General features: G+C 69.3%; 51 protein-coding genes and 1 tRNA gene (2 of these 52 cut by a window edge). 24 read left to right on the top strand and 28 right to left on the bottom strand.

The genetic code is table 11. From position 1 onward, the window contains the following. The 4 genes from ACS5PM_RS16380 to ACS5PM_RS16365 form a co-directional block, all read right to left on the bottom strand. On the bottom strand, window positions 1-945 hold the 5' portion of the coding sequence (locus ACS5PM_RS16380; RefSeq protein WP_439388724.1) for an NAD(P)H-dependent glycerol-3-phosphate dehydrogenase. The gene continues 36 nt to the left of window position 1, outside the view; the window shows 945 of its 981 coding nt (coding positions 1-945); the start codon lies at window positions 943-945; its stop codon lies off the left edge, out of view. A gap of 30 nt (window positions 946-975) precedes the next feature. Next, window positions 976-1,440 carry a protein-export chaperone SecB gene (gene secB, locus ACS5PM_RS16375; RefSeq protein ID WP_439388723.1) on the bottom strand — a complete coding sequence of 155 codons (465 nt, stop codon included), beginning with the start codon at window positions 1,438-1,440 and terminating at the stop codon, window positions 976-978. Between the two features lie 83 nt (window positions 1,441-1,523). Beyond that, window positions 1,524-1,784, bottom strand: coding sequence for a glutaredoxin 3 (gene grxC, locus ACS5PM_RS16370; RefSeq protein WP_439388722.1), 261 nt, complete (start codon window positions 1,782-1,784; stop codon window positions 1,524-1,526). Between the two features lie 154 nt (window positions 1,785-1,938). Continuing rightward, window positions 1,939-2,358, bottom strand: coding sequence for a rhodanese-like domain-containing protein (locus tag ACS5PM_RS16365; protein ID WP_439389015.1), 420 nt, complete (start codon window positions 2,356-2,358; stop codon window positions 1,939-1,941). An 89-nt stretch (window positions 2,359-2,447) separates the two neighbouring features. Between ACS5PM_RS16365 and gpmA the strand changes: the two genes are divergently transcribed. Next, window positions 2,448-3,194, top strand: coding sequence for a 2,3-diphosphoglycerate-dependent phosphoglycerate mutase (gene gpmA, locus ACS5PM_RS16360; RefSeq protein ID WP_439388721.1), 747 nt, complete (start codon window positions 2,448-2,450; stop codon window positions 3,192-3,194). Here the strand turns inward: gpmA and ACS5PM_RS16355 are convergent. From ACS5PM_RS16355 to ACS5PM_RS16330, 6 genes are all read right to left on the bottom strand, one after another. Beyond that, window positions 3,191-3,934 (bottom strand): lysophospholipid acyltransferase family protein, encoded by a 744-nt coding sequence (locus ACS5PM_RS16355; RefSeq protein ID WP_439388720.1) that lies wholly within the window; start codon window positions 3,932-3,934, stop codon window positions 3,191-3,193. The genes gpmA and ACS5PM_RS16355 overlap by 4 nt on opposite strands. An 8-nt stretch (window positions 3,935-3,942) precedes the next feature. Beyond that, on the bottom strand, window positions 3,943-5,259 hold the full coding sequence (locus ACS5PM_RS16350; RefSeq protein ID WP_439388719.1) for a dihydroorotase: 1,317 nt from the start codon (window positions 5,257-5,259) through the stop codon (window positions 3,943-3,945). 205 nt (window positions 5,260-5,464) lie between these two features. Further along, a complete protein-coding gene (locus ACS5PM_RS16345; RefSeq protein ID WP_439388718.1) occupies window positions 5,465-6,427 on the bottom strand; it encodes an aspartate carbamoyltransferase catalytic subunit in 963 nt (320 codons plus the stop codon). Then, window positions 6,427-6,930: a bifunctional pyr operon transcriptional regulator/uracil phosphoribosyltransferase PyrR gene (gene pyrR / locus ACS5PM_RS16340; protein WP_439388717.1), complete on the bottom strand. Its 504-nt coding sequence runs from the start codon at window positions 6,928-6,930 to the stop codon at window positions 6,427-6,429. The genes ACS5PM_RS16345 and pyrR overlap by 1 nt, the downstream gene beginning before the upstream one ends. Beyond that, on the bottom strand, window positions 6,927-7,331 hold the full coding sequence (gene ruvX / locus ACS5PM_RS16335; protein ID WP_439388716.1) for a Holliday junction resolvase RuvX: 405 nt from the start codon (window positions 7,329-7,331) through the stop codon (window positions 6,927-6,929). Before ruvX ends, pyrR begins: the two co-directional genes overlap by 4 nt. After that, the gene (locus ACS5PM_RS16330) at window positions 7,328-7,906 is read right to left on the bottom strand and encodes a YqgE/AlgH family protein (protein WP_439388715.1); all 579 of its coding nucleotides are present in this window, start codon (window positions 7,904-7,906) and stop codon (window positions 7,328-7,330) included. The genes ruvX and ACS5PM_RS16330 overlap by 4 nt, the downstream gene beginning before the upstream one ends. Window positions 7,907-7,984: 78 nt before the next feature. Between ACS5PM_RS16330 and ACS5PM_RS16325 the strand changes: the two genes are divergently transcribed. Further along, a complete protein-coding gene (locus ACS5PM_RS16325) occupies window positions 7,985-9,517 on the top strand; it encodes a cryptochrome/photolyase family protein (protein WP_439388714.1) in 1,533 nt (510 codons plus the stop codon). On the opposite strand, the gene ACS5PM_RS16320 is transcribed toward ACS5PM_RS16325, so the two are convergent. The 8 genes from ACS5PM_RS16320 to ACS5PM_RS16285 form a co-directional block, all read right to left on the bottom strand. Beyond that, a complete protein-coding gene (locus ACS5PM_RS16320) occupies window positions 9,483-10,490 on the bottom strand; it encodes an alpha/beta hydrolase (protein ID WP_439388713.1) in 1,008 nt (335 codons plus the stop codon). The genes ACS5PM_RS16325 and ACS5PM_RS16320 overlap by 35 nt on opposite strands. A 77-nt stretch (window positions 10,491-10,567) precedes the next feature. After that, entirely contained in the window at window positions 10,568-11,593 is a 1,026-nt protein-coding gene (locus ACS5PM_RS16315; RefSeq protein ID WP_439388712.1) for a GGDEF domain-containing protein, read from the bottom strand. A 42-nt stretch (window positions 11,594-11,635) separates the two neighbouring features. Then, on the bottom strand, window positions 11,636-18,007 hold the full coding sequence (locus ACS5PM_RS16310; protein WP_439388711.1) for an Hpt domain-containing protein: 6,372 nt from the start codon (window positions 18,005-18,007) through the stop codon (window positions 11,636-11,638). A gap of 38 nt (window positions 18,008-18,045) precedes the next feature. Beyond that, complete coding sequence (locus tag ACS5PM_RS16305; protein WP_439389014.1) at window positions 18,046-20,274, bottom strand: methyl-accepting chemotaxis protein; 2,229 nt, start codon at window positions 20,272-20,274, stop codon at window positions 18,046-18,048. 262 nt (window positions 20,275-20,536) lie between these two features. Continuing rightward, window positions 20,537-21,064 (bottom strand): chemotaxis protein CheW, encoded by a 528-nt coding sequence (locus ACS5PM_RS16300; protein WP_439388710.1) that lies wholly within the window; start codon window positions 21,062-21,064, stop codon window positions 20,537-20,539. A 43-nt stretch (window positions 21,065-21,107) separates the two neighbouring features. Next, window positions 21,108-21,473: a response regulator gene (locus ACS5PM_RS16295; RefSeq protein WP_439388709.1), complete on the bottom strand. Its 366-nt coding sequence runs from the start codon at window positions 21,471-21,473 to the stop codon at window positions 21,108-21,110. A gap of 61 nt (window positions 21,474-21,534) precedes the next feature. Continuing rightward, window positions 21,535-21,927: a response regulator gene (locus ACS5PM_RS16290; protein WP_439388708.1), complete on the bottom strand. Its 393-nt coding sequence runs from the start codon at window positions 21,925-21,927 to the stop codon at window positions 21,535-21,537. Between the two features lie 103 nt (window positions 21,928-22,030). Beyond that, entirely contained in the window at window positions 22,031-22,183 is a 153-nt protein-coding gene (locus ACS5PM_RS16285) for a rubredoxin (protein WP_324151755.1), read from the bottom strand. A 189-nt stretch (window positions 22,184-22,372) separates the two neighbouring features. Here ACS5PM_RS16285 and thiD point away from each other — a divergent pair, with 189 nt between their 5' ends. The 17 genes from thiD to ACS5PM_RS16200 all read left to right on the top strand — a co-directional run bounded on the left by thiD (window position 22,373) and on the right by ACS5PM_RS16200 (window position 40,318). Next, window positions 22,373-23,350 carry a bifunctional hydroxymethylpyrimidine kinase/phosphomethylpyrimidine kinase gene (gene thiD, locus ACS5PM_RS16280; protein ID WP_439388707.1) on the top strand — a complete coding sequence of 326 codons (978 nt, stop codon included), beginning with the start codon at window positions 22,373-22,375 and terminating at the stop codon, window positions 23,348-23,350. Next, window positions 23,340-24,650: a glutamate-1-semialdehyde 2,1-aminomutase gene (gene hemL / locus ACS5PM_RS16275; protein ID WP_439388706.1), complete on the top strand. Its 1,311-nt coding sequence runs from the start codon at window positions 23,340-23,342 to the stop codon at window positions 24,648-24,650. Before thiD ends, hemL begins: the two co-directional genes overlap by 11 nt. Window positions 24,651-24,715: 65 nt before the next feature. Next, window positions 24,716-26,077 carry a UDP-N-acetylmuramate:L-alanyl-gamma-D-glutamyl-meso-diaminopimelate ligase gene (gene mpl / locus ACS5PM_RS16270; protein ID WP_439388705.1) on the top strand — a complete coding sequence of 454 codons (1,362 nt, stop codon included), beginning with the start codon at window positions 24,716-24,718 and terminating at the stop codon, window positions 26,075-26,077. After that, window positions 26,077-26,760: a YqiA/YcfP family alpha/beta fold hydrolase gene (locus ACS5PM_RS16265; protein ID WP_439388704.1), complete on the top strand. Its 684-nt coding sequence runs from the start codon at window positions 26,077-26,079 to the stop codon at window positions 26,758-26,760. Before mpl ends, ACS5PM_RS16265 begins: the two co-directional genes overlap by 1 nt. Continuing rightward, a complete protein-coding gene (gene fabG, locus ACS5PM_RS16260) occupies window positions 26,757-27,497 on the top strand; it encodes a 3-oxoacyl-ACP reductase FabG (RefSeq protein ID WP_439388703.1) in 741 nt (246 codons plus the stop codon). Before ACS5PM_RS16265 ends, fabG begins: the two co-directional genes overlap by 4 nt. Before the next feature lie 89 nt (window positions 27,498-27,586). Next, window positions 27,587-29,017 (top strand): hypothetical protein, encoded by a 1,431-nt coding sequence (locus ACS5PM_RS16255; protein ID WP_439388702.1) that lies wholly within the window; start codon window positions 27,587-27,589, stop codon window positions 29,015-29,017. Window positions 29,018-29,149: 132 nt separating this feature from the next. After that, a complete protein-coding gene (locus ACS5PM_RS16250) occupies window positions 29,150-31,192 on the top strand; it encodes a ribonuclease catalytic domain-containing protein (RefSeq protein WP_439388701.1) in 2,043 nt (680 codons plus the stop codon). 7 nt (window positions 31,193-31,199) lie between these two features. After that, window positions 31,200-32,081 carry an energy transducer TonB gene (locus ACS5PM_RS16245; RefSeq protein ID WP_439388700.1) on the top strand — a complete coding sequence of 294 codons (882 nt, stop codon included), beginning with the start codon at window positions 31,200-31,202 and terminating at the stop codon, window positions 32,079-32,081. A 2-nt stretch (window positions 32,082-32,083) separates the two neighbouring features. Next, window positions 32,084-32,956 carry a shikimate dehydrogenase gene (gene aroE, locus ACS5PM_RS16240; protein WP_439389013.1) on the top strand — a complete coding sequence of 291 codons (873 nt, stop codon included), beginning with the start codon at window positions 32,084-32,086 and terminating at the stop codon, window positions 32,954-32,956. Next, window positions 32,953-33,744, top strand: a complete 792-nt coding sequence (locus ACS5PM_RS16235; RefSeq protein WP_439388699.1) for a transglycosylase domain-containing protein — start codon at window positions 32,953-32,955, stop codon at window positions 33,742-33,744. Before aroE ends, ACS5PM_RS16235 begins: the two co-directional genes overlap by 4 nt. 20 nt (window positions 33,745-33,764) lie before the next feature. Beyond that, complete coding sequence (locus tag ACS5PM_RS16230; protein WP_439388698.1) at window positions 33,765-34,373, top strand: hypothetical protein; 609 nt, start codon at window positions 33,765-33,767, stop codon at window positions 34,371-34,373. Further along, complete coding sequence (locus tag ACS5PM_RS16225; protein ID WP_439388697.1) at window positions 34,370-34,909, top strand: TlpA disulfide reductase family protein; 540 nt, start codon at window positions 34,370-34,372, stop codon at window positions 34,907-34,909. The genes ACS5PM_RS16230 and ACS5PM_RS16225 overlap by 4 nt, the downstream gene beginning before the upstream one ends. 365 nt (window positions 34,910-35,274) lie before the next feature. Continuing rightward, on the top strand, window positions 35,275-35,742 hold the full coding sequence (gene accB, locus ACS5PM_RS16220; RefSeq protein WP_439388696.1) for an acetyl-CoA carboxylase biotin carboxyl carrier protein: 468 nt from the start codon (window positions 35,275-35,277) through the stop codon (window positions 35,740-35,742). A gap of 97 nt (window positions 35,743-35,839) precedes the next feature. Then, a complete protein-coding gene (gene accC, locus ACS5PM_RS16215; RefSeq protein WP_439388695.1) occupies window positions 35,840-37,189 on the top strand; it encodes an acetyl-CoA carboxylase biotin carboxylase subunit in 1,350 nt (449 codons plus the stop codon). Between the two features lie 13 nt (window positions 37,190-37,202). Then, window positions 37,203-38,090, top strand: a complete 888-nt coding sequence (gene prmA / locus ACS5PM_RS16210) for a 50S ribosomal protein L11 methyltransferase (protein ID WP_439389012.1) — start codon at window positions 37,203-37,205, stop codon at window positions 38,088-38,090. A 46-nt stretch (window positions 38,091-38,136) separates the two neighbouring features. Continuing rightward, window positions 38,137-39,354 carry a zinc-ribbon and DUF3426 domain-containing protein gene (locus tag ACS5PM_RS16205; protein ID WP_439388694.1) on the top strand — a complete coding sequence of 406 codons (1,218 nt, stop codon included), beginning with the start codon at window positions 38,137-38,139 and terminating at the stop codon, window positions 39,352-39,354. Window positions 39,355-39,406: 52 nt separating this feature from the next. Continuing rightward, a complete protein-coding gene (locus tag ACS5PM_RS16200; protein ID WP_439388693.1) occupies window positions 39,407-40,318 on the top strand; it encodes a carbohydrate kinase family protein in 912 nt (303 codons plus the stop codon). Window positions 40,319-40,327: 9 nt separating this feature from the next. Here ACS5PM_RS16200 and ACS5PM_RS16195 read toward each other — a convergent pair whose 3' ends face one another. The 9 genes from ACS5PM_RS16195 to ACS5PM_RS16155 all read right to left on the bottom strand — a co-directional run bounded on the left by ACS5PM_RS16195 (window position 40,328) and on the right by ACS5PM_RS16155 (window position 51,236). Continuing rightward, a complete protein-coding gene (locus ACS5PM_RS16195; protein WP_439388692.1) occupies window positions 40,328-40,663 on the bottom strand; it encodes a DUF167 domain-containing protein in 336 nt (111 codons plus the stop codon). Window positions 40,664-40,765: 102 nt separating this feature from the next. After that, complete coding sequence (locus tag ACS5PM_RS16190; RefSeq protein WP_439388691.1) at window positions 40,766-41,233, bottom strand: hypothetical protein; 468 nt, start codon at window positions 41,231-41,233, stop codon at window positions 40,766-40,768. Between the two features lie 233 nt (window positions 41,234-41,466). Further along, window positions 41,467-42,660: a ribonucleotide-diphosphate reductase subunit beta gene (locus ACS5PM_RS16185; protein ID WP_439388690.1), complete on the bottom strand. Its 1,194-nt coding sequence runs from the start codon at window positions 42,658-42,660 to the stop codon at window positions 41,467-41,469. 178 nt (window positions 42,661-42,838) lie between these two features. Continuing rightward, window positions 42,839-45,781, bottom strand: coding sequence for a ribonucleoside-diphosphate reductase subunit alpha (locus ACS5PM_RS16180; protein WP_439388689.1), 2,943 nt, complete (start codon window positions 45,779-45,781; stop codon window positions 42,839-42,841). Between the two features lie 434 nt (window positions 45,782-46,215). Beyond that, a complete protein-coding gene (ampD, locus tag ACS5PM_RS16175) occupies window positions 46,216-46,776 on the bottom strand; it encodes a 1,6-anhydro-N-acetylmuramyl-L-alanine amidase AmpD (RefSeq protein WP_439388688.1) in 561 nt (186 codons plus the stop codon). After that, entirely contained in the window at window positions 46,777-48,252 is a 1,476-nt protein-coding gene (locus ACS5PM_RS16170; RefSeq protein WP_439388687.1) for a sigma-54-dependent transcriptional regulator, read from the bottom strand. Between the two features lie 29 nt (window positions 48,253-48,281). After that, window positions 48,282-50,171 (bottom strand): sensor histidine kinase, encoded by a 1,890-nt coding sequence (locus ACS5PM_RS16165; RefSeq protein ID WP_439388686.1) that lies wholly within the window; start codon window positions 50,169-50,171, stop codon window positions 48,282-48,284. 7 nt (window positions 50,172-50,178) lie between these two features. Beyond that, complete coding sequence (locus tag ACS5PM_RS16160) at window positions 50,179-50,430, bottom strand: PP0621 family protein (RefSeq protein ID WP_439388685.1); 252 nt, start codon at window positions 50,428-50,430, stop codon at window positions 50,179-50,181. Then, window positions 50,427-51,236 (bottom strand): cytochrome C assembly family protein, encoded by an 810-nt coding sequence (locus ACS5PM_RS16155; RefSeq protein WP_439388684.1) that lies wholly within the window; start codon window positions 51,234-51,236, stop codon window positions 50,427-50,429. Before ACS5PM_RS16155 ends, ACS5PM_RS16160 begins: the two co-directional genes overlap by 4 nt. Before the next feature lie 71 nt (window positions 51,237-51,307). Here ACS5PM_RS16155 and ffh point away from each other — a divergent pair, with 71 nt between their 5' ends. Next, on the top strand, window positions 51,308-52,699 hold the full coding sequence (gene ffh, locus ACS5PM_RS16150; protein WP_439388683.1) for a signal recognition particle protein: 1,392 nt from the start codon (window positions 51,308-51,310) through the stop codon (window positions 52,697-52,699). A gap of 40 nt (window positions 52,700-52,739) precedes the next feature. Continuing rightward, the gene (locus ACS5PM_RS16145) at window positions 52,740-53,441 is read left to right on the top strand and encodes a DUF2726 domain-containing protein (RefSeq protein WP_439388682.1); all 702 of its coding nucleotides are present in this window, start codon (window positions 52,740-52,742) and stop codon (window positions 53,439-53,441) included. Window positions 53,442-53,562: 121 nt separating this feature from the next. On the opposite strand, the gene ftsY is transcribed toward ACS5PM_RS16145, so the two are convergent. Then, entirely contained in the window at window positions 53,563-54,753 is a 1,191-nt protein-coding gene (gene ftsY / locus ACS5PM_RS16140) for a signal recognition particle-docking protein FtsY (RefSeq protein ID WP_439388681.1), read from the bottom strand. A gap of 48 nt (window positions 54,754-54,801) precedes the next feature. On the opposite strand from ftsY, the gene ACS5PM_RS16135 reads away from it, so the two are divergent. From ACS5PM_RS16135 to soxC, 3 genes are all read left to right on the top strand, one after another. After that, a tRNA-Met gene (locus ACS5PM_RS16135) sits at window positions 54,802-54,878 on the top strand. 188 nt (window positions 54,879-55,066) lie between these two features. Beyond that, window positions 55,067-55,483, top strand: a complete 417-nt coding sequence (locus ACS5PM_RS16130) for a DsrE family protein (RefSeq protein WP_439388680.1) — start codon at window positions 55,067-55,069, stop codon at window positions 55,481-55,483. A 95-nt stretch (window positions 55,484-55,578) separates the two neighbouring features. Beyond that, on the top strand, window positions 55,579-55,948 hold the 5' end (the start) of the coding sequence (gene soxC / locus ACS5PM_RS16125) for a sulfite dehydrogenase (protein ID WP_439388679.1). The gene runs 1,037 nt beyond the window's last position; 370 of the gene's 1,407 nt are visible here — the first part of the coding sequence; its start codon is at window positions 55,579-55,581; its stop codon lies off the right edge, out of view.

The raw sequence follows: 55,948 nt of genomic DNA, 5'->3' as shown, positions 1-55,948 counted from the left end.
CTCGACGGCCGCGCGTGGAGTGGCGGCCCCGCTGACCACCGCATGCACGGCCTCGGCCACCGGCATGTCGACCTTCAACGCGCGGGAGCGCTCGATCACCGTGGCGAGGCTGTAGGCGCCCTCGGCCACGTGGCCCAGTTGCGACAGGCCGCCTTCGGTCGTCTCGCCTTGCGCGAGCAGCAGCCCGAGGCGGCGATTGCGCGAGAGATCGCCGGTGGCAGTGAGCACCAGGTCGCCCAGGCCCGCCAGGCCCATGAACGTCTCGACCTGCGCGCCGAGCCGGACGCCGAAGCGTGTCATCTCGGCCAGCCCGCGCGTGACGAGTGCAGCGCGGGCATTCATGCCCAGCCCCAGGCCATCGGAAATGCCCGTGGCGATGGCGAGCACGTTCTTCACTGCGCCGCCGACCTCGACGCCGACCGGATCGGTGGAGGTGTAGATGCGCAACGTGCCGTGGTGAAAGGCCTCCACAAGCTGCATGGACAGGGCCGGCTCATTGCTCGCCGCCACCAGCGCCGTGGGCAAGCCGGCCGCCACCTCCTGGGCGAAACTGGGCCCGGACAGCACGCCGGCGGCCGCGCCGGGCAGGACCGCCGCGGCCACTTCATGGCCCAGCAATCCCGTGCCGGCCTCGAAGCCCTTGCACAGCCACACCACGCGCGCCTGACGGGGCAATCTCGCGAGGGTTTCGCGCAGCGCCGCCATGGGCGTGGCGACGACGATCAGCCCGCCGAGGCCGTGGGCCATGGCCAGGTCGAAGTCCGCCGTGACGGCCAGGCCATCCGGCCAGCGCTGCTCGGGCAGATAACGGCGGTTGCATCGCTCGGCCGCCATGGTGGCGGCCTGCTGCGCATCACGCGCCCAGAGCAGCACCTCGTGCCGGCGCGCGGCGGCCATCGCCAGCGCCGTGCCCCAGGCGCCGGCGCCGAGGAAAGCCAGCTTCATCTGCGCGCGAGCATGGTCAGGGGTGACGAATCAGTTGATCGACACTTCGCCCGCGCCGTTGCCGGCCTGGGCCTGCTGCTGCGCTTCGTACATGGCCTGGAAGTTGACCTCGGCCAGCAGGATCGGCGGGAAGCCTGCACGCGTGCAGACATCCGACACGATGGCGCGCAGATACGGGTAGATCATCTGCGGGCAGACGACACCCAGCACGCCTTGCAGCTGATCGGCAGGCAGGTTGCGGATCTCGAAGATGCCGGCCTGCTTGGCCTCGACCAGGAACAGCGTCTTGTCAGCGACCTTGGTGGTCACGGTGGCCATCACCGACACCTCGAACAGCCCTTCGGTGACGCCCTCGGCCGACATCTGCAGCTGGATGTCGACCTGCGGCTGCTGCTGCTCCAGCAGGATCTGCGGCGAGTTGGGCTGCTCCAGCGACAGGTCCTTCAGGTACATGCGCTGCAGCTGGAACACGGGGGTCTGGTCTTGCTCGGCCATGGTGGAGCTTTCGGAAGATGGGGAGTCGGAAACGACAAAGCCCGCAACCGAGGATGGTGCGGGCTGCAGCCAGCGATTATGCGTCAGGCGGGATGGAGCAAGGGCACGAGCCCCCCACGCTGGTCGAGGGCGAAGAGGTCATCGCAACCGCCCACGTGGGTCTCGCCGATGAAGATCTGCGGCACGGTGCGGCGGCCGGTGAGCTCGACCATCCGGCTGCGGGCCGAAGGATCCATGTCGACGCGGATCTCGTCGATGCTGCCCACGCCGCGCTGCTTCAGAAGGGCCTTGGCCCGCACGCAGTACGGACAGACCTGCGTCGTGTACATCACCACCTTGCTCATCGCGACAACCACGGCTCGAAGAAGACGGGCCGGATTGTCGCAATCCGCCTGCACCGGCGCCGCCAGCGTCCCGATGCCCCCGGGGTCAGCGGGTCATAAGTCACAGGCGCCAGCCGTCGGCGAGCCGAATTTGCTAGGGCCGAGGCCTTGGGCCTCAGGCGCCCTTGCCGCCTGACTCGACCGGCAGGTTGGCTTCGCGCCAGGCCTTGAGACCACCCGCGAGGGCCTGGGCATTGGCATAGCCCGCCTTGCGCAGCACCCCCACGGCGCGCGTTGCGCGCGCGCCCGAAGCGCAAACCACGATCAGCGGCAAGGCCTTGTTGCTCGGCAGGCCCTTCGCCTCCTGCAGGGTGGCCAGCGGAACACTGCGAGCGCCCGACACATGCCCCGCGGCGTATTCCCCCGGCTCGCAGACGTCGATCACGACGGCCTTCTCGCGGTTGATGAGGCGTACCGCCTCGGTGGGCGAAATCGCCGCGCCCTGCGCGCCCCGCTGCAGCGCGGGCCACAACAGCATCGCGCCGGACACGAGGGCCATCAAGGCGGGAACCCAGTTCTCGATCAGGAAGCTCAGCACGACACCTGCACGCAAGGTTTGGACAAAGGGGGCGGATTATAGAATTTGCGGCTTTGCACCACTTCGCGCAGTCCTCGCCCACACCCATGTACAAGCTCGTGCTCATCCGCCACGGCGAATCGACCTGGAACCTCGAAAACCGATTCACCGGCTGGACGGACGTCGAACTGACCGACACCGGCGTGTCGCAGGCCCGCTCCGCGGGCGCCCTGCTCAAGGCCGAAGGCTACGAGTTCGACGTGGCCTACACCTCGGTTCTCAAGCGCGCCATCTGGACACTCTGGCACTGCCTGGACACGCTGGACCGCACCTGGCTGCCGGTGGTCAAGGACTGGCGCCTGAACGAACGCCACTACGGCGGCCTGCAGGGCCTGAACAAGGGCGACATGGCCAGGCAGTACGGTGACGAGCAGGTGCTGATCTGGCGTCGCAGCTACGACACCCCGCCGCCGCCGCTGGGCGCCGACGACCCGCGTGGCCAGCGCCAGGACGTCCGCTATGCGGCGCTCGCGCCGGAGCAGATTCCGCTGACCGAGTGCCTGAAGGACACGGTGGCCCGCGTCATGCCGTGCTGGAACGAGGTGCTCGCCCCCGCCATCCGCAGCGGCCAGCGTCTGCTCATCGCAGCGCACGGCAACTCCATCCGGGCGCTGGTGAAGTACCTCGACGGCATCAGCGATGCCGACATCGTCGGCCTGAACATCCCCAACGGCATCCCGCTGGTCTACGAACTGGATGCGGACCTGAAGCCGATCAAGAGCTACTACCTCGGCGACGCCGAAGCCGCTGCCAAGGCGGCCGCCGCAGTGGCCAGCCAGGGCAAGGGCGCCTAGGGCCCTTCGCCGAGCGCCTGCTGGATCTCTTCCCGCAGGTGCGCGGCCAGCAGGCGCCGGTCGGCGTGGGTGCTCCCCTCAGAAAGAATGAAGCGGACCTTGACGCCCAGCCTCCGCGCCGTCACCACGCGCCAGATGCTGGACACCAGCGTCATCTGGTTGATGTAGGGCGCGGAGCTCGAAAAGCGCCGGCCCGGCTCGTGGTAGCGCAGGGCCACCGCTTGCACCGGCACGTGGCCTGCGATCGCCGCCTGAAGCAGGTTTGCATGAAAGGGCAGCACGGTCGCGCCGGCGCCCGTCGTGCCCTCGGGAAAGACGGCGACAGTCTCGCCGCGGCCCAGCGCCGCGCCCACCTCGTGCACCACGCGCAACGCGTCGCGCTTGCGCTCACGCTCGATGAACAGCGTACCCACCGATCGGATCAGCCAGCCCAGCAAAGGCCAGCGCAGCACGTCGGCCTTCGAGACGAAGCGCGCATGCGGACAGGCCGCATGGATCACCACGATGTCGAGCCATGACACATGGTTGGACACGAGCAAGGCGGCGCCGAGCCGAGGCTTGCCTTCGACCTCGAACCTGATGCCGAACAGGCGCAGGGCCTTCTCGCTCCACCACTGCACATGGCGCGCCCGCTCGGCGGCATCGAGCGATGGAAAACTGAGCGCGACGATGGCCATGCCGTGCAGCAGGTGCAAGACGCCACGCGACAGGCGCCAAAGGCCGACGCCTGTGCGTCCCACCGTCCGGATCACCGCTCGCCGTTGAGCTGGTAGGCCACCGTGCCGGCCACCAGCGTGGCCTTGACCCGGCCCGGAAGCGCCGTGCCGGTCGCGGCGAAATCGAAGGGCGTGTGCTTGCCCTGGCTCTTCAGCTCGGCCGGCTTGACGCTCCAGGTCGCCCGCGGGTCGAACACGCAGACATCGGCCACCCCGCCTTCGACCAGGCGACCCGCACTGCCCGCCAGCGAACCGAGCGCATCGCCCAGCACCGCCACCGGCGCACTGGTCACCCGGGCCAGCGACGCGGACACATCCAGGCCAGCTTCACTGCCCCACTTGAGCGCCAGGCTGAGCAACAGCTCCAGCCCGGTCGCGCCCGGCTCGGCCTCGCCAAAGGGCAAGGTCTTGTCGTCGGCATCGACCGGCGTGTGATCGGACACCAGCGCGTCGATCGTGCCGTCGGCCAGGCCCGCACGCAGCGCGTCCCGGTCCTTGCCCTGGCGCAGCGGCGGCGACAGTCGCATGGCCGAGTTGAAGAAGCCGATGTCGACGTCCGTCAGGTGCAGCGAATTGATGCTCACGTCAGCCGTCACCCTCAGGCCCTCGGCCTTGGCCTGGCGCACGAGCTCGACGCCGGCGGCGCTGGACAAGCGGCACAGGTGCACCCGCGCGCCGGTGGTGCGCATCAACTCGAAGATGGTGTGCAAGGCGATGGTCTCTGCGGCGACGGGCACGCCGGACAGGCCCAGCCGCGTGGCCACGGCCCCGCTGGCGGCGACGCCCTTGCCCAGGCAGCCGTCCTGCGGCCGCAGCCAGACGGTGTAGCCGTAGGTCGACGCGTACTGCATCGCCCGCCACAGCACCATCGTGTCCCGGATCGGCACCTCCGCCTGCGAGAAGCCGACGCAGCCGCTCTCGGTCAGCTCGGCCATCTCGGTCAGGACCTCGCCGGCCAGGCCGCGGGTGAGCGCCCCGAGCGGGAACAGCCGGCACAGGCTCAGCTTGCGGGCGCGGAACTTGAGCATGTCCACCAGGCCCGGTTCGTCCAGCGCAGGATCGGTGTCCGGCGGGCAAACGAGACTGGTCACGCCACCGGCGGCCGCCGCGTTCAGCTCCGACTCGAGCATCCCCTCGTGCTCATGCCCCGGCTCGCGCAGGCGCGCGGCCAGATCCACCAGCCCTGGCGCCACGATGCAGCCACTGGCATCTATGGTGCGCACCGAATCGAACGTGGCCGGCACCTTGCCGATGGCCACGATGCGCCCCGCAGCCACCGCGACGTCGGCCTGCTCGTCGCGTCCCGAGGCCGGGTCGATCACCCGACCGTTCGAAATGAGAATCTTCATTTCACCCACTCAACCAAATCAGGCGCGCGCAGCGCCGCCTTCCCCAAACCGCCTGCGCGGGCCTCTGTCCGCCACACTCCGCCCCCCCGACGAGCGCGCGCAGCGCCGCTCTCTCCAAGTGGCGTGCGCGGATCCGGCTTCGCCGGTCCGCTGCGCGAGCCCCCTCGGGGGCAGCCCCCGGAAGGGGGCGTGGGGGCACCATTCCTCATGCCTCGTTGCCGGCAATGATCGACATGACCGCCATGCGCACCGCTATGCCGAAGGTGACCTGCGGCAGGATCACGCTGTGGGTGCCGTCGGCCACCGAAGAGTCGATCTCGACGCCGCGGTTGATCGGGCCCGGGTGCATCACGATGGCATCGGGCTTGGCGAGCGCCAGCTTTTCGTCGGTGAGGCCGTAGTTCTTGAAGAACTCGCCGGCCGAAGGCAGCATCGCGCCGCTCATGCGCTCGTTCTGCAGGCGCAGCATGATGATCACGTCCGCCCCGCGGATGCCCTCGGCCATGTCGTGGCAGACGCGCACGCCCATCGCCGACAGGTCGCCCGGCACCAGCGTCTTCGGCCCGACCGCGCGGATCTCTGGCACCCCCAGCGTGGTGAGCGCGTGGATGTCGGAGCGGGCCACCCGCGAGTGCACGATGTCGCCGACGATCGCGACCGTGAGCTGGCTGAAGTCCTTCTTGAAGTGCCGGATGGTGTACATGTCCAGCAGGCCTTGCGTCGGGTGCGCGTGGCGCCCGTCGCCGGCATTGACCACGTGCACGTGCGGCGCGCAGTGCTGGGCGATCAGGTAGGGCGCGCCGGACTCGCTGTGCCGCACGACGAACATGTCGGCGTGCATCGCCGAAAGATTGGCGATGGTGTCGAGCAGGCTTTCGCCCTTGGCCGTGGACGAGCGGGCGATGTCCAGGTTGATGACGTCGGCCGACAGGCGCTTGGCCGCAATCTCGAAGGTGGTGCGGGTGCGCGTGGAGTTCTCGAAGAACAGGTTGAACACGCTCTTGCCGCGCAGCAACGGCACCTTCTTGACCTCGCGCTCGTTGACGGAGAGAAAGGTCTCGGCGGTGTCGAGGATGTGGGTCAGCACGGCCTGGGGCAGGCCCTCGATCGACAGCAGGTGGATCAGCTCGCCATGGCGGTTGAGCTGCGGATTGCGGCGCGAAAGCATCAGCGATCGTCCTTGACTGAGAAGGTGAAGCGGCCGCTGGCCTCGCGGGCGAGCGACAGGCGTTGCGTGGCGGGCAGCGCGACACGAGCGGCGGCGTAGGCTGCGGCGATCGGCAGCTGGCGTCCGCCCCGGTCGACCAGCACCGCCAGCTGCACGCTCGCCGGCCGACCGAAGTCGAACAGCTCGTTGATCACCGCGCGGATCGTTCGGCCCGTGTAGAGCACGTCGTCGATGAGCAGGAGGTGGCGCCCGTCGATGGCGAACGGCAGGTGCGTGGCATCGGTGCCGGTGGCGAGGCCGCGCTCGCCGAAATCGTCGCGGTGCAGGGTGCTGGAGATCACTCCGTGCGCGCCGGGCAGGCTCAGGTCGGCTTGCAGGCGCTCGGCGAGCCACGCACCGCCGGACCAGACGCCGACGAGCGAGGTATCGGCCTTCAGCAAGGGCCGGACGCCTTCGCGCAGCTCGGAGTACAGCGCCTCGGCGTCGAGCAGCAAGGTGGTCATGGGTTCTCCCGGAAGTACTGGTCGAGGATGAGCGCGGCGGCGGCCGCATCCGCATCGGCGGCCCCCGCAGCCAGCGCCTCGGTGGTGGTGTAGCGTTCGTCGACCTCGTGCACCGGCAGGTTGAAGCGGCCCTGCAGCTGGCGTGCGAAGCGCCGCGCGCGGTGCGTATTGTCGTGTTCGGCCCCATCCGGATGGAAGGGCACGCCCACCACCAGCGCATCAGGCCGCCATTCTTCGATCAGCGCGCGGATGGCGGCGAAACGGGCATCGCCCTGCGCCGCAATGGTCTTCAGTGGCTGGGCCAGACGCAGCACGATGGAACCCGTGGCCACGCCCACCCGCTTGATGCCGAAATCGAAAGCCAGGAAGGATTGGGCTGGAGCGGCGCCCGCCGCGCTCACGCGTGACCCGCCTCTTGCGAGAGCATGCGCGGGTCGATCCCCAGCAGGCCCAGCGCGCGCTCGTAGCGCTGGTCGACTGGCGTGTCGAAGATGACGTCCGGTTGCGCGGCCACCGTGAGCCAGCCGTTGCGGCCGATCTCGTCTTCCAGCTGGCCGGCGGACCAGCCGCTGTAGCCCAGCGTGACCAGCACCCGCCGCGGCCCCTGGCCGTGCGACATCGCCTCGAGGACATCCTTGCTGGTGGTCATCTCCAGGCCCCCCGGCACCTGCAGGGTCGAGCTGAAGGACTGGCCGTCGCCGCCCTGCGGCTCGTGCAGCACGAAGCCGCGCTCGGTCTGCACCGGGCCGCCGAAGTAGACCGGTTGCTCGGCCAGGTCGCTGCCCTCGAGGCTGAGATCGACCTTCTCGAACAGGTTGGCCAGGGTGATGTCGATCGGCTTGTTGATGACCAGGCCGAGGGCACCCTTCTCGCTGTGCTCGCACAGGTAGACCACCGTTCCCGAGAAGGTGTCGTCGGCCATGCCGGGCATGGCGATCAGGAACTGGTTGGTGAGGTTGATGCCGTCCGACGCCATGGCGTGATTCTATTTCAGGGGCTGTTTGGCAGACGCCGTGCCCGGCCCCTGCGGGGAAAAGAAGCGACACTGGACGCCATGACGGCCGCTTCGATCGACCGGGCGCTGGTCTGGTTCCGCAGGGACCTGCGGGCCGACGACCATGCCGCCCTGTACGCCGCCTGCCGTGCGGCCCGCCGGGTCTACGCGGCCTTCGTGTTCGACACCGCGATCCTCGATGCACTGCCGCGGGCCGATCGCCGGGTGGAGTTCATACGAGACAGCCTGGTGGATCTCGACCTGCAGTTGCGGGCCCTGGGCCAGTCGCACGGCGTGCAAGGCGTGGGGCTGATCGTCAGGCATGGCCTGGCGATCGATGAGCTGCCCCGGCTTGCCGCCGCGCTCGGCGTGCAGCTCGTCTGCGCGGCGCATGACGACGATCCGGACGCGCTCGCACGTGACGCCGTCGTGCGGGGCCGCCTGGCCGACCAGGGCTGCCTGCTGCAGACGATGAAAGACCACGTCGTCTTCGAGCGCGACGAGGTGATGACGGCTAACGGCACGCCCTACACCGTCTTCACGCCCTACAAGAACGCCTGGCTGAAGAAGATCGAGCCGTTCTACCTTCGCAGCTGGAACGTCGCCCGGCATGCCGCCAGCCTCGCGCCCTGGCCGGAAGCGGCGGGGGCGCCGGGCATCCCGCCTCTGGCCGAGCTCGGCTTCGAAGTCACCTCGCTCCACCAGCTGCGCCTGCCGACGGGCAGCTCGGGGGCGCACGAGCTGCTGGACGACTTCCTGGCCCGCATCGACGACTACCACCGAACGCGCGACCACCCCGCCGTCAAGGGCCCCAGCTACCTCGGGGTGCACCTGCGCTTCGGCACCCTCTCGATCCGCCGGATGGCGCGCGAGGCATGGCAGCGCGCGCAGGGCGGCTCGCGCGGCGCCGAGGTCTGGCTGGGCGAGCTGATCTGGCGCGACTTCTTCCACCAGCTCCTGCATCACTACCCGCACGTCGTGGGCCACGCGTTCCGGCCGGAGTACGACACGATCAAGTGGGAGCACGGCAAGCACGCGGAGGCGCTGTTCGCCGCCTGGAGCGAGGGCCGCACCGGCTATCCCCTGGTCGACTCCGCGATGCGCCAGCTCACCACCACCGGCTACATGCATAACCGGCTGCGCATGGTCAGTGCCAGCTTCCTGGTCAAGGATCTCGGGCTGGACTGGCGGCGCGGCGAAGCCTGGTTCGCCCGCTGGCTCAACGACTTCGACCTGGCGAGCAACAACGGCGGCTGGCAGTGGGCCGCGTCGACCGGCTGCGACGCACAGCCGTGGTTCCGCATCTTCAATCCCGTGACGCAGAGCGAGCGCTTCGACCCCGAGGGACGCTTCATCAAGCGCTATGTCCCCGAGCTGGCCGCCCTGGAGCCGCCGGCCATCCACTCGCCGTGGAAGGCCACGCCGCTCGAGCTGGCAGCGGCCGGCGTCGTGCTGGGGGGCGACTACCCCATGCCGGTGGTCGACCACGCCATCGCGCGCGAGCGCACCCTGGAGCGATTTGCCGCGGCCGCCGAGGCTCGCTCCAGCCGCCGGGGCGTCAGTGCCCGGCGTCGATCCAGCCGAGCTTCCTGAGGCCGGCGACGATGCCCTGGATCGTGGCGTCGAAGTCCTCGCCATCGCCCCGCTTGGCGTTGAAGAAGCCATGGCCGCGGCCCGAGAAGGCCTGCACCGTGACCTCGCCCGCATGCAACTCGCGGGCACGGTCGCGGAACTCGGTCACCTGCGAGAACGGGACGACCTTGTCCGCCGTGCCGTGGAAGATCCAGGTCGGCGGCAGGCTGGCGTCGATCTGCAGCGTGGGCGAGAGCTGGCGCCGCTGGTCCACCGGGACGGGCCGGTCGTAGCGCTCGAGGTTGAGCGGCGGATTCATCAGGAAAAGCGCCTGCGGCCTGGGGCTGATCGCCAGGTCGTCGGTGGTGTCGTCGATCGAGCCCGCCGGCCCGGGCTTGGCGGCCACCGCCGCCATCAACGCCAGGTGGGCGCCACTGGAGCCCCCGCCCGCCCCGATGCGCTGGACGTCGCAGCCCAGCCGCGAGGCCTTGGCACGCACGAAGCGCAGCGCGGAGCGGGCATCCTGGACCGCCTTGATGGGCAGGCTGTCGTCCTCGCCCATCAGCCGGTACTGGGCGCTGATGCCAATCACCCCCACCTCGGCCAGCCGCTTCGCATAGGGCATGAACTGCTTGGGATCGCCGGTGCGCCAGGCACCGCCGTGGAAGAACACGATGCAAGGCCGCGGACCCGGGAAGCGCTCCGGCGAGGGCCTGGCGAAATGCAGCTTCAGCCGCTGGGTGCCCGCGGTCTTGTAGACCAGCATGTCGACGCGGCTGAGCGGCGAGTCGGTCGCGTCACCCGCCGTGGCACTGCTGGCAGACCGCGGAGCAACCGAGGGCTGGGCGGGAGCGCTGGCGGGCGGCACGGCCGGGCCGGAGGGAGCCGTTTCCGGCGCCGCGGCGTGGGCGGCACCGGCGCCGCCCACGATGGCGGCCAGCCAGCCCTTCCAGCCACTGCGGCGCCGCGGCGAATCGGCGGGAGGTGCGTTCATGTCGGTATTTTCCCCAGCGTCCGTGCCGCGCTGGTGGCGGCGGCGACGTAAAGAAACGTCAACGAGGACTGGCCTGCCTAGAACAGGTCGATGTCGCCGGCCTTCTTGTCGTCCTCGAGCAGGCCATCGCGTACCAGCGCGGCATGGCAGCGCACCTGGTCGCGACCGTGGTTCTTGGCGAAGTACACCGCGCGGTCGGCGCGCTCGACCGCGGCATTGGGCGAATCGCCATGGCGCACGTCGGTGAAGCCCACGCTGACGGTGATCCGCTCGACCTGCGGGAAGACATAGCCGCCGACGGCCTCGCGGAAGCGCTCCAACGCGGCCATCGCGTCGTCCTCGCCCGAGCAACGAAGCAGCACGACGAACTCCTCGCCGCCGAAACGGTAGAGCTGGTCGTAGAAGCGGAAGCAGCTGCGCATCACGCGCGACAGCAGAAGCAGCACTTCGTCGCCTATCAGGTGGCCGAAGCGGTCATTCACCAGCTTGAAGTGATCGATGTCGACGACGCCCAGCCAGTAAGTCGCCGGGGCGCCCTGGCGCCTGTCATTGCGTTGCTCGGTCTTCAGCGGAGCCGGCACGGCAGAGACCTTGTAGAAGGTCTCGTCGAAGCTCTTGCGGTTGAGCAAGCCGGTCAGGGTGTCGCGCTCGCTGTAGTCGAGCAGGCCCTGCACGTTGCGGTAGATGCGAAGCACGCCGGTGAGCAGGCGCTTGACGTCCTCGGACAGCGGCCGGGCGGTGACGATTTCCACCACACCAGCCACGCCGGTGTCCGACACCAGCGGCAGCAGGAGCGTGGTTTCTTCGCCATCGAGCTGGACCTCGCCGGCCACCTGCAGGCAATGCAGGCGTTGAGGGCGCTCGGCCAGCAACGGCAGCGACCGCGGATCGGCCCAGGACGAATCCGCCCGGGCCGCGACATCGTCGATGCCGAGGTGCGCGCGGGTCAGCCAGCGCTCGTCGCCGCTGTCGCCGACCACCCGGTGCACGGCCACGCTGCGTGGATGAAGCAGGTCGCGGATGGAGGAGACCAGGCTGACATCCAGCGTGTCCCGGTCGCGCAAGCCAGTGAGTTCGGCGAGTTGGTCAACGATCTGCGACATGCATCCTGCTGCTCGGGCGTCCCTTCCGGGCGCGCGCCGGCCTCATGCCGGCACCACCGCCTGTACATAGGAGCGTACCAGGGCCAGCAGGGCTTCTTCGTCGTACGGCTTGCCCAGGTAGTGGTCTACCCCCAGCTCCTGGGCGTGTTCACGGTGCTTCTGCGCGATGCGCGAGGTGATCATGATGACCGGCAGGTCATGCAGCCGGGTGTCGCTGCGCACGTTGCGAACCAGGTCGAAGCCGTCCATGCGCGGCATCTCGATGTCGCTGAGCATGACCACCGGCCGTTCGTCGGCCAGCTTTTCCAGCGCGTCCAGACCATCCCGGGCCAACGTGACCCTGTAGCCTTCGCGCTGCAGCAAGCGCTGCGTGACGCGGCGCACGGTCAGGGAATCGTCGACGACGAGCACCAGCGGCGCGTGGTTCTCGTTGCGCGGGATGGCCACGTCCTGGCCGGAGCCCGTCGCCGGCTCTGCCTCGACGGCAACGCTCGCCTCGGCGGCCGGCGTTGCCGCCGGCTGGCTCTGCATCCAGTGCTGCAGGCGCTGGCGCGCATCGTCGCCGTAGTAGGTGGCGAGCGCGACCGGGTTGTAGATCAGCACCGTCTCGCCGCTGGACAGCAAGGACATGCCAGCCAGGCCAGGCAGACGCCCCAGCTGCGGTCCGAGGTTCTTGACCACGACTTCCTGGTTGCCCAGCACCTGGCTCACGTGCAGCGCCACGCGCTGCGATGCGCTGCGGGCGATCACCACATGGGTGGTTCGCCCTTCGACTGCGCCGCGCAGGCCGTGCTGCAGCAGGCTGCCCAGCCAGAAGAAGGGGACCTCCTGGTCGCCATGGCGGAGCAGCCCGGTGCGGTAGGCAGCTTCGGCCTCGACCACGGGCACCCGGCGCACGATCTCGACCAGGGTCGCCGGCACGGCCACGTGCAGGTCGCCGCAGGCCAGGGCAACCACCTGCGTGACCGCGGTGGTCAAGGGCAGCACCAACTGGAAGGCCGTGCCACGACCGGTGGCGCTGGCGGTCTCGATGCGGCCGCCCAGTGACGTCACTTCGGAGCGCACGACGTCCATGCCGACGCCGCGGCCCGCCAGTTCGGTGACCTGCTCCGCCGTGGAGAAGCCCGGGGTGAAGATCATCCCGGCCAGCTCGCCCTCGGTGGGCTTGGCATCCTCGGCCAGCAGGCCAAGGTGGCGGGCGCGCTCGGCGATACGGGCCAGGTTCAGGCCCGCGCCGTCGTCGCGCACTTCTATGCGCACCTCGTTGCCCGCCTGGTGAAGGCTGACCTCGATGTTGCCGTGCGGATCCTTGCCCGCTGCAACGCGAACGGCAGGCGGCTCGATGCCATGCGCCACGGCGTTGCGCAGCAGATGCTCGAAGGCCGGCGCCATGCGGTCCAGCACGCTGCGGTCGAGTTCGATCGCGCCGCCGACCAGGTTCAGCCGGACCTGCTTGCCGGACTCCTTGGCCGCCTGGCGAACCACGCGGTAGAGACGATCGGACAGGGTGTCGAACTCCACCATCCGGGCTCGCAGCAGGTCGTCCTGCAGGTCGCGCGTCAGCCGCGCCTGCACCGCCAGCTGGTCTTCCGTGCTTTGCAGCGTCTGCTGGATGCCGCGCTGGACCGTCCCGACGTCGCCGACCGATTCGGCCAGCATCCGGGTCAGCTCCTGCACTCGGGTGAAGCGGTCCATCTCCAGCGGGTCGAAGCCCTGCTGGGAGTGGCGGGCCGCCTCCATGCGCGAGGTCATCTGCGTCTCGGCCTGGAGTTCCAGGTCGCGCAGTTGACGGCGCAAGCGGTCCAGGTTGTCCGTCAGTTCCTTCAGCGAACCCTGCAGCTGCTGCATGTCGGATTCGATGCGCGAGCGAGCGACACCCACCTCGCCGGCATGCGTCACCAGGCGCTCGAGCAACGGCGCACGCACACGCACCACACCACCGCCGACCTCGCTGGAGGCGGCGCCGGCAGCGGCCGGGGCGTGGACGGCAAAGCGGCTCCAGTCGATCCCGGCGGCACCGGGCGCCGAGTCGGACGATGCGTCGGTGGTGGCCTCGGCGACCGGTTCGTCGACGACGGACGGAACGACCAGCGGCGGAGCGCTGACCGCGACCCTCGGCAGAGGCACTTCGACAGGCGCGGTCGCGACCGGAAGCATCGGTGCAGCGGCGGGCGCGGGCATGGCGGCTTCGGCCGTCGGGCCGGCCTCCAGCCGCTGGAACTCCTCCGCCAGCGCATCGACGCCGCTGTGCAGGTGAGCCAGGACGCCGAGGTCCGGCGTGCCTTGGGCATTGACCAGCGCAATCGCGGTTTCCAGCCGGTGCGCCACCTCGCCCAGCCGCATGGCGCCGGCGAGGCGGGAACTGCCCTTGAGCGTGTGCAGCACGCGCATCGCAGCGGTGGCAGGCGCCGTGTCGTCGGGCGTGGCCTCCCAATCGCGCACGGCCTCGGCCAACGCGGGAAGCAGCTCACGCCCTTCGTCCATGAAGATCGCGATCAGCTCGTCGTCGATCGCATCCTCGGTGTCCAGATCCTCGCGGAAGTCGGCCCACAGGCCCTCCCGCGCGGCCGAAGCCTGCACCGGCTCTTCGACCTCGGTCGGAGCCAGGTTTTCGCTGAGCTCGGTGAAGAACACCGCGCCCAGGGGCGCCTGCTGGGTCACCGGTCCGGCGTCTTCTTCCTCTTCGGCGGGCGCGGCGGATGCGACCTGCGCCGGCGCGGGAATCCCCTGCGAAGGTTCGGCCTGCGGCGCCTCGCCCGGCTCCAGGGCCTGGACCGGCAGCGGCGCCACGGCGGGCTGGTCGAGCGGCATCGGCTCGGAAGGCACCGGGCCGAAGTTCATGACGGCCGACATCGGGCCGTCCAGCGGCGACAGCTCGGACCGGCCTGCGGCGAGCGCGTCCTGTGCTTCACGCGCCTCGTGGGCATCCATCTTCGCCAGCACCTCGGGGGCGACCGGCTTCAGGAAGCCGGCAGCGAACTGGTGCAGCAGGCGGCGGATCTCGTCGGCCACCTCGGCGAACAATTGCGCCTCTTCAGGCAGGCCCGAGCCTCGGGAGGCCGAACGCTCCAAGCCATGCTCCAGGCGGCGTGACAAGTTGGACAGGTCGCTGTAGCCGACGGCGGCCGAGTTGCCCGCCAGCGAATGGGCCAGCGCGACCGCCGTCTCGCTCACCGGCCGCTGCAGCTCGTGCTGCCACTCGGCCAGCTCGACGCCCAACCGGCGGGACTGCTCGTCCGCCTCGTTCAGGAAGATGTTGAACAGGGCGATCTGGATGCGCAGCGGGCCGACGACCTTGTAGCGGTCGGCGTCGTCTTCTGCAACCGGCGCCGCTTCGGCCGTTGCTTCGCCCGCCACGTCCGGCGCCGCATCGGCCGGCTCCTTCAGCTCCGTCGCCTCGACCGCATCGCCGGGCAGTTCGCTGACCTCCGGTACCTCGATCACCTCCGGCGTTTCGATCACCTCCGGGACTTCGAGCACCTCGGCAGCCTCGATCGCGGCCTCTTCCGCCAGGATGGCCTCGATGGGTTCGACAAGCTCCTCGGCGGGTTCCGACTCCGGCGCAGCCTGCTCCGGCACGGCAGTCGCAGCGACCTCCGGTGCCAGCTCCAGATCCGACGGCATCCTGGGCTCCGCGGCCGGTGCCCCGGACGCCGGCAAGTCGAGATCGAGTTCCAGATCGACGCCGTCCAGCGCATCGAACAGCGGCGCCTCGGCCGTCAGGGCCCACTCGGATCCTGGCGCCGGTGCCGGTGCCGCGACATCGGCCCGGTAAAGGCGCAGCGTGGTCGGCGTCGCGTCGGCGACCGGGGCCATCTCCGGCAGCGGGGGGAGGTCCAGCAGTTCGAGCGGCAGGGTGGCCGGCGAAGTGACCGGGCCGCCGACCGGCTCCTCGGGCAGCGCGGGCATCGGCGGCAACTCGGGCAGCGGGGCAGGAGCCACCACGGGAGCGGGCGCTGCCGTGCGCAGGCGCAGCGCCTGGGCCTCATCCGCCAGCTTGCGGCCATCCGGCAGCGAGCCGCGGCCGGAGGCCAGTGCCTCCACCCAGTCGGACAGCTGCTCGAAGGCCCGCACGCTGAAATCGCGCAGCGCGGCATCGGCCTCGACGCTGGCTTCGGCCAGGCGGGCGTTGTAGAGCTGCTCGCAGGCCCATGCGGCTTCGCCGTAATCGCGCAGGCCGACCATGCGCGAGCTGCCCTTGAGCGTGTGGAAGGCGCGCCGGACGGTGGTCAGCGCCTCCAGATCCTGCGGCTGGCGGGCCAGCTCGGCGAGGGACTGCAATGCACCTTCGACGACTTCGCGTGCTTCCTCGAAGAAGATCTCGCGCATGTCGTCGGGCTCGTCGTCCAGCGGCATGGGCCGGCTGCGCGGCGATTCCGGCGGCGGCAGCGCCTCTTGCTTGGCGACGAAGTGGCCCAGCGATTCGGCGATGTCGGCGCGGGCCGCCTCGCGCTCGGCGCCGCTTGCAGCGCTTGTCAGCGCATCGCGCGCCTGCGCGGCGCGCTCCGCCAGTTGCGGCGCATCGGCCGCGACGGCATGGTGGGTCAGCGTATCGAGCGTGCGGGACAGGTCGTCATCCGAGAGCTGCTCGGTCGCGGCCGATTCGGCCAGCGACTGGACCTGCTCGATCAGGCCGGCCTCCTCCGGCGCACCGGCCGGCGGGGCGACGCGCGCATGGCCCATGACCGCGGCGAAGCGGCCGGTGGCCGGATCGAAGCGGAACAGCGTCTTCGCCAAGGGGGCCTGCACGCCGAGCATGTCGATCATGAACGACAGTGCGCCGACGTTGTCGGCCAGGCGGGTGGCCATCTCGTCGGCGCCCTCGCCCGAAACGGCGACGGCGTCGACGTCTTCGCGCATGCGCTGCACCGCGGCCGAAGCCTGGTCCAGCCCCAGGACCGACAGCACGCCGCGCATGGAAGCCAGCTCGCCCGGCACCGGCGCCAGCAGCTCACGCTCCTCGGGTGCACGGCTGAAGCGGTCCAGCTGCTGCTCGATCTCGGCCAGCGAGGCCCGCAACTCCTGCACGACGCTGCCCATGGTCTGGCGGTCGGAGACCTCGCGGTACAGCGTCTCCATCCACGGCTCGACAGGCGACTGTTCGCCGCCGGCTTGCACCGTGGTCAGGCGCTGGGCCAGGCGCTGCACGCGCTGCTGCATCTCCGCCCGCTCCAGATCGATGTCGTCCAGCGACGCATCGACGCAGAGCAAGGCAGTGGCGACTTCCATCGCCAGTGCGGGCGACGGGAGGTGGCCGCGTTGGGTGGCCCCCAGCAGGGCATCTGCCAGGCTGTCGCCCTCGGGATAGATCTGGCGCACCGAATCGGCCACCAGTGCGGCCTGCTCGGGCACGGCGGCGCCCAGCGTGGCATCCCCCGCGACGAGCGAATTCCAGGATTCCTTGAGGGCCGACACGCGCTTGCGGGCCAGCGGGATCAGGGCCGGGTCGAATCGCCCGAGCGGGCTGTGCTCGTAGTCAGCGGGCTCGACATCCGTGAAACCCATCGCCCGGCGGACCTGTTCCAGCCGCGGCGCGACCTCATGGTTGACCGGCCTGGCCTGCGAACAGAAGAAGCGCAGATCGCGCAGCAGCCGGCCCGGCCCCTCGGTGGCCCCGCGCTCGACGGCGCGCAACTGCGCCAGCAGGCGCGAGACCAGGCGCTTGGTGTACAGGTCGGACTTCAGCAACCCAACCGCCTGCGCCTCGAAGAAGGCGGAGGCCAGCTGCCACAAGGTGCCGGTGCGCCCCTGTGCGTTCGCCGACAGGCCGGCGAACAGGTCGCTCATGCGGTGCAGAGAGGCGTTGTCGCCACTGCGCAAGGCCTTGAGCATGGCGCGCTCTATCGCGGCGTGGACCTCCGGGTCCGGCTCCAGCGGCGCGAAGCCCGAATCCCAGCTGGGCACGGGCTCGCTCGCGTCCTCGGCCTCCCACAGGTCGGCCGGGTGGATGCGATCGGCCTTGGCCAGCGCGAGCACGGCCTTGTACTGAGGGAAAAGCGTCAGCGAGGAGACCGGCTTGCCCGCCAGCTCTCGACGCAGGAAGTCCAGCAGCGCGAAGGAGCCGTGCTCTATCGTCTCGATGGCGGCGTTGTCCAGCGGCACGCTGCGGTCGGCCAGCCGGCTCACCGCCTGTTCGCTGGCACCGAGGAAGCGCGCCGGCGCCGACAGGCCGATCATCTCCAGGGCCCCGGCGCCCTGGTGCATCAGCGTGCGGGCCTGCAGCAGGGCAGTCGGGGGGGCCGCATCGGCGTCCGGCTCGGCGCCCGCGCGCTGCTCCAGCTCGCGCAGGTGCCGGCGCAGCGACTTGTGGGCCTGGTCCAGGGTGCGGCGCAGCTCCTCCTGCACCCAGGCCAGGGCGCTCAGGTCGCCGGGCACGGTTTGTTGGCGGTCTGCATCCATGGCGGTCGCTGGCATGTCGAAAGGCCTCACGGGCTTCGCAGTCGTCGCCGAGGTCAGGCGATCTTGAATCGTTCCACCGACTGCCGCAGCTCGTCGGCGGTGCGGGACAGCTCGTGAACCATGTGCGCCGTGGAGCGCGTGCCGTCGCCGGTCTGCTCGGTCACCGCGAAGATGTGCTGGATGTTGGCAGCCACCACGTTGGCGGAGTCGGCCTCGCGCTTGGACTCGCTCGAGATCGCTTCAATAAGAGCTGACAGCTCGCGGGTCACGCGGTCGATGTCGATCAGCGCCGAGCCGGCCGCATCGGACAGCCTTGCACCCTGCACCACGCCCTGGGTCGACTGTTCCATGGCCGCCACGGCATCCTGGGTGTCGGTCTGAATGGTCTTCACCAGCGCCGCGATCTGCCGCGTCGCATCGGCCGAACGTTCGGCCAGACGCTGCACTTCTTCGGCCACCACCGAGAAGCCGCGACCCGCTTCACCGGCGGACGCGGCCTGGATGGCGGCGTTCAGGGCCAGCACGTTGGTCTGCTCGGTAATGTCGGAAATCAGCTCGGTGATTTCGCCGATCTCCTGCGAGGACTCGCCCAGCCGCTTGATGCGCTTGGACGTCTCCTGGATCTGCTCGCGGATGGAGTTCATGCCGCCGATGGAGTCCTGCACCGCCTGCCGGCCGTTGGCCGTCACCTGCAGCGACTGCTTCGCGACGTCGGCCGACTGCTGGGCCTGGGCCGACACCTGGTTGATGCGTGACGCCATCTCCAGCACCGACTCGCCGGTCTCGCGGATCTCGCGCAGCTGCTCGGTCGAGGCGGCCAGCAGCTCGGTCGAGGTGGACTCCACCTGCTGCGTGGTCTGCGTCACCCGGGTGGCCGTGCCCTGCACCTGGGCCACCAGGTTGCGCAGCTCTTCCACGGTGTAGTTCACCGAGTCGGCGATGGCGCCCGTGATGTCCTCGGTCACCGTGGCCTGTTGCGTCAGGTCGCCTTCGGCCACCGACTGCAGCTCGTTCATGAGTCGCAGAATGGCCGCCTGGTTGGCATCGTTGACCCGCTTGGCCTCGCGCTCGTGCTCCTCGGCCTGCTGGGCGCGCATCGCCTGGTTGCGCACGAACAGACGCAGCAGCCCGAGGCCGCCCAGCGCGATCGCCACGCCGGAAAGCAGCAGCACCGCGATGTGCACGCCCGACAGGCCGCCCTGGCTCTCCAGGCCGGCCTGCACGGCTTCGAGGCCTTTTCGCAGCGGCTCGGAATCGCCCACGATCGCCGCCTGCGCCTCGCGCGCAGAGACCAGGCCCTGCAGGTTGCCCAGGATGGCGCTGGCCTGCGTGCGGGTCTGCTCGTACTGGGTGATCAGCTGCTCCAGGCGCTCCTTGGTCTGCGGATCCTTGGTGCCCGGCAAGCGCAGCTCGGCGTTGCCCTTGAGCAGGCCGTCGGCGATCTCGCGGAAGGAGTTCAGGTCCTTGCCGAGCAGGAACACCGCCTCGGGGCTCACGCCTTCGAGCGTGAGGAATTCGTTCGCGCTCTTGCCGATGCGCTGGGTCAGCATCACCAACTGGCCCACGGCGGACAGCTCGGAGGCCGACGCGTTGCTCTGCAGCTTGAGCGAGTTCACCGTCTCGGCGATCTCGAGCAGGTCCGACGACTGGCGGTTGATCAGGCGCAGCGCCTGGCCGACCTGAGTCAGCGTCTTCTGCTGGGCCAGCACCACGCTGCCGTTCTTCTCGGCGCGCTCGAGCAGCGGCATCAGCGGCGCCAGCGACTCCTGCACCGCGGGCGGGGCCTTGGCCACCTGCTCGTTGCCGGCGTTCAGGCCGCGCAGGCTGCGCGCCAGGACTTCGCCCGATTCCTTCATTTCCGGGAAGGCCGCGGGGCTGCCGATCAGCGCCTGCGAAACGGACTTCGCCAGCCGCTGCGACTGCATCAGCGCCTGGCCGGTGGCAGCCAGCTGGCCGGCCTGCTTGCCGGCCGCGTTCAGCGCCAGCGCGCCGGTCAGCACCAGGGCCACCGCGCCGCCGGCGATCATGCCGAACAGCACGCGTTGCTGCTGGGCGGGGGACTGCCTGCCGATGAGCGGAAGGGCCGAAGGCTCTTCCGACGCCGCGGTGGCGGCGCCGGCGGCAGCTGCTGCCGCGGCGCCCGCTGGCGCCACGGCGGCCAGGGCCTCGCCGAGGGCCGTCTGGTGACCCTCTTGCGCCTGCGCACGGTCGGCCTCTTCGTCGGCCTGCGAATAGTCGGATGGGGCGTCGTCGAGCGCCTGCGTCAACGGCCCGCCGTTCATCGGCATGGCGTCGAGCGGGATCGACATGCTGTCGATGTGGTCGACCGCCGCCGCGCCGCCCTTGCTGGCGATGCGCTCATCGATCTCGCTGAGCAGCAGGTCCACCTCGTGATCGCCCGAGCGGGCGACGGCGAGGTCGGCGCCATGGCCATGGGCGGACATGCCGGCGGAGCTCTTCAGGGTGTCGTGCTGACTCATCTTTTCCTCTCACATGCCGCGAACGACAACGCGGCGTCGGCTTTCGGGAACGGCAGCGTGGCGCTCACGCGGCCACGTCCAGAAACTGGGGGTCTTGCGCCAGCGCGGCGAGGTCGAGCTCCTGCCAGACGCGGCCTTGCGGATCGCGCCACGAGGCGCCTGCAAAGCCCGGGCGCGGCTCATCGGACGCGGGCAGCCGCTCGAGCTGCTCGGGGTCGCGCAGGCCGGCGAGGCGGTCGACCAGGATCGCCGCGTTCACGCGCAGCGAGGGATTGAGCATCACCAGTTGCGCGCCGTTGCGCGGACCGCCCGCCACCCCCGACCTGCGCAGGTGCAGGAAGCTGCCCAGGTCGATGACGGTGTTGAGCTGGCCGCGCAGGTTGGCCACGCCGACCATCCAGGGCTTGGCATGGGGAACGGGCGCCACCTGGCGGGCGGCATGGATCTCGCCGGCCTGCGCCAGGGGCAGCAGCAGACCGACTTGCCCGCACTCGACGGCGAGCCAGCCGGATTCGCGGGGACGTTCGCGCGCGGCCTGGAGCCGGTTGGCCAGCCGCAACTGAAGTTCCCTGAGGGCGTCCTTGCTGGGCATCGTGAGTGGTCGGGACTGCTGGTTCGTGGATGAAGAACGGGCGTCAGCCCAGGGCCTGGATCTTGGCCAGCAGGTCGCTCGGGTCGACCGGCTTCACGACGTAGTCGCGCGCGCCCTGGCGCAGGCCCCAGACGCGATCGGTCTCCTGGTTCTTGCTGGTGCACATGATCACCGGCACCCCGGCGAAGCGGGGATCGCGCGTGATGGCGCGGGTGAGCTGGAAGCCGTTGGTGCCGGGCATGACCACGTCCATGAGGATCAGGTCGGGCTTGACTTCGGCGAGGCGGCGCATGGCCTCCTCGCCGTTTTCGGCGGTGCGCACCGTGTAGCCCTTCTGCGTCAGGATGTCGGACAGCAGGTGCAACTCGGTCTTGGAATCGTCGACGAGGAGGATGTTCTGGATCGGCATGTGGGGTACTCCGGCTTCGCCGCGAAGCTCATGGCTCCGGCGGTGCCACCCGTCGCGGCTGTCAGGCGGCGACCGAGCGGAAATGTGCGACGACGCGCAGCAATTGGTCCTTGGTGAAGGGTTTGGTCAGGTAGTCGTCCGAGCCGACCATGCGGCCGCGCGCCTTGTCGAACACGCCGTCCTTGGAGGACAGCATGACGACCGGCACGTGCGCGAAGCGAGGGTTGCGCTTGATGATGGCGCAGGTCTGGTAGCCATCGAGCCGCGGCATCAGGATGTCGCAGAAGATGAGCGTCGGCTCATAGTCGTTGACCTTCGCGAGGGCATCGAAGCCGTCTTCTGCCAGCACGACCTCGTAGCCGCCCTGGCGAAGAAAGATCTCCGCGCTGCGCCGGATCGTGTTGCTGTCGTCGATGACCAGGACCTTGGTCTTCGACGCGGGGTGTTCAGTCAAATTGCCGGTCACCATGCGCCCCCAAACGAATCATTTTGTGCGGGCCTGAATTCCGAGGAAATGTCGGCGCCACGAGGTAGCCAGGCTGTGATGACGGACGGGTTCAGATCTGAACCATCTCGAAATCTTCCTTGCGCGCGCCGCATTCGGGACACGTCCAGTTCATCGGGACGTCTTCCCATCGCGTGCCGGGCGCAATTCCGTGCTCGGCATCCCCGGCGGCCTCGTCGTAAATCCATCCGCAGATCAGGCACATCCAGGTTCTGTATTCACTCACTTTTGTCGATGCCAGATCACTACAATCGCGATTGATTGTAGCCACGGGCTCTCGGCAAAAGCCAAGGGTTTATCGGCACATACGCCACAAAGCTCACCCTTTTCTGAACATCTCGCCACGCACGGCCGCCAACCGTGACACATTGCACTGGCGGGCAGTCCAAACCCCATGACGACCACCCCACCCAGCGATGCGGGCAGCGGCCCCGCCGACCCCGAACAGGAAGCGTCCGCACCCGCGTGCGTGATGAGCTTCAATGCCAGCGACCCGAGCGGTGCCAGCGGCCTGGCCGGCGATGTGGCGACCATCGCGGCGATGGGCGCGCACGCCCTGCCGGTGGTCACCAGCATCGTCATGCGCGATACCGCCGAGATCTTCGACCAGCATGCCATCGAAGGCGACGCGATCGTCGAGCAAGCCCGGTATGTGCTGGAAGATGTCACGCTGTCCGGCTTCAAGGTGGGCTTTCTCGGCTCGGCCGAGAACGTCTCGGCGGTCGCGGAGATCCTGTCCGACTACGCCGAGGTGCCGCTGGTGTCCTACCTGCCGGCACTCGCCTGGCTGGAGGATGACGAGGCACAGAGCTACCTCGACGCCTTCCGCGAACTGATCCTGCCGGCCACCGAAGTGCTGGTGGGCAACCACAAGACGCTGACCGATTTCCTGTTGCCCGACTGGGATTCCGACCGCCCGGCCTCGCCGCGGGAGCTGGCCGTGGCCGCCGCCGAGCACGGCACACGCTATGTGCTGGTGACCGGCGTCATGCTGCCGCCCAAGGGCAACTCCAGCCAGTTCATAGACAACGTGCTGGCCTCGGCCCAAGGCGCGCTGACGGGCGAGAAGTTCGAGCTGTTCGAGGTCTCCTTCGTCGGCGCCGGAGACACCCTGGCGGCGGCCCTGGCCTCGCTGCTGGCCCTCGGCAGCGAGTTGCAGGCGGCCGTCGGCGAGGCCCTGCAGTTCCTCGACCAGAGCCTGGACGCCGGCTTCCGGCCGGGCATGGGCAACATCATCCCGGACCGGTTCTTCTGGGCCCTGCCGCCCGAGGACGGCGAGGAGCTGCCGGCCGGCGAGGCGGGGGTCGAGCCCGACGAGCCACCGCCGAACGAGCCGTCCCCTCCCCCTGGAGGGTCGCGCCGTGTCCACTGATACCCGCTCCGGCCGCAACGCGGCCCTTTTCGAACGAGCCCAGGCCAGCATTCCGGGCGGCGTCAATTCGCCGGTCCGGGCTTTCCGCGCCGTCGGCGGCACGCCGCGATTCATGGCTCGCGGCGAAGGCGCCTACCTGTGGGACGCCGAAGGCACGAAGTACATCGACTACATCGGCTCCTGGGGTCCGATGATCCTGGGCCACGGCCACCCCGCGGTGCTGGAGGCCGTGCTGAAGGCCGCGCGCGACGGCTTCAGTTTCGGCGCGCCGACCGAGCGTGAAGTGGAGCTGGCCGAGGAGATCATCCGCCACGTGCCGAGCATCGAGCAGGTGCGACTCGTCAGCTCCGGCACCGAGGCCGCGATGAGCGCCATCCGCCTGGCCCGCGGCGCGACCGGCCGCTCGAAGCTGATCAAGTTCGAAGGCTGCTACCACGGCCACGCCGATGCACTGCTGGTCAAGGCGGGTTCGGGCCTCGCGACCTTCGGCTTCCCGACCTCCGCCGGCGTGCCGCCGGAGGTGGTGCAACACACCCTCGTGCTTCGCTACAACGATCTAGAGCAGCTCGAGGCTGCCTTCGCCTCGCACGGCCCGGAGCTGGCCTGCGTCATGATCGAGCCCATCGCGGGCAACATGAACTTCGTGAGGGCCAGCGTGCCCTTCGTCAAACGCCTGCGCGAGCTGTGCGACCAGCACGGCGCACTGCTCGTCTTCGACGAGGTGATGACCGGCTTCCGGGTCGCCCTCGGCAGCGCGCAAAGCGTGTACGCGAGGGCGCTGCCGGGCTTCCGGCCCGACATCAGTGTCTTCGGCAAGGTCATCGGCGGCGGCATGCCGCTGGCAGCTTTCGGCACCACCAGGGCCATCATGCAGCAGCTGGCGCCGCTGGGGCCGGTCTACCAGGCCGGTACGCTGTCGGGCAACCCGGTGGCCACGGCCTGCGGGCTGGCCACGCTGCGCGAGATCGCGAAGCCCGGCTTCTACGACTCGCTGGCCGCTTCCACCCGCAGCCTGGTGCAGGGCCTGCAGGCCGCCGCCGACCAGGCCGGCGTGCCCTTTTCCTCGGATTGCGAAGGCGGCATGTTCGGCTTCTTCTTCGGCCCGCAACTGCCGCAGAACTACGACGAGGTCATGGCCACCGACAAGGAGCGCTTCAACCGCTTCTTCCACGCCATGCTGGACCGCGGCGTCTACTTCGCTCCGGCGCTGTACGAGGCCGGCTTCGTCAGTGCCTCGCACACCGCTGCCGACATCGCCGCCACCGTGCAATCCGCGCGTGACGCCCTTCGCGCCGGCTGACACCGCGCGAACGCCGTGCGGCCCCGCGAGCGCGGGCCGTGCCTAGAATTTGCTTTCCCCTGGCCATGCACATCCACATCCTAGGCATCTGCGGCACCTTCATGGGTGGCCTGGCAGCGCTGGCCCGCGAGGCCGGCCACCGTGTCACCGGTTGCGACGCAAACGTGTACCCGCCGATGAGCGACCAGCTGCGTGCGCTGGACATCGAGCTGATAGAGGGCTGGCATGCCGACCAGCTGGAGCTGCATCCGGATGTCTTCGTGATCGGCAACGTGGTGACGCGCGGCAATCCGCTGATGGAGGCCATCCTCGACGCCGGCATGGCCTACACGAGCGGCCCGCAATGGCTGGCCGAGCATGTCCTGCAGGGCCGCCACGTGCTGGCGGTGGCCGGCACCCACGGCAAGACCACCACCACCGCCATGCTGGCGTGGATCCTCGAGCAGGCCGGCCTCAATCCAGGCTTTCTCGTCGGCGGCGTGCCTTGCAACTTCGGGCTGTCGGCACGGCTGGGCGAGACCGAAGGCGGCACGCCGTTCGTCATCGAGGCCGACGAATACGACACGGCCTTCTTCGACAAGCGCAGCAAGTTCGTTCACTACCGGCCCCGCACCGCCATCCTCAACAACCTCGAGTACGACCACGCGGACATCTTTCCCGACCTGGCCGCCATCGAGACGCAGTTCCACCATCTGGTGCGCACCGTGCCGTCCCGGGGCCGCCTGGTCGTCAACGGCCGCGACGAGGCGCTTCAACGCGTGCTCTCCCGCGGCTGCTGGAGCGAAGTGCACCGCTTCGGCGCACGCAAGGAAGAGCCCGGCGCCTGGCGCTCGCGCGGCGAGCCGCAGGCCTTCGACGTCCTGCGCGGCGCGCTGAAGGTCGCCCGCGTCGAATGGAAGCTGCTGGGCGAACACAACCAGCTGAACGCCCTGGCCGCCCTGGCCGCGGCCGACCACCTGGGTGTCGCGCCGGAGCAGGCGGCGGTGGCACTGGCCAGCTTCGAGAACGTCAAGCGCCGGCTGGAGCTGCGCGGCCAGGCCGCGGGCGTGAAGGTCTACGACGACTTCGCCCATCACCCCACGGCCATGCACACCACGGTGAACGGGCTGCGCCGCAAGGTCGGCCACGAACGCATCCTCGCGGTCTTCGAGCCCCGCTCCAACACCATGAAGCTCGGCACCATGAAGGCCCAGTTGCCCTGGGCGCTGGAAGAGGCCGACCTCGCCTTCTGCCACCAGGGTAACCTCGGCTGGGACGCGCGCGAGGCACTGGCACCGATGGGCGCGCAAGCCCAGGTCGCGGACACCATCGATGCGCTGGTCGCCCTGGTGATCAAGGCCGCCCGCCCGGGAGATCACGTGCTTTGCATGAGCAACGGCGGCTTCGGCGGGGTGCACGACAAGCTCCTTGCCGCCCTGGCGCGCTGATGGCAGACCAGGCGCCAGCGGGCCAAGCGCAGGGCCGCTCCCCAGCCGGCCCGAGCCCCCTGGGGGGATCGCCTGGCGAACCCGTCGGGCCGGGTGCCCCGGTCACCCACCTGCTCTATCTGCATGGATTCCGGTCGTCGCCCCTGTCGACCAAGGCGCAGCTCGTCGGCCGCTGGCTGGCCGCGCAGCGGCCCGAGGTGCACTTCTGGTGCCCGCAACTGCCGCCCTCGCCGCGCGAGGCGATGGATCTGGTCTTCAACGGCATCGCCGACTGGCCGCGTGAAACCATGGCAGTCGTGGGCAGCTCCCTGGGCGGCTTCTACGCCGGCGTGGTGGCCGAGAAACTCGGCTGCCGCGCCGTGGTGCTGAACCCGGGCGTGGACCCGGCACGTGATCTGGCTCGCTACATCGGCGAGCAGACGACGTGGCAGAACCCCGAGGAGCGTTTCTTCTTCCGCGCCGAATACGTCGACGAGCTGCGCGCCATGACGCCGCCCGTCCTCACCCGGCCCGAGCGCTACGCCGCCGTCATCGCCAAGGGCGACGAGCTGCTCGACTGGCGCGAGATGACGGCCCGTCATGCCGGCGCGACCACGCTGCTGCTCGAAGGCAGCGACCACGCGATCTCGGATTTCCCGCAGCACCTGCCCTTCGTCCTCCGCTTCCTGCAACTGACCCCATGAGACTCACCGACAAGATCTGCATCGTCACCGGCGCCGCCCAGGGCATCGGCCTGGCCACCGCGCTGAAGTTCGCGCGCGAGGGGGCGACGGTCGTCGTCTGCGACATCCACGCCGAGGCGGTCGACACGGCCGTCGCCCAGTGCGAGGCGGCAGGCGCCAAGGCCGAGGGCCATGTGGTGGACGTGACGAAGCGCGAGCAGGTCGACGCGATGGTGCAGGCCGTCAAGGACAGGCACGGCCGCATCGACGTGCTGGTCAACAATGCCGGCATCACCAAGGACGCGCGGCTGCAGAAGATGACCGAGGCGCAGTTCGACGCGGTGATCGACGTGAACCTGCGCGGCGTCTTCCACTGTGCGCAGGCGGTGGCCGACACCATGGTCGCGCAGGGCCAGGGGGTGATCCTGAACGCCTCTTCAGTGGTGGGCATCTACGGCAACTTCGGCCAGACGAACTATGCGGCCAGCAAGTTCGGCGTGATCGGCTTCACCAAGACCTGGAGCCGCGAGCTCGGCCCCAAGGGCGTGCGGGTCAACGCGGTGGCCCCGGGCTTCGTCGAGACGCCCATCCTCCTGACGATCCCCGACAAGGTGCTGGACCACATGCGCGACCAGGTGCCGCTCAAGCGCCTGGGCCAGCCGGAGGAGATCGCCAATGTCTACGCCTTCCTGGCCAGCGACGAGGCGAGCTACGTCAACGGTGCGGTGCTGGAGGTCTCGGGCGGGATGACCGTGTGATCACGCATTGACGCGGATCAGCTCCGGCACAGGGCCGGCGCCTAGACTGGCCACGACACCCCGTGGCCCTTCGGGCCGAAGGAGGGACCATGCCCGCCGAGGTCCATGAAGTTCCCGCGTTGCAACGTGCGGCATGTCTCGCGCTGCTGTCGGCCGCCGTGTGTCCCGCATTGGCGACCGGCACCGTGCTGGCGATCGATCTCGTCGATTCGCCGGGAATCGCGGCGCATGCCATCAACGCCCGGGGCGACATCGCCGGCAGCTTTGCCGAATGGCCCTGCGATGACCACCAGTGCGTGCCCCTCATGCACACGGCCGTCTGGTCGGCGCGCGAGCGCAGCCGGTTGATCCTGCCGACCCTCGGCTCGCTGACCATCGTGCCGGCGACTCTTGACGCTGATGGCCGGGTGACCGGGACCGTCACCGACTTCGCGAACTCGTCGCATGCAGTGGTCTGGGATCGCGTCGGGGCGGGCTACCAGTTGCACGATCTGGGCACCCTGCCCGGGTTCACGAATGCCGCCGCCGCCGGGGCCGACGCTTCCGGCCGGGTGGTCGGCCATGCGTCCGGAGGCGGGTCAGGCTGGCGCCCCTTCGTCTGGACGGATGCGACCGGCATGGTCGACCTGGGGGCGGCCGGCTTCCCGCTGGAGCGCCCGGCCGCCATCAGTCCGGCCGGCTGGGTGGTCTCGGACGACCACACCTGGTCGCTCGACGGCGCCGCAAGCGTCCAGCCGCTGCCCGCGCCGCCGGCCGGCTTCTACCCGCCGGCCGGCGCCGCGATGCGCATCAATGACCGTCGCGAGCTGGCTGGGTTCCTGATGACCACCAGCGGCCAGCAGCTGGTGTATCTGCATCGCTGGCGGCCGGCGAACGGCCAGTGGCAGTTGCTGTCGAACAGCCCCACCGGCCACCTTTCTTCGTGGCGGATCGCCAGCATCTCGCGCGATGCGACCGTGCTCGCCACCGTCACGGGCAACGGCGTCATCGCCGAGGGCCCGGACGGCCTGGCGCAGCCTCTGCAGGCACGCCTGTCACCGGCCTATCCCGGCGTCTCCGTGGCGAATGCCGGACCGGCAAACGAGCGTGGCGCCGTCGCCGCGCTCGCAGTGATTGGCAGCGCGAAGCGCCTGGTCCGGCTGGAGCCGATCGAAGCCTGCAGCGGCGACTGCTTGCGGGTGAGTGAGCTGTCGATGCACGGCAAGTTCGTCGACGACCCGGACGACCCGGGCCAGTGCACTCCCAAGGCCCGCAACAAGGTGCGCGCCAGCGTCGATGTGGTTGATGCGCTCGGCCAGCCACGCGCAGGCGTGAAAGTGCGCGCACGCCTGCTCGACGAGTACGACCTCAACGAAACGGTGAGCGGCCGCACCGACGTCGCGGGCCGCCTGGAGTTGCGCCACGAAGGTCCGGCCTGTGTCGGCGCGGTCACGCTTCTCGTCGAGTCGCTGCGCGCAGACGGTTCGCACTTCGATCGCGGCAAGGGGCGGCTCACCGCATCGGTCATCCCGCTGCCTTGAGCGCGCGCCGCCCAGGGCCGGGCTGCGCCATCCCGCCCCCCCGCGCGGGTTCAAGCCACGTGGCAGAGCCACATTGGCTTGTGAGCGGTTGTCGACGGCCGGGGCGTCGCGGGATGGGACAATCCCCGGCGTATGTACGCCCTGTTCGATGATGCCGGCAAGTTCCACGCCGGCCGCGTGATGTCCGAGGCCGACAGCTCGATCCAGGTCGAGCTCGATTCGGGCAAGCGCGTCAAGGTCAAGTCCGCCAACGTCCTGCTGCGCTTCGAGAAGCCGCAGCCGGCAGAACTGCTCGCCGCGGCGCAGGCGCGCGCGGCCGAGATCGACCTCGACCTGGCCTGGGAGTTCGCTCCCGAGGGCGAGTTCGGCTTCGTCGAATTCGCCCGCGAGTACTTCGATGCGAAGGCGGGCCCCGAGCTGCAGGCGGCGGCCCTGCTGCGCCTGTTCGAGGCGCCGCACTACTTCCGCCGCGCGGGCAAGGGCCTGTTCAAGAAGGCCCCCGAAGAGATCGTCAAGGCGGCCCTGCTGGCCATAGAGCGCAAGAAGCAGCAGGCCGAGCAGATCGAGGCCTGGGCCGGCGAGCTGGTGGCCGGCCAGTGCCCGGCACCGGTGCGGGAGCAGCTCTACAAGATCCTGTTCAAGCCGGACAAGAACGCGCCCGAGTACAAGGCGGTGGTCGAGGCGGCCAAGCGCAGCCAGCGCGCACCGCTGGACCTGCTGAAGTCCGCCGGCGCCATCGCCTCGGCCTACCAGTTCCACTGGCAACGCTTCCTCTTCGAGCAGTTCCCCAAGGGCTACGGCTTCCCGCCGCTCGATGCACCTGCGGTGCGCGACGAACTGCCACGCGCCGACGTTGCCGCCTTCTCGATCGACGACTCCCAGACCACCGAGATCGACGACGCGCTGTCGGTGCGCGGCCTGGGCTCCGGCACGGTGATGCTCGGCATCCACATCGCGGCGCCCGGCCTGGCGATCACGCCCGATTCGGCGCTGGACAAGGTGGCCCGCGAGCGCCTTTCCACGGTCTACATGCCGGGCTACAAGATCACCATGCTGCCCGACGCGGTGGTGCAGGCCTACACGCTGATCGAGGGCCGCGATTGCCCGGCCGTCAGCCTCTACGTGACGATCGACGAAGCCACGTTGGCGGTGCAGTCCAGCGAGACGAAGCTGGAGCGAGTGCCCATCGCCGCCAATTTGCGCCACGACCAGCTGGACGATCGCATCACCGAGGACACGCTGCTGGGCAAGGCACCAGCCGACTACCCGTTCGCCGCCGAGCTGGCCTTCTTCTTCCGCCTCGCCCAGTCGCTCAAGGCCGCGCGCGAGGTCGTGCGGGGCAAGCCAGAGAACTTCAACCGCCCCGACTACAACTATCGCCTCGAAGGCAACGTGGGTGAACCTGAAGGCAGCGAGACGGTGCGCATCACCGAGCGCCGCCGCGGGGCGCCCCTGGACCTGATCGTCTCCGAGGCCATGATCCTGGCCAACAGCCGCTGGGGCGGGTGGCTGGCCGAGCTCGGCGTGCCGGGCATCTACCGCAGCCAGGCCAGCCTCGCGCCGGGCGTGAAGGTGCGCATGGGCGTGAAGCCGGCGCCGCATGCCGGCATGGGCGTGGCGCAGTACACCTGGGCCACCTCGCCTTTGCGCCGCTACGTCGACCTGGCCAACCAGTGGCAGATCATTGCGTGCGCACGCCACGGTCGCACCGCCGCTCTGGCCGCGCCCTTCAAGCCGAAGGACGCGATGCTGTTCTCCATCATCTCGGGCTTCGACACGGCCTATTCGGCCTACAACGGATTCCAGTCGGCAATCGAGCGCTACTGGGCACTGCGCTTTGTCGAGCAACAGGGGCTCACCGAGCTCGACGCCGCAGTGATGAAGGACGGCCTGGTGCGCTGCGATCACCTGCCGCTGGTGTTCAGGGCACTCGGCACCGAGAGCCTGCCACGCGGCACCCACGTTCGCGTGCGCGTGACCGGCATCGATCTCCTGACGCTCGACCTGCACGCCAGCCTGGCGGCGCGGCTCGACGACCAGGTCGCGGACGAGGCGGCTGCCGAGGACGAGGCCGAGGCCGAGGAAGCGCCGGCGGGCACCCTCACCCTGGCCATCGACCTGGCGGACGATGCCGGCGAGGCTGAAGCGGCGCCCGCCCCGCCTCCTGCTGCCTGACGAACCCATGCGCTTCATCGCCACGCTGAAGGCGCTGCCGCTGACGGCACTGCACTGGGCGCTCATCGCGTCCGCCGCCGTGCATGGTGGCCTGCTCACCCTGCGCCTGGCCGCTCCGGAGACCTACAACCGGGTGTTCGAGGACACGCCGCTGGAGGTGGTGCTGGTCAATGCCCGCTCCGATGAGCGGCCGACCAAGGCCCAGGCCATCGCCCAGGCCAACCTGGCCGGCGGAGGAGAGGCCGAGAAGGGACGCGCCACGACGCCGCTGCCGCCTTCTGCCATCACCGTGGCGGGAGAGGCAGACAACGACCTGGACAAGCAGATCCAGCAGATGAAGGAGGCGCAGGAGCAGTTGCTCACGCAGGGCCGCCGCGAGCTCGCGCTGCTACCGCCACCCGACCCCAACCGGCCGTTGATCACCAAGGAAGACGTCGAGCGTGAAGAGCGCCGGCGGCAGTTGCTGCGCATGCTGGCCGAGATCGAAAAGCGCATCAACACCGAGAACGCGCGCCCGAAGAAGCGCTACATCAGCCCGGCCACCCGGGAAGAGGTCTACGCCGTCTACTACGACAAGCTGCGGCACCGGATAGAGGAACGCGGCACACGCGACTTCCCGGAATACAAGGGCCAGAAGCTGTACGGCGAGCTGACGATGAACCTCACCATCGACGCGCGCGGCCGCGTGGTGGAGGCCGAGGTGATCCAGCCCTCGCGCTCGCCGCAGCTGGACCGCCGCGCCGTGGCCATTGCCTATGCCTCCGGCCCCTTCGGCCCCTTCACCGATGCCATGCGCCGAAGGGCCGACCAGATCGTGGTCACCTCGCGCTTCCGCTTCACCCGCACCGAAGGGCTGGAGACCACGCTCAGCACCGCCACACCGCCGTGACCATTCCCAGCCCTGCCCCCGAAAGCTATGCCGTGATCGGCAACCCGGTCGCGCACAGCCGTTCGCCGTTCATCCACCAGGCATTCGCAGAGCAGACCGGTCAACACATGAGCTACGGCCGGGTGCTGGCGCCGCTCGACGGTTTCGAGTCCACCGTCCGCCAATTTGCCGCGGGCGGCGGCCAGGGATGCAACGTCACGGTGCCCTTCAAGTTCGCGGCCTTCGCGATGTGCTCACGGCACAGCGCCAGGGCGGCCCTGGCCGAGGCCGTCAACACCGTGCGGTTCGACGAGCAGGGCTGGTTCGGCGACAACACCGACGGCGTGGGCCTCCTGACCGACATCGAACGCAATGCCGCCTTCACTGTGCAAGGCCGGCGGGTGCTGCTGGTCGGGGCCGGTGGCGCGGCCGCCGGCGTGATGGGCCCGCTGATCGCGGCCAGACCCGCCGAAGTGGTGGTGGCCAACCGCACGCGCGACAAGGCAGCCATCCTGTGCGGCCGCCATGGCGACCATGCCGCCACGAATGGCGTCGCGGTGCGCGCCACGGCGCTGGAGGATCCCGGCGTTGCCTTCGACCTCGTGATCAACGCCAGCGCCAGCAGCCTGGCCGGCGCGGCGCCGCCGGTGCCCGCGTCCGCGTTGGGAACAGACGCCTTGGCGGTCGACCTGATGTACGGCCCCGCGGCCGAGGGCTTCTTGCGCTGGGCCCGGGCGCACGGCGCACGGGGCCGGGACGGACTCGGCATGCTGGTCGAGCAGGCGGCCGAGGCCTTCGAGCTGTGGCGCGGGGTGCGGCCGGACACGGCGCCGGTGCTGGCAGCCCTGCGCGGCCAGCTGGCCAACGAGGCCGCCGAGGCGGCTGCCCGCTCGTGATCGGTGACCTGCGAATCCTGGGCCGGCTCGTCGGCCTGATCGCGCTGTGCGTGCTGTCGTTGCAGCTGTACTTCGCGGCCCGCATTGGCCTGATGGCGGTGATCGCGCCTGAATCGACGACCTTCCAGCGCAGCGAGATCGCGCGCCTGGCCACCGAGAAGCACCAGGTGACCTGGAGCCAGGAGTGGGTGGCCGACGCACGCATCTCGCCCCAGCTCAAGCGCGCCGTGATCGCCAGCGAAGACGCCGGCTTCGCCGACCACAGCGGCGTCGAATGGGACGCCATCGAGGCGGCCTGGGAAAAGAACCAGAAGGCCGAGGCACGCGCCGAGCGCATCAACGAACAGCTCGACAAGCGCGAAGCCCAGCGAGAGAAGGCCGGCAGGCCAGTCGCCAAGCCGCTGCCGCGCGCCTCTGCCAAGGTCGTGGGCGGGTCGACCATCACCCAGCAGCTGGCCAAGAACCTGTTCCTGTCCAGCGAACGCACCGCCCTGCGCAAGGCACAGGAGATCGTGCTGGCCTACATGCTCGAAGCCCTGCTCGACAAGAGACGCATCCTCGAGATCTACCTGAACAGCGTCGAGTGGGGCGAAGGCCTGTTCGGTGCCCAGGCCGCCGCCCGCCACTACTTCCATGTCGACGCGGCGCAGCTCGGCGCCTACCCCGCTGCGCGGCTGGCGGTGATGCTGCCCGCGCCCAAGCGCTTCGAGAAAAACCCCGGCTCGGCCTATGTCAGCGGGCGTGCTGGCACCATCGTGGCCCGCATGGGCGCCGTGGAATTGCCCTGAGTCCTCCCCTGTCCTTCCAGATGCCCACCAGCGATCACCTCAGCGCCGAGCTTTGCGCCCGAGCCGCACGCCTCATCGTCGACGAAGGCCTGGACTACGCCTCCGCCAAACGCAGGGCGCTGCGCGAGGTGGGCCCGCAGGCGGGTCGTGGCGCCGTGCTGCCGCCCAACGAACAGGTCGAGGATGCCGTGCGGGAGCACCTGGCCCTGTTCCACGCCGAAACGCAACCGCGGGAGCTGGCCGCATTGCGCCGGCTTGCCCTGAACTGGATGGATCGCCTCGCCGACTTCCGCCCCTACCTGGGCGGTGCCGTCTGGCGCGGGACGGCCACGCGGCTGTCCCCGGTCCTCATCGATCTGTACTGCGACGATCCCAAGGCGGCCGAGATCGGCTTCCTCAACGAAGGCATCGCGTTCGACAGCCACAGCGAGCCGGGTGCAGGCGATGAGACGGTGCTGACCGTGCTGGCCCGCTGCGAAGACCTGTCGGAGATGGTGAGCATCCACTTCATCGTTCACGACCACGACGAGCTGCGCGGTGCTCTCAAGCCGGATGCCCGCGGCCAGACATGGCGCGGCGACTCGAGCTCGGTGCGTCAGCGCTTGGCACAGGCGGAGGGCCAGGCATGACGCCCGTCGCCCGGCGCGGGATCCTGCTGGCGGCCGGCGCTGCAGCGCTGGCCGCTGGCGCCGGTTGGCGCTTGTGGCGCAGCCGTGGTGAAGAAGCACCCGGCCCCTCAGGGGACGATACGGTCGACGACTTCTGGTCGCTCGAGTTGCCCAGCCCGACCGGCGCCACCCTGGCCCTGCGCGCCTTTCATGGACGCCCGCTCGTAGTCAACTTCTGGGCCAGCTGGTGCCCGCCCTGCGTGAAGGAAATGCCGGACCTGGACCGCTTCGCGCGGGAATTCTCGGGTCGCGGATGGCAGGTGCTGGGCATCGCGATCGACCAGCCTGACCCGGTGCAGCGCTTTCTTCAGCAGACTCCGGTGAGCTTCCCGATCGTATTGGCCGGCAATGAAGGGCTGAGCTGGGTGCGAAGATTGGGCAATCCGGCCGGAGGCTTGCCTTTCAGCGTGCAAATGGGCTCAGATGGGCGCATCGTGCGCAGAAAGCTGGGCGCGACCACCTTCGACGAACTGAGCGGGTGGACTCAATCGGCCTGACCACCGGCGCCGGCCTCATGCCCGGCTCGCTGTCAATAGGTTGACCGCACTTAATTTTCGGCCTATGGGGCGCCAACTCCGCTGGAACTGCTTTCAAAAGGCGTAAAGTTCGCGCTCTTGTAAAAACGGCCGGTCGCCTTCGCGGGACGACCACACAAGCCAGGAATGCCAGTTCTTGATCTTTGTGCGCCGAATCATCGTCCGTTGGGCGCTCGCCGGTGTAGCGGGCATGGTTCGGCCAGTTCGCCGACGATCAGCACTTCTTGCGTGCCGATCGCCGCTTGCGCCGCCATTCGGGGCACCCATCCGCTGCCCCGATCGTCCTGCGGCACGCGACCACCTCTTTCGTCGGAGATTCATTCCCCATGGACCTGCGCAAGCTGAAGACCCTGATCGACCTGGTCTCGGACTCCAACATCACCGAGCTGGAGATCACCGAGGACGACGGCAAGGTACGCATCGTCAAGGCCAACCCGGTCACCTACGCGCCGGCAGCGATGCCGGTGGCAGCGGCTGCTCCGACGGCTGGAGCGGCGCCGGCAGCGGCGCCTGTCGTCGTCGCAACCCCAGCGATTGCCGCCGCGCCGGCGGAACCGGCGGGCCATGTCGTCAAGTCACCGATGGTGGGCACCTTCTACATGTCTTCGACGCCCGGCGGCAAGCCGCTGGTCGAGATCGGCTCGGTGGTCAAGGAGGGCGACCCGGTCTGCATCATCGAGGCCATGAAGATCATGAACGAGATCGAGGCCGACAAGGCCGGCACGATCACCCAGGTCCTGGCCCAGAACGGCCAGGCGGTGGAGTTCGGCCAGCCGCTGTTCGTGATCGAGTAAGGCGGCGGCCCGTCATGTTCAAGAAGATTCTCATTGCCAACCGAGGCGTTCGCGCGCCTGCGGGCGCAGCCCGGCAGGGCGATTGAGCCGAGGCACCATGTTCAAGAAAATTCTCATCGCGAACCGAGGCGAGATCGCCCTGCGCATCCAGCGAGCCTGCCGCGAGATGGGCATCAAGTCGGTCGTCGTCTATTCCGAGGCCGATCGCGATGCCAAGTACGTCCGGCTGGCCGAGGAGGCGGTGTGCATCGGCCCGGCGCCGTCGGCCCAGAGCTACCTCAACATGCCGGCCATCATCGCGACGGCCGAGGTGACGGACGCCGAGGCCATCCATCCCGGCTACGGCTTCCTGTCGGAGAACGCGGACTTCGCCGAGCGCGTCGAGCAAAGCGGCTTCACCTTCATCGGGCCCACGTCCGAGTCGATCCGCATGATGGGCGACAAGGTCTCGGCCAAGCAGGCCATGATCAAGTCCGGCGTGCCGTGCGTGCCGGGCTCCGAGGGGGCGCTGCCCGAAGACCCGAAGGAGATCATCAAGATCGCCCGGGCCGTCGGCTACCCGGTGATCATCAAGGCGGCCGGTGGCGGTGGCGGGCGCGGCATGCGCGTCGTGCACACCGAGGCGGCGCTGATCCACGCGGTGCAGACCACCCGGGCGGAAGCGGGTGCCGCCTTCGGCAATCCCGCTGTCTACATGGAGAAGTTCCTCGAGAACCCGCGCCACGTGGAGATCCAGATCCTGGCCGACGAGCACAAGAACGCCGTCTGGCTGGGCGAGCGCGACTGCTCGATGCAGCGGCGCCACCAGAAGATCATCGAGGAGGCGCCTGCCCCGGGCATCCCCCGTCGCGTCATCGAGAAGGTGGGCGAGCGCTGCGCCGCCGCCTGCAAGAAGATCGGCTACCGCGGCGCCGGCACCTTCGAGTTCCTCTACGAGAACGGCGAGTTCTACTTCATCGAGATGAACACCCGGGTGCAGGTCGAGCATCCGGTGACCGAGATGGTGACGGGCATCGACATCGTGCAGATGCAGATCCGCGTGGCTGCCGGCGAGAAGCTGCCCTTCACCCAGCGCCAGATCGAGATGCGCGGCCATGCGATCGAGTGCCGGATCAACGCCGAGGATCCGTACAAGTTCTTCCCTTCGCCGGGCCGCATCACGCTCTGGCACGCGCCCGGCGGCCCCGGGGTCCGGGTCGATTCGCACGCCTACACCAACTACTTCGTGCCGCCGAACTACGACTCGATGATCGGCAAGATCATCGTCCACGGCGACACGCGCGACCAGGCGCTCGCCCGCATGCGCACCGCGCTGCTCGAGACGGTGGTCGAGGGCATACAGACCAACATCCCGCTGCACCGCGAGCTGATGGTGGACGCCAAGTTCGTCGATGGCGGCACGAGCATCCACTATCTCGAAGGCTGGCTCGCGGAACATCGCCGCTGAGCTCGCCATGGCCATGTTCGAACTGGTGCTGAATGCCCCGCAGGCGCTGGTCGAGCCGGTGTCGGATGCGTTGATGGACGAACTCGGTGCGCTGTCCGTCTCGGTCGAGGATGCCGATGCGGACACCGAAGCCGAGCACGCCCTGTTCGGCGAGCCCGGCATGCCGGCCCCCGCGCCGGGATGGGATCGTTCGACGCTCAAGGCGCTGTTCGAGACCGAAGCCGCGGCCACCGAGGCGATGACGCTGCTGCTCGCGCAGGACTGGACGCCAGGGCTGGCGGTTCGCAGCCTGCAGGCGGTCGAGGACCAGGACTGGGTGCGCGTCACCCAATCGCAGTTCGCACCGGTCGAGATCACGCCCACCTTCTGGATCGTGCCGAGCTGGCACGAGCCGCCGGCCAGCGCCGAGCGCGTGATCCGGCTCGACCCCGGCCTGGCCTTCGGCACCGGCACGCATCCGACGACCCGCATGTGCCTGCGCTGGATGGCGCGGCATGAGGTGCAGGTCCGCTCCGCACGGGTCCTGGACTACGGCTGCGGCTCGGGCATCCTCGCGATCGGGGCCGCCCTGCATGGGGCCCGCGAGATCGACGCGGTGGACATCGACCCTGCGGCCGTGGAAGCGACACGTCACAACGCGGCGGCCAACCACGTCGCGCTGAGGTCCGGCTTGGCGGATGTCGCCAACGGATCGTACGGCCTGGTGCTCGCCAACATCCTGGCCACGCCGCTGAAGCTGCTCGCGCCGCTGCTGTGCGGCCACGTCGCTCCGGGCGGCCGGCTCGTGCTGGCCGGCATCCTGGAACGCCAGGCCGACGAGCTGCGGGCCGCCTATGCGCCCTGGTGCGCCATCGAGGTCCTCGATCAGGAGGACGGCTGGATCCTCATGGGCACGGCCTGAGGCCGGGCGAAGACCGCCAAGCCTGCATGGCATCATCGCCGCCAGCATGAGCCTCGCGACGCGCTGCCCCGCCTGCCATACGGTCTTCCGTGTCGTGCAGGACCAGTTGCGGGTGTCCGAGGGCTGGGTCCGATGCGGCCAGTGCCAGGAGGTCTTCAACGCGCTGGAGACCCTGTTCGACCTTGGCGAGGCCACGGTGGAAGAAGCCACCGCAGGGCCGGCGGATGAACCGGTCGCGGTGGTCGACGATGAGACCCTGAATGCCGCCGAGGTGATCGCCGAGGGACCTCTGCCGGAGGACCACTGGGATCCGACACCGCCTCCGCCGCCCAGCCCGCGACCGCCGCCGGCCGATGCGCCGGCCATCCATCTTCGGCCGTGGGAAGAAACGCCGCCGCCTGCCACGGCTCCCCCACCCGATGCGCAGCCGATGCAGGGGGACGCCGTGCCCGCGGAACCCGGCCATCCATTGCCCGTCAATGAGCCGCGTTTGACGGCGCCGCTCCCGCCTCCAAGCACGAAGCCCTCGCCAGTGGCCGAGGCCACCAAGGCCGCGGCGGCCGTTGCTGACGACGAGACCGATTCGGAACCCACGCCTTCGCGCTTCATCGGCCCGGTGCCGGACTGGGCCCGCCAGCCGGCTCGAGGCCGGCGGGGCAAGAACAGCCAGAAAGCCAAGGCGCGACCGGCCGCCGATGAAGCGCCGCATGTCCAGGCCCGCAGCAGCGCCCGCGCCCATCGCCGCCGGCGCAAGCCGGAGTTCGTGCGCCAGGCCGAACGCGCTGCCATGTGGCGAAGGCCCGCTGTCCGAGCGGTGCTGGTCAGCACGGCCGGTGTGCTCGGCCTGTTGTTGGTGCTCCAGGTCGCCTACGAATACCGCGACCCGCTGTCGGCGCATGTGCCTGCGCTGGCTCCTGCGTTGCACGCCGGCTGTGCGCAACTGGGCTGCCGCATCACCGCGCCACGTGCCATCGAGCGGCTGCGCCTCGACGCCAGTGACCTCACCCGCACCGAGATGGACCAGGTCCTGCGCTTCACCGCCGATCTGCACAACAGCGCTGACTTCGCGGTGCGTGCTCCAGCGCTCGAAGTGAGCTTCACGGATGCGGTCGGCCGCGTCGTTTCGCGCAAGGTCTTCCAGCCGTCGGACCTGGGCCTGCGGGGCGATGCCATCGAAGCGGATGCTCAATGGCGCATCGACGCGCGGCTGGCCGTCGGCGAGCTGCAAGTGGCCGGCTACACCGTCGAGGTGTTCTATCCCTGATGCGTGCCGGGTGGCACGCACTGCTTCTGTTCTTCGTTCACCGGATCACACCATGGCCTGTCTCGTCAGCGGCTCCCTCGCCTTCGACACCATCACGAACTTTCCCGGCCGCTTCGCCGAGCAGATCCTGCCCGAGCAGGTGCACATCCTGAACGTGTCGTTCCTGGTGCCGACGCTTCGGCGCGAGTTCGGCGGTTGCGCCGGCAACATCGCCTACACGCTGGCTGCCCTCGGCAGTGAGGCCGTAGTGGTAGCCGCCCTCGGCAACGACGGCGAGGTCTATCTCGACCGCATGCAGCGCCTGGGCATCGACACGACGCAGGTGCTCCAGGTGCAGGACACCTACACCGCCCAGGCGATGATCATCACCGACGCAGACAACAATCAGATCACGGCATTTCACCCCGGCGCCATGCAGGAGGCGCACCGCATCGGCCTGCCGGAGCGCAACGACATCGCGCTGGCGATCATCGGCCCGGATGGCCGCGACGCCATGCTCAGGCGAGCCACCGACCTGGCGCAAGCCGGCATCCCCTTCGTCTTCGACCCGGGCCAGGGCCTGCCGATGTTCGACGGTGAAGCACTGAAGGCCTTCATCGCGCGGTCCACCTGGGTCGCCGTGAACGACTATGAAGGACGGATGCTGTGCGAGCGCACCGGCCTCACGCTCGCCGAGCTGTCGTCCATGCCGAACTTGAAGGGCGTGATCGTCACCCTCGGCGCGGAGGGATGCGATGTGTGGGTGCAAGGACGCTGCGAGCACGTGCCCGGCGTACCCGCCGAGCAGGTGCTCGACCCCACCGGCTGCGGCGACGCCTTCCGTGGCGCCCTGCTGCATGGCCTGGAGCGCGGGTGGCCCCTGGTGGATTGCGTGGCGCTCGGCAACCGGCTCGGCGCGCTGAAGATCGCCCAGCGGGGCGGCCAGAACCACGTGATAGACCGCGCAGCGCTCGGCCTGGCCTGACGGGCCGCGTCAGCCCGCAGGCGGCGCACCTAGCGCCCGCTGGAGCCAGGCCTGCACAGCCGTCAGCGGCGCCTCGATCTCGACCTGCTTGTGTCGGGCCGCGGCGCCCCGCTTGAGACGCACATCGCGCTTGGCCAGGCCCAGTTCACGCGCGAGCCACAGCACGAGCGCCTCGTTGGCCTGACCTTCGATCGGTTGCGCGGCCAGGCGGATTCGCAAGGCCCCCTCGTGCAGGCCGGTCGCCTCGGTGCTTCGGGCGTTCGGCTGCACCGTCACGGTCAGCACGCAGGCCATCGGTCCGCCGTCGCGCACGCACGGCCACGGATTCACCGTGCCGGTGGACAAGGGGGCGGGCCGACTCGTTGCCATCAATGAAAGAGAAAAGCCCGGCCGGAGCCGGGCTTGTCAAGGATCGAAGGCCCCCGAAGGAGGCCTTCGAAACGCCCATCAGGGCTTGTTGCCCGTCGGGAACGGCCAGGCGGCCGCAGGGCTCAATGCCGTCTTCGCCGCAGGGGCAGCAGGGGCAGCAGGGGCAGTGGGCGCAGCAGCCTTCTTGGCTGCTGCCTTCTTCGCCGCCGGCTTCTTCGCCGCGGGCTTCTTGGCCGCAGCGGCCTTCTTCGCCGGTGCCGCCTTCTTCGCTGCCGCCTTCTTGGCGACCGGCTTCGGCGCGGCCTTCTTGGCGGGGGCCTTCTTGGCCGGTGCCGCCTTCTTCGCAGCCGCCTTCTTGGCCGGTGCCGCCTTCTTCGCCGGCGCCGCCTTCTTGGCCGGAGCGGCCTTCTTGGCCGGAGCCTTCTTGGCGGCAGCCTTCTTGGCCGGTGCAGCCTTCTTCGCTGCCGCCTTCTTCGCCGGCGCCTTCTTGGCCGGAGCCTTCTTTGCCGGGGCTTTCTTGGCCGCAGCCTTCTTCGCAGTTGCCATATCAATCTCCTTGATCAAGTTGCGAAAAGCACCGGGCTGCTCGAGTCAGCTCGGCGATCCACCGGGAGGCCACTCCTGTCACGGTCTAAAGGCCGTTTCAGGCTGCCCCAGTCGGTGAATGGGGTCCCGGACAGCCGCTTCGCTTCATGGTGGCGAAGCTGGCTGGCCGGAGGGTCTTGATCTCTCACGTGGCCGGGATGAAGGCCGCGGCGCTCATCGGCGCCGAAGTCCGTTCAATCCCAGCTCAATGCGCCACCGGATTGGTACTCGATGACGCGGGTTTCGAAAAAGTTTCGCTCCTTCTTCAGGTCGATCATTTCGCTCATCCAGGGGAACGGGTTCTCCTCGTTCGGGAAGAGCGGCTCCAGGCCGATCTGCGTGGCGCGCCGGTTGGCTATGTAGCGCAGGTAGCCCTTGAACATCGATGCATTCAGGCCCAGCACGCCGCGCGGCATGGTGTCTTCGGCGTAGCGGTACTCGAGCTCGACGGCCTTGACGAACAGGCCCTTGATCTCGGCCTTGAACTCGGCCGTCCACAGCTGCGGGTTCTCGAGCTTGATCTGGTTGATCAGGTCGATGCCGAAGTTGCAGTGCATCGACTCGTCGCGCAGGATGTACTGGTACTGCTCGGCCGCGCCGGTCATCTTGTTCTGCCGGCCGAGCGCGAGGATCTGCGTGAAGCCGACGTAGAAGAACAGGCCCTCCATCAGGCAGGCGAAGACGATCAGGCTCTTGAGCAGCGTCTGGTCGGTCTCGGGCGTGCCGGTCTTGAAGTGCGGGTCCATGATCGCGTCGATGAACGGGATCAGGAACTCGTCCTTGTCGCGGATCGACGCAACCTCGTGGTAGGCGTTGAAGATCTCCGACTCGTCCAGGCCCAGCGACTCGACGATGTACTGGTAGGCGTGGGTGTGGATCGCTTCCTCGAAAGCCTGGCGCAGCAGGAACTGGCGGGCTTCGGGCGCGGTCACGTGCCGGTAGGTGCCGAGCACGATGTTGTTGGCGGCGAGCGAATCGGCGGTCACGAAGAAGCCGAGGTTGCGCTTGATGATGCGGCGCTCGTCTTCGCTCAAGCCGTTGGGATCCTTCCAGGTCGCGATGTCACGCGACATGTTGACCTCTTGCGGCATCCAGTGGTTCGCGCACGTCGCGAGGTACTTCTCCCAGGCCCACTTGTACTTGAACGGCACCAGCTGGTTCACGTCGGTCTGGCCGTTGATGATGCGCTTGTCGGCGACGTTCACACGACGCGCGTGGGGCGCTACAACGGAGCTGGCCGCGACCGGTGCGACGGGCCGCACCGATGCAGAGACTTGAAGAGGCGAAGGGGTCACCGCCTGCACGTCGCGAGACTCGCGTTGGGGCTCGGGCGTGTGGCGTGAAGCAGGATTCGGCGGGGTACGAAGGTCGTCTTCCCAGACCAGCATGTGCGTGTTTCCTATGGGTCGCGATTATGGGAGTGTTGTGTTGAAACACCAAGCACTTCTTGACATCGGAGCGTCATCGTTGTTGCACGCGTGCATCGACTTTGCACGCATCACAACGAAGGCATTCATCGCATCGACGGACGACGTGTCCATCGAGCGATGAGTGCATCCGATCAACTCACTGACAGGCCTCGCAAGTCGGGTCGTCGACACCGCAGAACTTGATGTCGGTGGCCGGCTGCGCAGCGAGCATGGCCTGCGCTTGCGCGGCCGCTGCATCGAGCGCCGACATGCCGCCGCCGAGGCCACCGCCGCTCGGCACCGAGTTCAACTGGCCTGCGGAAACCGTCGACTTCTCGGCATGCGTGGCGCCCACCGTGCGCAGGTAGTAGGTGGTCTTCAAGCCACGCACCCACGCGAGCTTGTAGGTGTCGTCGAGCTTCTTGCCCGAGGCGCCGGCGATGTAGATGTTGAGCGACTGCGCCTGGTCGATCCACTTCTGGCGGCGGGCCGCGGCCTCGACCAGCCACTGCGTCTCGACCTCGAACGCGGTGGCGTACAGGGCCTTGAGTTCCTCGGGCACGCGGTCGATCCGGCGCAGCGAACCGTCGTAGTGCTTGAGGTCCATCACCATCACGCTGTCCCACAGGCCGAGCTTCTTCAGGTCGCGCACCAGGTACTCGTTGACGACCGTGAACTCGCCGGACAGGTTGGACTTGACCGACAGGTTGCCGAAGCACGGCTCGATCGAGGCGTCGACGCCGATGATGTTGGAGATCGTCGCCGTCGGCGCGATGGCCACGCAGTTGCTGTTGCGCATGCCGTGGCTGGCGATGCGCTGGCGCAGGGCATTCCAGTCCATGCTCATGCTGCGGTCGACGTCCACGTAGCCGCCGCGCTGCTCGGCCAGGAGGTCCAGCGAATCCAGCGGCAGGATGCCGCGATCCCACAGGGAGCCGCGATAGGTCGAGTAGCGCCCACGTTCGGCCGCCAGGTCGGTCGACGCCCAGTAGGCGTAGTAGCAGAGCGCTTCCATCGAGCGGTCGGCGAACTCGACCGCCTCGGGGCTGGCGTAGGGCAGGCGCAGCTGGTACAGCGCGTCCTGGAAGCCCATGACGCCCAGGCCCACCGGGCGGTGGCGCAGGTTGGAGTCACGCGCCTTCTTGACCGCGTAGTAGTTGATGTCGATGACGTTGTCGAGCATGCGCATCGCCGTCGACACGGTCTTCTTCAGCTTGTCGTGGTCAATGACCTTCGAGGCGACGCCTGCGGCGTCGCGTGGGCCGTCCATCAGGTGCTGGGCCAGGTTGACCGAGCCCAGGTTGCACACGGCGATCTCGTCGGGGCCGGTGTTCAGGGTGATCTCGGTGCACAGGTTGGACGAGTGCACCACGCCGACGTGCTGCTGCGGCGAGCGGACGTTGCAGGCGTCCTTGAAGGTGATCCAGGGATGGCCGGTCTCGAACAGCATCGAGAGCATCTTGCGCCACAGGTCCCGGGCGGGCATGCGCTTGAACAGCTTGATCTCGCCGCGGTCGACCTTGGCCTCGTAGGCTGCATAGGCCTGCTCGAACTGGGCGCCGATCTTGTCGTGCAGGTCGGGGCAGGTGGAAGGGCTGAACAGGGTCCAGTCGCTGCCTTCCATCACCCGCTTCATGAACAGGTCCGGAATCCAGTTCGCGGTGTTCATGTCGTGGGTGCGGCGGCGATCGTCGCCGGTGTTCTTGCGCAGCTCGAGGAACTCCTCGATGTCCAGGTGCCACGTTTCCAGATAGGCGCAGACGGCGCCCTTGCGCTTGCCGCCCTGGTTGACGGCGACCGCCGTGTCGTTGACGACCTTGAGGAAGGGCACGACGCCTTGCGACTTGCCGTTGGTGCCTTTGATATAGGAGCCTAGCGCGCGGACGTTGGTCCAGTCGTTGCCGAGGCCGCCGGCGAACTTGGACAGCAGCGCGTTCTCCTTCAGGGCCTCGTAGATGCCGTCCAGGTCGTCCGCCACCGTGGTCAGGTAGCACGACGACAGCTGCGATCGGCGGGTGCCGGCGTTGAACAGCGTCGGCGTCGAGGACATGAAGTCGAAGGTCGACAGCACGTTGTAGAACTCGATCGCGCGGGTCTCGCGGTCGATCTCGTTGAGTGCCAGGCCCATCGCGACGCGCATGAAGAAGGCCTGCGGCATCTCGATGCGGGTCTCGTCGATGTGCAGGAAGTAGCGGTCGTACAGCGTCTGCAGGCCGAGGTAGTCGAACTGCAGGTCGCGGTCGGCATTCAGCGCGGCGCCGAGCTTGGCCAGGTCGAACTGCATAAGCCTTTCGTCCAGCAGCTCGGCCTCGACCCCCTTCTTGATGTACCTGGGGAAGTACTCGGCGTACTTCTCGACCATCTCGCCTTGCATCACCTCGCCGCCGATGATCTCGCGACGGATCGTGTGCAGCAGCAGGCGCGCGGTGGCGCGGGTGTAGGCCGGGTCCCGCTCGATCAGCGTGCGCGCGGCCAGGATGGCCGCCTTGTAGACCTCGTCGATGGGCACGCCGTCGTAAAGGTTGCGGCGGGTCTCGGCCAGGATGGGATCGGGCCGGACGTCATCTCCAAGGCCGGCGCAAGCCGACTCGACCAGGGCCTGCAGCCGGCCTTCGTCCAGGGCCACGCGCTGGCCGCCATCGACCACGTACAGCACGTGGGCCGGCTCGGCCGCCGGCGCCTGGCTCGCGTGCTTGGCGCGCTCCTGTGAGCGGCGCTCGCGGTACAGCACGTAGGCGCGTGCGACCTCGTGGTGGCTGCCGCGCATGAGGCCGAGCTCGACCTGGTCCTGCACGTCCTCGATGTGGAAGGTGCCGCCGCCCGGCCGCGAGCGCAGCAGCGCGCGCACCACCGTCTCGGTCAGCGCATCCACCGTGTCGCGCACGCTCGCCGAGGCCGCGCCCTGGGTGCCATGCACCGCCAGGAAGGCCTTCATCAGCGCGACGGCGATCTTGTTGGGCTCGAACGAGACCACGGCGCCGTTGCGGCGAATGATCTGGTAGCCCTGGTAGGCACTGGGAGACTGGCCCGTGGGCACGGCGGCGTGCGACGGCCGCGCCGCGACGGCGCTGTCGATGATGCTGGGTGCAGCGGCTTGCATGGAGATCCCCTCTTATGAATGACTGCTGTTCGCAGAGAAAACGTTGTTGGCCCCCCTGGCGCCAGGCCCGGCCCGAACCCTGACCGGCCGGCAACGGCGATGCGCAGCTCGTGCCTGGAACCGCTGCAGCCTTCAGGCTGGCGGCTCGCACGACACGAGCTTCATCGTCGTCGGAGCTTGCGGTCCCGAAGCTTCGGGACCAGGGTCGGGGCCGATGCCTGCGCCGGCTGCGCTGCGGGCCTGCGAGAGGCCAGGGTGGCGCCGGTGACGTTGGACATGAGCGTTCTGGAGTGCCTGAAGGTTAGCACGAAAGAACACTATATCTAGGGCCACACGTGGCCACAAGCACTACCCGTAGCGTGACTAACCCCGCTTGACGAATGCCGGGATTTGCTCTCCGCGAGGCTTGGCGCGGCCTGGCGGGCGATCCGCCATCAGGCGGCGAAGCGCTCGGCCCTCCAGCGCAGCCGGCTGCGCAGCCCGGCCCAATCGAACCCTGGCCCCGGATCGCGCTTGCGGCCTTCGGCCACGTGCTCGTGCCCAGCGACATCGAAGGCGCCATGGCGGGCCTGCAAGGAGCGCAACAGCGCAGCGAGACGTTCGTATTGCACCGCCTCGAAGCGTTCGCCCTCCAGCCCTTCGAGCTCGATGCCTATGGAGAAGTCATTGCAGTTATCGCGGCCGCGCCAGTGCGACACACCGGCATGCCAGGCCCGCTCGTCGCAGGACACGAACTGCAGCAGTTCGCCATCGCGGCGCAGGAAGAAGTGAGCCGAGACCTTCAGCCCGCGAAGACCGGCGTAGTACGGATGGGCGTCCGCATCGAGCCGGTTGGTGAACAGGCGCTGCACCGCATCGCCTCCGTATTCTCCCGGCGGGAGACTGATCGAATGCAGGACGACGAGCGACACCTTCATGCCGGCCGGGCGCGGGCCGAAGTTGGGCGAGGGAACGGATCGGGCGAGCGCCGTCCAGCCGCCGCGCCACGCGCTCATTCAGACGCCGCCGGACTCGGCATCACCCGCCTCGCCGCCTTCGGTGATGCCCAGCCGCGCCATGCGATAGCGCATCTGTCGCAGCGACAGGCCCAGGCTCGAACCGGCCGCCGTCCGGTTGAAGCCGTGCAACTCCAGGGCGCGAACGAGGATCGCTCGCTCGACGTCGTCGAGGTGCCGCGCCAGGTCGCGCGGCAGCGGCGTATCCCCGGCGGGGGCGCCGGCATCCCGCGTCACCAGCGGCGCTTCGGACAAGATTCCTGCCTCGGTATCGCCGGCCTGGCTGTCCTGCAGCATCGCGGCCGGCAGCCCCAGGTCCTGCTCGTCTATCAGGTCCGCGGGCGAGAGGGCGACCGCGCGGTGCAGCAGGTTCTCCAGCTCGCGCACATTGCCGGGGAAGGCGTAGCGGCCCAGTCGCTCCACCGCGGCCGCGCTCAGGCGCGGGGCCGGGCTCACGCCGGCATCGCGGGCGATGCGCTCGAGCAGCGCGCTGCTGATCGGGCCGATGTCGTCGCGCCGGTCGCGAAGCGGCGGCATGCCGATGCGGATCACGTTCAGACGGTAGAACAGATCCTGGCGGAACCGGCCCGCGGCCACCTCGACCGCCAGATCCTTGTGCGTTGCACTGACGATGCGCACGTTCAGCGGCACTTCGGCCACGGCTCCGATGGGTCGCACCGCGCGCTCCTGCACCACCCGCAGCAGCTTGCTCTGCATCGCCAGCGGCAGGTCGCCGATCTCGTCGAGGAAGAGCGTGCCGCCGTTCGCGGCCTGGAAGAATCCGGCGCGGTCTTCGGTCGCGCCGGTGAAGGAGCCCTTGCGGTAGCCGAAGAACTCGGCCTCGAGCAGGTTCTCCGGAATCGCCCCGCAGTTGACGGCGATGAAAGGCTGGCCGGCGCGGGCGCTGACTTCGTGGATGGCGCGCGCGACCAGCTCCTTGCCGGTGCCCGACTCGCCTTCCACCAGGGCGGGGGCCATGCTCCTGGCCACCTTTTCGACAAGCTCGCGGACCTCCCTCATGGCCTGCGAGCCGCCGACCAGGCGGGCCAGCGGAGCGCTGGGCGCCGCCACGCCGGGCCGGGGCGCGGCAACCGGCGCCGCACGGCCCATCGCGCCCGCCACGACGGCCCGGAACTGCCGCAGGTCCACCGGCTTGGTGAGGTAGTCGAAGGCGCCGGCCTTGAGCGCCTCGACCGCGTTCTCGGCCGAGCCGTAGGCCGTGATGACGATGACCTTTTCCGGCCGGTGTGCCTGCTGCAGCCGGTGCATGAGGTCCAGGCCCGAACCGTCCGGCAGGCGCATGTCGGTGATGACGAGGCGGAACACCCGCTCCTGCAGGCGGGCCCAGGCGTCTGCCACGGTTGCCGCCGTCTCCACCTCGTGGCCTTCGCGCAGCAGCGTCAGCTCGTACAGCGTCAGCAGGTCCGGCTCGTCATCGACGACCAGCACGCCACCGGCGGTGAAGGATTCGTTCACGGGCTCGCTTCCTGGTGGTCGATGCTCATTCACAGGTGCAGTCGTCCTTCACCGGTCACCTCGTCATGCCGCATGACGACCTGGAACACATTGGGATGCCGCTCGTCGGCACGCCGCAGGTAGTCGATGCTGGCGCCATGGCGCTCGCACAGCTCACGGCAAATATAGAGCCCCAGGCCGGTGCCGCGGCTGCGGCTGGAGTGGAAAGGTTCGAACAGATGGGCTTCGACCTCGGGCGGGATGGGCTCGCCATCGCTGGCCACCGCCAGGCGCGCGTACGGGCCGTCGAGCGGCTCGAGCAAGACCAGCACCGCGCCGGCCTTCTCGCTGCAGTGACGCACGGCGTTCTCCAGCAGGTTGACCAGCACGCGGCGCAGGTGGTCCGGATCGAACACCGCGCCGAGCGGCTCCTTGGGCAGCAGCACGCGCAGGCGGCTGTCGCTGCCCAGCGCCAGACCCACGGTGCGAGCCCACTCGGCGCAGATGGCGGCCACTTCGGCCGTCGCATCGATGGTGCGCGAGGGCGAAGTGCTGCCCGGCGCCGCTTCCATCACATCCTCTACGATGCGGCGCAGTCGCTCGACGTTGTCGGCCACGATGCGCACCAGGCGCTGCTGGTCGGGACGAAGCAGGTCCTCCTGCAGCAGCGCATTGGCCTGAGATACGGCAGCCAGCGGATTGCGGATTTCGTGCGCGATGCCGGCCGAGATGCGGCCCATGGCGACCAGTCTTTCCTCGCGCTGGCGCGCCAGCACGGTGCGCAGCTCCTCCATGAACAGCACCGCCAGGAATTCCTCGTCGACGTGCCGGTCGTCCGGGCCGCCCGGCCGGACGCCCAGCCGAGCGCCGCGCGTGAAGCGGGCACGCACGCGAACCGAGCGCGGGGTCTCGCCGGCATACGCCATGGTGAGGTCGAGCCCGGCGGCCGGCCACTGGCCCGATTCGTAGGCCTTGGCGACCGCGTCCTGCAAGGCCGTCCAGCCGACCTGGCTCGACAGCGAGAAGGGCGCGGGCGGGCAGGCGCCACGCTCCGACAGCAAACCTCGCGCAGCGGGGTTGGCGGCCCGAACCCGGCCGCGCCTGTCGACCACCAGCACGCCATCGCTCATCTCGTCGATCACGAGGCGGTTCAGCTCGGCCTGCTGCCGCGCCAGCTCCAGGCTGCCGCGGGCTGTGCGCTCCTCGCGGGCCAGCCGGCTGGCCATCTGGCCGGAGACCAGCACCGTCACGAACAGCCCGGCGCCGGCCAGGCCGGCCTGCGAAAGCAGCGCGGTGAACTCGCCCGCGACGAGAGCTCGCTCCCAGGCGCTGGCCATCAGCAGCAGGCTGGCCACGGCCGCCGTGGCGAGTGCCGTCACGCGAGCGCTCAGCACCCCCGCCATCAGCACCGGCAGCACCAGCAGCGCCGCGTGGTTCAGCGTTGCGTTCGGCTCCAGCCAGTGCATCGCGCCGAAGGCCGCGACGTCGACACCGACCGTGGTCCACCACCGCCAGCGCCTGCGGCCGGGACTTGCCGGACCCGTGTCCCCGGCGGTCCACAAGCGCAGGATGACGGCCTGCAGCGCGTACACGGCGCACAGCACGAATTGCCACGACGGGCCGCGGCCGCCGAACAGGTCGATCGCCAGCTGGGCCAGCACCAGCGCCATCCCCAGCCCGGCGCGCGCGGTGAGGTAGGTCCGGTAGACGCGGCGGTGCGCGCTGTCGTCGGCGTTCACCAGGCGCCGGGCCTGGCGCGAGAGAAAGCGGGAATCGTCGCCTCCGGTGGCCGGACCTTCCGCCCAGCGCGGATCCAGGGTGGAGGCATCCTCGAGGGCCGAGGGTTCGCCGAAGCCGAGCGCGTCGAGCCAGGACTCGCCGGCGCCGGATGGGGAAGTCGAGGTGCCGGTATTTCGCTGAAGGGGGCGGGCACTGCTCATGGCGGCCTCAACTGCGGCCGTTGGAGCCGGGGCCCAGGCGCCGGTGCTCGACGCTGCAGTAGTGCCGCCCGCCCTCGCCCTCGAGCGCATCGGGCTGCGGCAGGTGCAGGCCGCAATGTGCGCAGGACACCATGGGCTGCGGGCCCGGCGTGCGCCGCCGCGTCGCGCCGTTCTGCGAAGCGCCGCCGCCCCGGCCCTTGCCGAACCAGAACATCAGGACCACCACGACGATGGCGATCGTCAACAACAACTTGATCATGCGGGGGGACGCTGCAGCACGACCTCGTAGACGAAGCGCGTGCCGACATAGGCGAGCAGAAGCAGCAGGGAGCCGGCGTAGAGCCAGCGGGTGGCCTGGCGGCCGCGCCAACCCCGCCACAGGCGGCCGATGATCAGTGCGGCGAAGGTGGCCCAGCCGAGCACGGACAGCACGCTCTTGCGGTCCCAGTGCCACTGCGTCTCGGATTGCAGGCCGAGCCACAGCGCCAATGTCAGCACCACGAAGCCGGCCTCGACGAAACGGAAGGTCAGGCGCTCGAGCTTGAGCAGGGGCAGGCCGGCGCCGACGGTGCCCGAGCCGGTGCCCGGGCCCCTGTGGCGCAGCCGGTTCTCGGCGGTGTCCAGCAGGATCGCGTGCAGCACGGCCGCGCCGAACAGCCCGTACGACGTGAGTCCCAGCACCCAGTGCATCGGCGCCCAGCGGGAATGGGCGATGGCACGGACTTCGCCTGGAAAGAACCAGCCGAGCAGGACGGCCAGCGCGCCAGCCAGCGCCAGCGCACGGCGAGGGCCGGCCAGCGGCAGGAAGCGGCTCTCGACACCATGGACCGCCAGCACCAGCCACACGGTGAGCGACAGCACTGGGGCGAATCCGAGGCGCAGCCCCTGGCCCTCGCCCGCCCACACGCCGGCGCCGGCCAGCAGCACGATGGCATGCAGGACCCAGGCCGCGAAGAGCAGTTGCACGGGCCAACGGCGATCCGGTGCCGCCGGCATCAGCGCGCCCAGGTAGGCCAGCACGGCCGCCACGGCAAAGAGCACCGTGGGGTCAGCGGATAAAATCATGGCCACAGTTTACTGGCGCGTGCAGTCCGTCACCGTGGCCCTTCGGCCTGGCCGGTGCCACGCGCAACCCCATGGCATCCACCCTTACCGAACGCCTGTCCCGGCTGGTCAAGACCATGCGCGGCCAGGCCCGCATCACCGAGACCAACGTGCAGGACATGCTGCGCGAGGTCCGCATGGCCCTGCTCGAGGCCGACGTCGCCCTGCCCGTCGTGCGCGACTTCGTCGCCCGCGTCAAGGACAAGGCCCTGGGCCAGGAGGTGGTGGGCTCGCTCAACCCCGGGCAGGTGCTGGTCTCCATCGTCCACAAGGAACTCGCCGCGACCATGGGCGAGGGCGTGGCCGACATCGACCTGGCGACCCAGCCGCCCGCCGTCATCCTGATGGCCGGCCTGCAGGGCGCGGGCAAGACCACCACCACGGCCAAGCTGGCCAAGCACCTGATCGAGAAGCGCCGCAAGAAGGTGCTCACGGTCTCGGCCGACGTCTACCGGCCGGCGGCCATCGAGCAGCTGAAGACGGTCACCAAGCAGGCCGGCGCCGAGTGGTTCGCCTCCACGCCCGACCAGAAGCCGCGAGACATCGCCCTGGCCGCGCTCGACTACGCAAAGAAGCACTACATCGACGTGCTGCTGGTCGACACCGCCGGCCGGCTGGCGATCGACGAGGCGCTGATGGCCGAGATCCGCGACCTGCACGCCGCCTTGCAGCCGGTCGAGACGCTGTTCGTGGTCGATGCGATGCAGGGCCAGGACGCGATCAACACCGCCAAGGCTTTCAAGGAGGCGCTGCCGCTGACCGGCATCGTGCTGACCAAGCTCGACGGCGACTCGCGCGGCGGCGCCGCCATGTCGGTCCGGCAGATCACCGGCGCGCCGATCAAGTTCGCCGGCGTGTCCGAGAAGATCGACGGCCTGGAGGTCTTCGACGCCGATCGCCATGCGGGCCGCGTGCTCGGCATGGGCGACATCGTCGCCCTGGTCGAGGAGGTGCAGAAGGGCGTCGACCTCGATGCCGCGAAGAAGCTGGCCGACAAGGTCAAGTCGGGCGACGGCTTCGACCTGAACGACTTCCTGTCCCAGGTCTCGCAGATGAAGAAGATGGGCGGCCTGGGCTCGCTGATGGAGAAGCTGCCGACCCAGCTCGCCGCCAAGGCCGGCCAGGCCGACATGGACCGCGCAGAGCGAGACATGCGGCGCATGGAGGGCATGCTCAACGCCATGACCGCCAAGGAGCGCCGCCAGCCCTCGCTGCTGCTGGAAGGCAAGTCCAAGGCCAGCCGCAAGCGCCGCATTGCGCAAGGCGCGGGCGTGCAGATCCAGGACGTCAACCGCATGCTCAACCAGTTTGAGCAGATGCAGGGCATGATGAAGAAGATGAAGGGCGGCGGCCTGATGAAGATGATGAAGCGCCTGGGCGGCATGAAGGGCATGGGCGGCATGGGCGGGCCGGGCCTGCGCTGAGTTCGCCGGGCCACCCCACCACTTCTGCGAGGAGGGTCCCATGGAGACAGTGATGATCTGGGCCCTGCTGGCGCTGCTGGCGATCGGCGCGCCGGCGCTGATGTGGTGGAAGGGCAAGCGCCTGCACGGCCAGCGCGGCCCGGCGCCGCGGGTGAGCGAGGCGCGCGACACCGTGGCCGACTGGCCACCGACCTTGACCCGGGTGCTCAGTTCCACCGAGCGCCAGGCCTACGAGACCTTGTGCAAGGCGTTGCCCAACCACATGGTGCTCGCGCAGGTGCCGCTGGCTCGTTTCATCCGCGTGCCCACGCGCTACTCCTACGGCGAATGGCTGTCGCGGGTGGGGCAGCTGAGCGCCGACATGGTCGTCTGCGACCGCAACTCGGAAGTGCTGGCGGTGGTCGAGATCCGCCCGACCCAGGAGAGCGAGAGAAGCCGCCAGCGCCACCAGCGCATGACGCGCGTGCTCAAGGCGGCCGGCGTGCGGGTGCTGGTGTGGGCGGAGGGGGAGCTGCCGACGCCGCAGTCGGTGCGCGAGACGCTGCTGCCCCGCGAAGTCGCCGCCGAACGCGCGGCGCTGGCCCGGGCGCCGGCGGGCGGCGGCCCGCTGACCACCATCCCCACCGCCGAGGTGCGGGAGGGCGAAGGCCAGATCGACGATGCCTCCCGCGAGCCGCCGCCCACGACGTGGTACAGCGATCTCGACGGGCCGCCAGCCGCGAAGAAACCGCCGCGGAGTTGAGGCGCCCTTCGGCTGCGGAGCGAAGGTTTCGCAGGGCTTGCCTGGGCAGGCCGCTTCGAATCGGCCCGCTCCAGTCTTACGCCGCGACCGACGACCGGCCGCGCGGCGCAAGCCCGACGCGTCAGCCGAGCAGCGCCTGCGCGAACTCGCGGGCGTCGAAGGTCTCGAGGTCCTCGAGCTTCTCGCCCACGCCGACGAAGTAGACCGGCACCGGCCGCTCGCGCGCAATGGCGGCGAGCACGCCGCCCTTGGCCGTGCCGTCGAGCTTGGTGACGATGAGGCCGGTGAGCTTGAGCGCGTCGTCGAAGGCGCGGACCTGCGCCAGGGCGTTCTGGCCGGTGTTGCCGTCCACGACCAGCAGCACCTCATGGGGTGCACTGGACTCGGCCTTGGCGATGGTGCGGCGGATCTTCTTCAGCTCCTCCATCAGGTGCAGCTGGGTGGGCAGGCGCCCGGCCGTGTCGGCGATGACCACGTCGACGCCGCGCGACTTGCCGGCGACTACCGCGTCGTAGGTCACTGCCGCCGGATCGCCGCCCTCCTGGCTGACGATCTGCACCTGGTTGCGGTCGGCCCAGATGGCGAGCTGCTCCCGTGCAGCGGCGCGGAAGGTGTCGGCTGCGGCCAGCAGCACCTTCTGCTCGGCATCGGCGAGGTGCCGTGTGAGCTTGCCGATGCTGGTCGTCTTGCCGGCGCCGTTGACGCCGACCACCATCATCACGGTGGGCTGGTGCCGGCCGATCTCCAGCGGGCGCTCCAGCGGCGCGAGCAACTCGGCCAGGGCATCGGCCAGCAGCGCGCGGACCTCCTCCGGCCGCTCGGCCTTGCGCTCTTTGACGCGGCGGCGCAGATCGGCCAGCAGGTGCTCGGTCGCCTTGACGCCGGCGTCGGCCATCAACAGGGCGGATTCGAGCTCCTCGTAAAGCGCCTCGTCGATGCGCGTGCCGGTGAAGACCTGCGCGATGCTGGTGCCGGTCTTGGCCAGACCTTGCCGCAGGCGGCCGAACCAACCGGCGCGCTCGGCCGGCGGCGCAGGCGCAGGCGCAGGCGCAGGCGCCGGCTCGGGGACGGGCTCGGGCGTCGACGCGGCGACCTTGGCGGCGGGCGCAGGCGAAGGGGGGACAGGCGGGCGCACAGCCGCGGGCGGCGTGGGCACCGGTGCCGGCACAGGGGCCTGCGCCGGAGTTGCTGGCACCGCGACGTTGGCTGGCGCGGGCTCCGCCAATGCCGGCGTCGGAGCCATGGCGCCGCGAAGATCGGGGGCCGCAGGTGCCGGCGCAGGTACGGGCTTTTTCTTGAAGAAGCTGAACATGAAGGCTTGCTGGCGCCGGCCAGATCCGCTATATAATGGAAGGCTGTTGGCGCTTTAGCTCAGTCGGTTAGAGCGACGGAATCATAATCCGCAGGTCCGGGGTTCGAATCCCTGAAGCGCCACCAAGAGGTCTCAACGGGCTGCATCCTACGGTGCAGCCCGTTTTCGTTTTCCGGCAGGGCGATACCGCAAGCGTCCTGCCGCGGCCGCTCCGGCCTGGTTCAGCTCATCGAAACGCATGGCGAACACCGGTGCGCGGGTGCGCGGACCGAAGCGCACAATCGTCCTTCCCGCATTGCGCGAAGGAGGCACGATGTACACGCGTCGATGGCTGGCCGCCCTCCTGCTGCTCCTGGCTTCGGGCTGGGCGGTGGCACAGGACAAGGTCGTCTACCACGTCAGTGATTCGCAGGCGCAGGCCTTGCCCGCACTGCGCAACCTGCGCAACCACCTGGACGTCGACCCGACGGCGCAGATCACCGTCGTCACGCTGGGCGCCGGGGTGGATTTCCTCATGGAGGATGCGAAGGAAGAGAAGTCCGGCACCGCTTATGCGCCACTGGTGTCGGCGCTGCGAGGCCGCGGCGTGAAGTTCGAGGTCTGCGAGATCACGCTGAAGAACCGCGGCCTCAAGCGCGACCAGTTCATCCAGGAGGCCGACTTCACGCCTTCGGGCGTGGTGCGCCTGAGCAAGCTGCAAATCCAGGGCTACGCCTACATCCGGCCCTGAGCGGCCCGAGCCCGTACTTCCACCAGTGGCGGGCGGCCTGCACGGCTCTAATATTTCCATGTGCTTATATTGTGATGGGCACATGAGGAGGACGCGTGAGCTCGAGTGAGTCGCTGCCCGGGGCCAGCGCCGGAATCCCGGGCCGCCTGCGCAAGGCGCCGGAGCACTTCCTGGACGCGGCGGTCATCGGCGCCGTGCGCAGCGAGGCTGCCCAGGGCCGGCGCGACTTCATCCGCGGCGTCCTTTCGGCCGCTGTCGCCGGAGCCGCGGCCGCCACTTCCGCGCGCACGCAGGCACAGTCGAACCCAGCTCCCGCCGATGGGGGCGACCCCAACATCCTGAACCTGCCCGAGCACAGCGCCGGCCTGGGCCGGCCCGTCGCCTACGACGGCTACGGCAGGCCTTCGAAGTACGAAGCCAACGTGCAGCGCCGCCAGAGTCCCGGGCTGACCCAGACCGCGCAGG

The sequence above is a fragment of the Ideonella flava genome (assembly GCF_051857595.1).
GTDB lineage: Bacteria > Pseudomonadota > Gammaproteobacteria > Burkholderiales > Burkholderiaceae_C > Ideonella.
This window is presented reverse-complemented; position numbering and strand designations above follow the sequence as displayed.

Excerpts from the sequence above, each read along its gene's own strand:
- secB (WP_439388723.1), bottom strand. The coding sequence starts at position 1,440 with ATGGCCGAGCAAGACCAGACCCCCGTGTTCCAGCTGCAGCGCATGTAC.
- grxC (WP_439388722.1), bottom strand. The coding sequence starts at position 1,784 with ATGAGCAAGGTGGTGATGTACACGACGCAGGTCTGTCCGTACTGCGTG.
- gpmA (WP_439388721.1), top strand. The coding sequence starts at position 2,448 with ATGTACAAGCTCGTGCTCATCCGCCACGGCGAATCGACCTGGAACCTC.
- ACS5PM_RS16350 (WP_439388719.1), bottom strand. The coding sequence starts at position 5,259 with ATGAAGATTCTCATTTCGAACGGTCGGGTGATCGACCCGGCCTCGGGA.
- ACS5PM_RS16345 (WP_439388718.1), bottom strand. The coding sequence starts at position 6,427 with ATGCTTTCGCGCCGCAATCCGCAGCTCAACCGCCATGGCGAGCTGATC.
- pyrR (WP_439388717.1), bottom strand. The coding sequence starts at position 6,930 with ATGACCACCTTGCTGCTCGACGCCGAGGCGCTGTACTCCGAGCTGCGC.
- ACS5PM_RS16330 (WP_439388715.1), bottom strand. The coding sequence starts at position 7,906 with ATGGCGTCGGACGGCATCAACCTCACCAACCAGTTCCTGATCGCCATG.
- ACS5PM_RS16325 (WP_439388714.1), top strand. The coding sequence starts at position 7,985 with ATGACGGCCGCTTCGATCGACCGGGCGCTGGTCTGGTTCCGCAGGGAC.
- ACS5PM_RS16320 (WP_439388713.1), bottom strand. The coding sequence starts at position 10,490 with ATGAACGCACCTCCCGCCGATTCGCCGCGGCGCCGCAGTGGCTGGAAG.
- ACS5PM_RS16315 (WP_439388712.1), bottom strand. The coding sequence starts at position 11,593 with ATGTCGCAGATCGTTGACCAACTCGCCGAACTCACTGGCTTGCGCGAC.
- ACS5PM_RS16310 (WP_439388711.1), bottom strand. The coding sequence starts at position 18,007 with ATGCCAGCGACCGCCATGGATGCAGACCGCCAACAAACCGTGCCCGGC.
- ACS5PM_RS16305 (WP_439389014.1), bottom strand. The coding sequence starts at position 20,274 with ATGAACGGCGGGCCGTTGACGCAGGCGCTCGACGACGCCCCATCCGAC.
- ACS5PM_RS16300 (WP_439388710.1), bottom strand. The coding sequence starts at position 21,064 with ATGCCCAGCAAGGACGCCCTCAGGGAACTTCAGTTGCGGCTGGCCAAC.
- ACS5PM_RS16295 (WP_439388709.1), bottom strand. The coding sequence starts at position 21,473 with ATGCCGATCCAGAACATCCTCCTCGTCGACGATTCCAAGACCGAGTTG.
- ACS5PM_RS16285 (WP_324151755.1), bottom strand. The coding sequence starts at position 22,183 with ATGTGCCTGATCTGCGGATGGATTTACGACGAGGCCGCCGGGGATGCC.
- thiD (WP_439388707.1), top strand. The coding sequence starts at position 22,373 with ATGACGACCACCCCACCCAGCGATGCGGGCAGCGGCCCCGCCGACCCC.
- mpl (WP_439388705.1), top strand. The coding sequence starts at position 24,716 with ATGCACATCCACATCCTAGGCATCTGCGGCACCTTCATGGGTGGCCTG.
- ACS5PM_RS16265 (WP_439388704.1), top strand. The coding sequence starts at position 26,077 with ATGGCAGACCAGGCGCCAGCGGGCCAAGCGCAGGGCCGCTCCCCAGCC.
- fabG (WP_439388703.1), top strand. The coding sequence starts at position 26,757 with ATGAGACTCACCGACAAGATCTGCATCGTCACCGGCGCCGCCCAGGGC.
- ACS5PM_RS16255 (WP_439388702.1), top strand. The coding sequence starts at position 27,587 with ATGCCCGCCGAGGTCCATGAAGTTCCCGCGTTGCAACGTGCGGCATGT.
- ACS5PM_RS16250 (WP_439388701.1), top strand. The coding sequence starts at position 29,150 with ATGTACGCCCTGTTCGATGATGCCGGCAAGTTCCACGCCGGCCGCGTG.
- ACS5PM_RS16245 (WP_439388700.1), top strand. The coding sequence starts at position 31,200 with ATGCGCTTCATCGCCACGCTGAAGGCGCTGCCGCTGACGGCACTGCAC.
- ACS5PM_RS16230 (WP_439388698.1), top strand. The coding sequence starts at position 33,765 with ATGCCCACCAGCGATCACCTCAGCGCCGAGCTTTGCGCCCGAGCCGCA.
- ACS5PM_RS16225 (WP_439388697.1), top strand. The coding sequence starts at position 34,370 with ATGACGCCCGTCGCCCGGCGCGGGATCCTGCTGGCGGCCGGCGCTGCA.
- accB (WP_439388696.1), top strand. The coding sequence starts at position 35,275 with ATGGACCTGCGCAAGCTGAAGACCCTGATCGACCTGGTCTCGGACTCC.
- accC (WP_439388695.1), top strand. The coding sequence starts at position 35,840 with ATGTTCAAGAAAATTCTCATCGCGAACCGAGGCGAGATCGCCCTGCGC.
- prmA (WP_439389012.1), top strand. The coding sequence starts at position 37,203 with ATGTTCGAACTGGTGCTGAATGCCCCGCAGGCGCTGGTCGAGCCGGTG.
- ACS5PM_RS16205 (WP_439388694.1), top strand. The coding sequence starts at position 38,137 with ATGAGCCTCGCGACGCGCTGCCCCGCCTGCCATACGGTCTTCCGTGTC.
- ACS5PM_RS16200 (WP_439388693.1), top strand. The coding sequence starts at position 39,407 with ATGGCCTGTCTCGTCAGCGGCTCCCTCGCCTTCGACACCATCACGAAC.
- ACS5PM_RS16190 (WP_439388691.1), bottom strand. The coding sequence starts at position 41,233 with ATGGCAACTGCGAAGAAGGCTGCGGCCAAGAAAGCCCCGGCAAAGAAG.
- ACS5PM_RS16185 (WP_439388690.1), bottom strand. The coding sequence starts at position 42,660 with ATGCTGGTCTGGGAAGACGACCTTCGTACCCCGCCGAATCCTGCTTCA.
- ACS5PM_RS16180 (WP_439388689.1), bottom strand. The coding sequence starts at position 45,781 with ATGCAAGCCGCTGCACCCAGCATCATCGACAGCGCCGTCGCGGCGCGG.
- ampD (WP_439388688.1), bottom strand. The coding sequence starts at position 46,776 with ATGAGCGCGTGGCGCGGCGGCTGGACGGCGCTCGCCCGATCCGTTCCC.
- ACS5PM_RS16165 (WP_439388686.1), bottom strand. The coding sequence starts at position 50,171 with ATGAGCAGTGCCCGCCCCCTTCAGCGAAATACCGGCACCTCGACTTCC.
- ACS5PM_RS16160 (WP_439388685.1), bottom strand. The coding sequence starts at position 50,430 with ATGATCAAGTTGTTGTTGACGATCGCCATCGTCGTGGTGGTCCTGATG.
- ACS5PM_RS16155 (WP_439388684.1), bottom strand. The coding sequence starts at position 51,236 with ATGATTTTATCCGCTGACCCCACGGTGCTCTTTGCCGTGGCGGCCGTG.
- ffh (WP_439388683.1), top strand. The coding sequence starts at position 51,308 with ATGGCATCCACCCTTACCGAACGCCTGTCCCGGCTGGTCAAGACCATG.
- ACS5PM_RS16145 (WP_439388682.1), top strand. The coding sequence starts at position 52,740 with ATGGAGACAGTGATGATCTGGGCCCTGCTGGCGCTGCTGGCGATCGGC.
- ftsY (WP_439388681.1), bottom strand. The coding sequence starts at position 54,753 with ATGTTCAGCTTCTTCAAGAAAAAGCCCGTACCTGCGCCGGCACCTGCG.
- ACS5PM_RS16130 (WP_439388680.1), top strand. The coding sequence starts at position 55,067 with ATGTACACGCGTCGATGGCTGGCCGCCCTCCTGCTGCTCCTGGCTTCG.